Annotated in this window: 50 protein-coding genes (1 of these 50 only partly in view); 23 read left to right on the top strand and 27 right to left on the bottom strand. The window is 64.6% G+C overall.

Annotated features, from left to right (window positions below):
* Positions 1-1995, top strand: partial view of a methyl-accepting chemotaxis protein gene (locus Q0743_RS23840; RefSeq protein WP_298243921.1) — the 3' portion only. 87 nt of this gene lie to the left of the window's left edge; the window shows 1995 of its 2082 coding nt (coding positions 88-2082); the start codon falls outside the window, past its left edge; the stop codon is at positions 1993-1995.
* A 6-nt stretch (positions 1996-2001) separates the two neighbouring features.
* On the opposite strand, the gene Q0743_RS23845 is transcribed toward Q0743_RS23840, so the two are convergent.
* Together Q0743_RS23845 and Q0743_RS23850 are read right to left on the bottom strand one after the other, a co-directional pair.
* Positions 2002-2592, bottom strand: a complete 591-nt coding sequence (locus tag Q0743_RS23845; protein ID WP_298243922.1) for an NADPH-dependent FMN reductase — start codon at positions 2590-2592, stop codon at positions 2002-2004.
* Between the two features lie 50 nt (positions 2593-2642).
* Positions 2643-3590: an AraC family transcriptional regulator gene (locus Q0743_RS23850; protein WP_298243923.1), complete on the bottom strand. Its 948-nt coding sequence runs from the start codon at positions 3588-3590 to the stop codon at positions 2643-2645.
* 291 nt (positions 3591-3881) lie between these two features.
* Between Q0743_RS23850 and Q0743_RS23855 the strand changes: the two genes are divergently transcribed.
* From Q0743_RS23855 to Q0743_RS23865, 3 genes are read left to right on the top strand one after another with little or no spacing between them, the layout of a single operon-like run.
* Positions 3882-4991 carry a DUF2336 domain-containing protein gene (locus Q0743_RS23855; protein ID WP_298243924.1) on the top strand — a complete coding sequence of 370 codons (1110 nt, stop codon included), beginning with the start codon at positions 3882-3884 and terminating at the stop codon, positions 4989-4991.
* Positions 4988-5314 (top strand): PilZ domain-containing protein, encoded by a 327-nt coding sequence (locus tag Q0743_RS23860; RefSeq protein ID WP_298243925.1) that lies wholly within the window; start codon positions 4988-4990, stop codon positions 5312-5314. Before Q0743_RS23855 ends, Q0743_RS23860 begins: the two co-directional genes overlap by 4 nt.
* A 47-nt stretch (positions 5315-5361) precedes the next feature.
* Positions 5362-6471, top strand: a complete 1110-nt coding sequence (locus Q0743_RS23865) for an HD domain-containing phosphohydrolase (RefSeq protein ID WP_298243926.1) — start codon at positions 5362-5364, stop codon at positions 6469-6471.
* A gap of 27 nt (positions 6472-6498) precedes the next feature.
* Here Q0743_RS23865 and Q0743_RS23870 read toward each other — a convergent pair whose 3' ends face one another.
* The gene (locus Q0743_RS23870; RefSeq protein WP_298243927.1) at positions 6499-6705 is read right to left on the bottom strand and encodes a hypothetical protein; all 207 of its coding nucleotides are present in this window, start codon (positions 6703-6705) and stop codon (positions 6499-6501) included.
* A 410-nt stretch (positions 6706-7115) separates the two neighbouring features.
* Between Q0743_RS23870 and Q0743_RS23875 the strand changes: the two genes are divergently transcribed.
* Positions 7116-8078 carry an alpha/beta hydrolase gene (locus Q0743_RS23875; protein ID WP_298243928.1) on the top strand — a complete coding sequence of 321 codons (963 nt, stop codon included), beginning with the start codon at positions 7116-7118 and terminating at the stop codon, positions 8076-8078.
* Here the strand turns inward: Q0743_RS23875 and Q0743_RS23880 are convergent.
* Entirely contained in the window at positions 8075-8539 is a 465-nt protein-coding gene (locus Q0743_RS23880) for a cupin domain-containing protein (RefSeq protein WP_298243929.1), read from the bottom strand. The genes Q0743_RS23875 and Q0743_RS23880 overlap by 4 nt on opposite strands.
* 202 nt (positions 8540-8741) lie before the next feature.
* Between Q0743_RS23880 and Q0743_RS23885 the strand changes: the two genes are divergently transcribed.
* Positions 8742-8990, top strand: coding sequence for a hypothetical protein (locus Q0743_RS23885; RefSeq protein ID WP_298243930.1), 249 nt, complete (start codon positions 8742-8744; stop codon positions 8988-8990).
* Between the two features lie 148 nt (positions 8991-9138).
* Here the strand turns inward: Q0743_RS23885 and Q0743_RS23890 are convergent, their stop codons facing one another.
* Positions 9139-10014 (bottom strand): MBL fold metallo-hydrolase, encoded by an 876-nt coding sequence (locus Q0743_RS23890; protein ID WP_298243931.1) that lies wholly within the window; start codon positions 10012-10014, stop codon positions 9139-9141.
* 145 nt (positions 10015-10159) lie between these two features.
* Here Q0743_RS23890 and Q0743_RS23895 point away from each other — a divergent pair, with 145 nt between their 5' ends.
* Entirely contained in the window at positions 10160-11143 is a 984-nt protein-coding gene (locus tag Q0743_RS23895) for a glycerophosphodiester phosphodiesterase family protein (protein WP_298243932.1), read from the top strand.
* Here the strand turns inward: Q0743_RS23895 and Q0743_RS23900 are convergent.
* A complete protein-coding gene (locus Q0743_RS23900) occupies positions 11140-12762 on the bottom strand; it encodes an ABC-F family ATP-binding cassette domain-containing protein (protein ID WP_097660810.1) in 1623 nt (540 codons plus the stop codon). The genes Q0743_RS23895 and Q0743_RS23900 overlap by 4 nt on opposite strands.
* Positions 12763-13398: 636 nt before the next feature.
* Positions 13399-13653 carry a hypothetical protein gene (locus Q0743_RS23905; RefSeq protein WP_298243933.1) on the bottom strand — a complete coding sequence of 85 codons (255 nt, stop codon included), beginning with the start codon at positions 13651-13653 and terminating at the stop codon, positions 13399-13401.
* Positions 13654-13818: 165 nt separating this feature from the next.
* Between Q0743_RS23905 and Q0743_RS23910 the strand changes: the two genes are divergently transcribed.
* Positions 13819-14550 carry a DUF3750 domain-containing protein gene (locus tag Q0743_RS23910; RefSeq protein WP_298243934.1) on the top strand — a complete coding sequence of 244 codons (732 nt, stop codon included), beginning with the start codon at positions 13819-13821 and terminating at the stop codon, positions 14548-14550.
* Positions 14551-14693: 143 nt separating this feature from the next.
* On the opposite strand, the gene Q0743_RS23915 is transcribed toward Q0743_RS23910, so the two are convergent.
* The 7 genes from Q0743_RS23915 to Q0743_RS23945 form a co-directional block, all read right to left on the bottom strand.
* Complete coding sequence (locus tag Q0743_RS23915) at positions 14694-16436, bottom strand: trypsin-like peptidase domain-containing protein (protein WP_298243935.1); 1743 nt, start codon at positions 16434-16436, stop codon at positions 14694-14696.
* A 240-nt stretch (positions 16437-16676) separates the two neighbouring features.
* A complete protein-coding gene (locus tag Q0743_RS23920; RefSeq protein WP_298243936.1) occupies positions 16677-17381 on the bottom strand; it encodes a hypothetical protein in 705 nt (234 codons plus the stop codon).
* 287 nt (positions 17382-17668) lie between these two features.
* The gene (locus Q0743_RS23925) at positions 17669-17818 is read right to left on the bottom strand and encodes a hypothetical protein (RefSeq protein WP_298243937.1); all 150 of its coding nucleotides are present in this window, start codon (positions 17816-17818) and stop codon (positions 17669-17671) included.
* Between the two features lie 71 nt (positions 17819-17889).
* Positions 17890-18711 (bottom strand): tetratricopeptide repeat protein, encoded by an 822-nt coding sequence (locus Q0743_RS23930; protein ID WP_298243973.1) that lies wholly within the window; start codon positions 18709-18711, stop codon positions 17890-17892.
* A 32-nt stretch (positions 18712-18743) separates the two neighbouring features.
* The gene (locus tag Q0743_RS23935) at positions 18744-19427 is read right to left on the bottom strand and encodes a substrate-binding domain-containing protein (protein WP_298243938.1); all 684 of its coding nucleotides are present in this window, start codon (positions 19425-19427) and stop codon (positions 18744-18746) included.
* A gap of 18 nt (positions 19428-19445) precedes the next feature.
* Positions 19446-20147, bottom strand: coding sequence for a GrlR family regulatory protein (locus Q0743_RS23940; protein WP_298243939.1), 702 nt, complete (start codon positions 20145-20147; stop codon positions 19446-19448).
* A gap of 195 nt (positions 20148-20342) precedes the next feature.
* Positions 20343-21377, bottom strand: a complete 1035-nt coding sequence (locus Q0743_RS23945; protein WP_097660805.1) for a glutamine synthetase beta-grasp domain-containing protein — start codon at positions 21375-21377, stop codon at positions 20343-20345.
* A gap of 534 nt (positions 21378-21911) precedes the next feature.
* Between Q0743_RS23945 and Q0743_RS23950 the strand changes: the two genes are divergently transcribed.
* Positions 21912-22115 (top strand): DUF2735 domain-containing protein, encoded by a 204-nt coding sequence (locus Q0743_RS23950; protein ID WP_128925365.1) that lies wholly within the window; start codon positions 21912-21914, stop codon positions 22113-22115.
* Positions 22116-22224: 109 nt separating this feature from the next.
* Here Q0743_RS23950 and Q0743_RS23955 read toward each other — a convergent pair whose 3' ends face one another.
* Positions 22225-22551 (bottom strand): MliC family protein, encoded by a 327-nt coding sequence (locus Q0743_RS23955; protein ID WP_298243940.1) that lies wholly within the window; start codon positions 22549-22551, stop codon positions 22225-22227.
* Between the two features lie 71 nt (positions 22552-22622).
* Between Q0743_RS23955 and Q0743_RS23960 the strand changes: the two genes are divergently transcribed.
* Genes Q0743_RS23960 through Q0743_RS23975 form a run of 4 tightly spaced genes read left to right on the top strand, consistent with a single transcriptional unit; the run spans position 22623 to position 24586 of the window.
* Entirely contained in the window at positions 22623-23381 is a 759-nt protein-coding gene (locus tag Q0743_RS23960) for a tyrosine-protein phosphatase (protein WP_298243941.1), read from the top strand.
* 23 nt (positions 23382-23404) lie between these two features.
* Positions 23405-24085: an SDR family oxidoreductase gene (locus Q0743_RS23965; protein ID WP_298243942.1), complete on the top strand. Its 681-nt coding sequence runs from the start codon at positions 23405-23407 to the stop codon at positions 24083-24085.
* A gap of 52 nt (positions 24086-24137) precedes the next feature.
* Entirely contained in the window at positions 24138-24335 is a 198-nt protein-coding gene (locus tag Q0743_RS23970) for a hypothetical protein (protein WP_298243943.1), read from the top strand.
* Entirely contained in the window at positions 24332-24586 is a 255-nt protein-coding gene (locus Q0743_RS23975) for a hypothetical protein (RefSeq protein WP_298243944.1), read from the top strand. The genes Q0743_RS23970 and Q0743_RS23975 overlap by 4 nt, the downstream gene beginning before the upstream one ends.
* Before the next feature lie 4 nt (positions 24587-24590).
* Here Q0743_RS23975 and Q0743_RS23980 read toward each other — a convergent pair whose 3' ends face one another.
* Positions 24591-24938, bottom strand: a complete 348-nt coding sequence (locus tag Q0743_RS23980) for a GrlR family regulatory protein (protein WP_298243945.1) — start codon at positions 24936-24938, stop codon at positions 24591-24593.
* 125 nt (positions 24939-25063) lie between these two features.
* Between Q0743_RS23980 and Q0743_RS23985 the strand changes: the two genes are divergently transcribed.
* Positions 25064-25750, top strand: a complete 687-nt coding sequence (locus tag Q0743_RS23985; protein ID WP_298243946.1) for a DUF2161 domain-containing phosphodiesterase — start codon at positions 25064-25066, stop codon at positions 25748-25750.
* A gap of 103 nt (positions 25751-25853) precedes the next feature.
* Complete coding sequence (locus Q0743_RS23990) at positions 25854-26159, top strand: hypothetical protein (RefSeq protein ID WP_097660796.1); 306 nt, start codon at positions 25854-25856, stop codon at positions 26157-26159.
* Positions 26160-26240: 81 nt separating this feature from the next.
* Here the strand turns inward: Q0743_RS23990 and Q0743_RS23995 are convergent, their stop codons facing one another.
* Together Q0743_RS23995 and Q0743_RS24000 are read right to left on the bottom strand one after the other, a co-directional pair.
* The gene (locus Q0743_RS23995; protein ID WP_298243947.1) at positions 26241-26846 is read right to left on the bottom strand and encodes a GNAT family N-acetyltransferase; all 606 of its coding nucleotides are present in this window, start codon (positions 26844-26846) and stop codon (positions 26241-26243) included.
* A gap of 152 nt (positions 26847-26998) precedes the next feature.
* On the bottom strand, positions 26999-27397 hold the full coding sequence (locus tag Q0743_RS24000) for a PaaI family thioesterase (protein ID WP_298243948.1): 399 nt from the start codon (positions 27395-27397) through the stop codon (positions 26999-27001).
* Between the two features lie 118 nt (positions 27398-27515).
* Here Q0743_RS24000 and Q0743_RS24005 point away from each other — a divergent pair, with 118 nt between their 5' ends.
* Entirely contained in the window at positions 27516-28304 is a 789-nt protein-coding gene (locus Q0743_RS24005) for a cobalamin-binding protein (protein ID WP_298243949.1), read from the top strand.
* A 162-nt stretch (positions 28305-28466) separates the two neighbouring features.
* On the opposite strand, the gene kynU is transcribed toward Q0743_RS24005, so the two are convergent.
* From kynU to Q0743_RS24030, 5 genes are all read right to left on the bottom strand, one after another.
* Positions 28467-29669: a kynureninase gene (gene kynU, locus Q0743_RS24010; RefSeq protein WP_298243974.1), complete on the bottom strand. Its 1203-nt coding sequence runs from the start codon at positions 29667-29669 to the stop codon at positions 28467-28469.
* Between the two features lie 8 nt (positions 29670-29677).
* Positions 29678-30517, bottom strand: a complete 840-nt coding sequence (gene kynA, locus Q0743_RS24015; RefSeq protein ID WP_298243950.1) for a tryptophan 2,3-dioxygenase — start codon at positions 30515-30517, stop codon at positions 29678-29680.
* A gap of 36 nt (positions 30518-30553) precedes the next feature.
* Positions 30554-31363 (bottom strand): alpha/beta hydrolase, encoded by an 810-nt coding sequence (locus tag Q0743_RS24020; protein ID WP_298243951.1) that lies wholly within the window; start codon positions 31361-31363, stop codon positions 30554-30556.
* 251 nt (positions 31364-31614) lie between these two features.
* The gene (locus tag Q0743_RS24025) at positions 31615-32892 is read right to left on the bottom strand and encodes an ArgE/DapE family deacylase (protein WP_298243952.1); all 1278 of its coding nucleotides are present in this window, start codon (positions 32890-32892) and stop codon (positions 31615-31617) included.
* A 53-nt stretch (positions 32893-32945) separates the two neighbouring features.
* A complete protein-coding gene (locus Q0743_RS24030; RefSeq protein WP_298243953.1) occupies positions 32946-33671 on the bottom strand; it encodes a pyridoxamine 5'-phosphate oxidase family protein in 726 nt (241 codons plus the stop codon).
* A 75-nt stretch (positions 33672-33746) separates the two neighbouring features.
* Between Q0743_RS24030 and Q0743_RS24035 the strand changes: the two genes are divergently transcribed.
* Both Q0743_RS24035 and Q0743_RS24040 read left to right on the top strand, forming a co-directional pair.
* Positions 33747-35237: a PLP-dependent aminotransferase family protein gene (locus Q0743_RS24035; protein ID WP_298243954.1), complete on the top strand. Its 1491-nt coding sequence runs from the start codon at positions 33747-33749 to the stop codon at positions 35235-35237.
* Between the two features lie 67 nt (positions 35238-35304).
* A complete protein-coding gene (locus Q0743_RS24040; protein WP_298243955.1) occupies positions 35305-35550 on the top strand; it encodes a DUF6719 family protein in 246 nt (81 codons plus the stop codon).
* On the opposite strand, the gene Q0743_RS24045 is transcribed toward Q0743_RS24040, so the two are convergent.
* Both Q0743_RS24045 and Q0743_RS24050 read right to left on the bottom strand, forming a co-directional pair.
* A complete protein-coding gene (locus tag Q0743_RS24045) occupies positions 35551-35916 on the bottom strand; it encodes a hypothetical protein (RefSeq protein WP_298243956.1) in 366 nt (121 codons plus the stop codon).
* A 33-nt stretch (positions 35917-35949) separates the two neighbouring features.
* The gene (locus Q0743_RS24050; RefSeq protein WP_298243957.1) at positions 35950-36177 is read right to left on the bottom strand and encodes a hypothetical protein; all 228 of its coding nucleotides are present in this window, start codon (positions 36175-36177) and stop codon (positions 35950-35952) included.
* A gap of 353 nt (positions 36178-36530) precedes the next feature.
* Here Q0743_RS24050 and Q0743_RS24055 point away from each other — a divergent pair, with 353 nt between their 5' ends.
* Positions 36531-36734, top strand: coding sequence for a hypothetical protein (locus Q0743_RS24055; RefSeq protein ID WP_298243958.1), 204 nt, complete (start codon positions 36531-36533; stop codon positions 36732-36734).
* A gap of 12 nt (positions 36735-36746) precedes the next feature.
* On the opposite strand, the gene Q0743_RS24060 is transcribed toward Q0743_RS24055, so the two are convergent.
* Positions 36747-37295, bottom strand: coding sequence for a CreA family protein (locus tag Q0743_RS24060; protein ID WP_298243959.1), 549 nt, complete (start codon positions 37293-37295; stop codon positions 36747-36749).
* A gap of 207 nt (positions 37296-37502) precedes the next feature.
* On the opposite strand from Q0743_RS24060, the gene Q0743_RS24065 reads away from it, so the two are divergent.
* From Q0743_RS24065 to Q0743_RS24080, 4 genes are all read left to right on the top strand, one after another.
* On the top strand, positions 37503-39173 hold the full coding sequence (locus tag Q0743_RS24065; RefSeq protein WP_298243960.1) for a L,D-transpeptidase family protein: 1671 nt from the start codon (positions 37503-37505) through the stop codon (positions 39171-39173).
* A gap of 92 nt (positions 39174-39265) precedes the next feature.
* Positions 39266-39835: a glutathione peroxidase gene (locus Q0743_RS24070; RefSeq protein ID WP_298243961.1), complete on the top strand. Its 570-nt coding sequence runs from the start codon at positions 39266-39268 to the stop codon at positions 39833-39835.
* A gap of 166 nt (positions 39836-40001) precedes the next feature.
* The gene (locus tag Q0743_RS24075) at positions 40002-41024 is read left to right on the top strand and encodes a polysaccharide deacetylase family protein (protein ID WP_298243962.1); all 1023 of its coding nucleotides are present in this window, start codon (positions 40002-40004) and stop codon (positions 41022-41024) included.
* Positions 41025-41031: 7 nt separating this feature from the next.
* The gene (locus Q0743_RS24080; RefSeq protein ID WP_298243963.1) at positions 41032-41595 is read left to right on the top strand and encodes a dihydrofolate reductase; all 564 of its coding nucleotides are present in this window, start codon (positions 41032-41034) and stop codon (positions 41593-41595) included.
* 314 nt (positions 41596-41909) lie between these two features.
* Here the strand turns inward: Q0743_RS24080 and Q0743_RS24085 are convergent, their stop codons facing one another.
* A complete protein-coding gene (locus Q0743_RS24085) occupies positions 41910-42362 on the bottom strand; it encodes a DoxX family membrane protein (RefSeq protein ID WP_298243964.1) in 453 nt (150 codons plus the stop codon).
* Positions 42363-42594 lie beyond the last annotated feature (232 nt).

Consider the following 42594-nt stretch of genomic DNA (forward strand, 5'->3'; position numbering starts at 1 on the left):
TACCAGACGATGGACCGGATCAGCGAGGCTCAGGGCCGACTCGCGATCGTCCGTGCCGCCAGCGATATCCCGCGATATCTCAACCCCGAGCGCGGCTTTTCGACCAACATCCTCTACGGACCTGCGACGGTGGACCCGGCGCAGGTGGCCGAACAGGACAAGCTGCGCAAGCAGACCGACGGCGCGCGCGACAGGATGAACGCGCTGCGCAAGGAACTGCCCGGTTCGTTCGACGACGGCGCCACCATCGGCAGCGAGATCGACGGCATCAATGCGAAATTCAAGGCGCTCCGCGAAGCCATCGACAAGGCGATCGCGGGACCTGCCGAGGCCCGGAAGGACGCGGCCCGAAAGGTCGTCGCCGACAACGCCGTTCTCAACGCCGGCGTCACCGCCCTGCTCAACGAGCAGGTGCGCCGGATGGCGATCCTGAACGGCGACGCCTACCGGCAGTCGAGCTACGCCAACATCGCCATGACCCTCCGCGACATCGGCGGCCTCAATGCCAGCGTGCACAAGAACCTCGTGGGCGGCAAGAAGGTCGCAACCGACGCGGAAAAGGCCGACGTCGCCCGCATGCAGGGGCGCAGCGACCAGATCGTGATGTCGCTGATGGAGTTGCGCGGCAACACGGCAACCCCCGCCAATGTCGGCGCGGCGCTGGAGAACATGAATTCGCGCTACGTCGAGGAATTCGGCCGCGAGCTCAAGCTGGTCAAGGACGGTGCCGTCAGCGGCAAGTATGAGCACGACGTCGACGTCTATTACGCGGCCTCGCAAAAGGGCCTCGGCTCCATCATCGGCGTTCGCGACGCGTTCTACGACAACGCCGAGCAGATCCTCTCCGGCGCCTCCTCCTCCGCGCGCACCAGCTTCATCATCGCGCTTGCAGGCCTTGCCGCGGTCCTGATCGCGAGCGCCGGCCTCATCGTGATGGTTCGCCGCCGCGTCTGCGCCCCCATCGTCAACCTGACGGGCCGGATGTCGCGGCTCGCCGAGGGCGAGGTCGCGGACAGCATCCCCGGCGCCGAGCGCTCCGATGAGATCGGGGCGATGGCCGCGGCCGTCCAGGTGTTCAAGGACAACATGATCCGGGCCGACCGGCTCGCGGCCGAGAAGCAGGCCGAGAACGACGGCAAGATGCGCCGCGCGCAAGCGCTCGACGAACTCACCCGCGCGTTCGAGGCCAAGGTCACCGAGCTCGTTGGCGGTCTGTCCCAGGCGTCCTCGACCATGGAAAGCACCGCGCAGTCGATGACCTCGACGGCAGCCCAGACCAACAGCCAGGCCGCGGTCGTCGCCGCCGCCTCCGAGCAGACCTCGACCAACGTGCAGACCGTCGCCAGCGCCACCGAGGAACTGACCTCCTCGATCTCCGAGATCGGCCGCCAGGTCGCACAAAGCACTGAGATCGCGGCGCGCGCCGTCGAGAATGCCCGCCGCACCGGCGACACCGCACGCACGCTCGCCGAGGGCGCGCAGAAGATCGGCGACGTCGTCACGCTGATCCAGAGCATCGCCGAACAGACCAATTTGCTGGCACTGAACGCGACCATCGAGGCCGCCCGCGCCGGCGATGCCGGCCGCGGCTTCGCCGTGGTCGCCTCCGAAGTGAAGTCGCTGGCGGGACAGACCGCCAAGGCGACGACTGAAATCTCCGAGCAGATCACGGCGATCCAGACCGCCAGCGACGAGACCGTGGCCGCGATCCGCAACGTCGCCGACGTCATCGGCGAGATCGACCAGATCGGCACCGCGATTGCCGCGGCGATCGAGGAACAGGGCTCGGCCACCAAGGAAATCGCCCGCAGCGTCCAGGAGGCCGCCCGCGGCACCCAGGAGGTCAACACCAACATCTCAGGCGTGCAGCGCGCCGCCGACGACACGGGAGCCGCCGCCAGGGAAGTGCTCGGCGCCGCCGAGCAGCTCTCGACGCAGTCGCGCGATCTCGCCGGCCAGTTCGACCGTTTCCTCGGCGAGGTCAGGGCCGCGTAAGCAGGTTCAATAAGGCGGCGCTTTCCGCGCTCGCTGGGCTTTCGCGGCCTCGATCCACCAGGCGAGATCATCCGCAAAGCGCGGGAACGAGCGTTCCAGCGCCTTGCCGCCCTCGCCGATCGGCTCGGCGTCCGCCGACAAGGTCTGTGCGATCGGGCCGACGCCGATGGTGCTCGACACCACCACCATGCCCATCTCCGACAGCGTGCCATGCCAGGCTGTCGCGGCGCGCGCGCCCGAGAGCCGGCCGGCCGAGTAGCTCACGATCGCGGCCGGGCGCCAGAACCATTCTTCGAGGAAGTGGTCGGTCAGATTCTTCAGGCCGGGCTGGATGCCCCAATTATATTCCCCGGTGACGAAGACGAAGCCATCGGCACCGCGGATCTGTCCGGCCAGCTTTTCCAACGCCTCGGGCGCCGAGCCCTTGGGGTATTCCTTGTACATGCGGTCGAGCATCGGCAGGCCGATCGCCTTGGCGTCGATGAACTCGACGTCCTCGCCGCGGGCGCGCAGCCGATCGATGACGAAATTCGCAAGGCGAATGCCCATGCGGTCGGAACGGTAGGAACCGTAGAGGACGAGAATGCGGTTGCTCATGACCGAACGGTAGCACGAAACCGGCGGCCGGCTCTATGCGATTTGGCAAACTATCGCCCGCGCCCCCGCTCCAGCGTTTGCGACGGCGTCTCACCGAACTGGTCGCGGTAACTTCGGGAGAAGTCGCTGAGATGCCAGAAGCCGAAGGCGAGCGCCACGGCCTTGACGCTGTCGGCGCCAGCGAGCAGCCGCCGGCGCACCAGCCACAACCGGCGCAGGCGCAAGTAACGGTGCAGGCTCATGCCGCGATAGCGGCGAACGATGTCGTGCATGGTGCGGACGGACAGTCCGAGCTTGCGCGCAATCTCGTCGCTGTAGATCGGCTGCGAGAGATCGTCGGATAGAAGCGAGCTGATCTCCCGAAATATCCGGAAGTTCCGCTCGTCGTTGGGACGCAGGGTCCAGCGGACCGAAACGACGTCCAACAGCGCCTGGTCGACGGCTGCGAGCAGAGATTCCTTCATTGCTCGCGCCTTGAAAGGGAGATCCACCGCCGCGACGGGCTCTGAAGCCGCGGCCATGACCTCACGCACTACACGGCGCAGCCTGTCCAGGCCGGCCGCGCTCGTTTCGAAAATCTTGAAGCTCCGGGAAGCTCTTGGCCAGCCGCGGTCCGCCACTTCCGGCCTGAAGATCACCGAGGCGATCTGGCGCTGCACCTCCTCGATGATGGTGTAGGCCGCGCCGCCGCTGCCGATGACAAGCGCCGGACGCGCGCGCTGCGAGCCATTGAAGCGTATGGGCACGTCAAGGTCGTCCATGTTGAACCCGACCGCCGTGCAATTCTCGACGAGTTGCGCGTCGACCACGCGCGGAAACGCAGTCGTCAGATTCACATCGCAGCCGGGCAGCGACATGATGATCTGCTCGGCCGATATGCTCTGCACGAAAGGCGTGAATTCTAAGTCCAGGCCCCGGATGGCGTACCGAAATTCATCGACGTCTGAAAAGCGAAATATTCTGGGTGCCAACCCGGGCACGTCATCAATGCTGTTCATGGCGGTGCGAAACGCTGCGCCGCAATTGACGCGCGTCCGGCGGCGATGCCGGGTCCCCTTTCTCTTCGATTGTGCGTCTGACCAAGAGAATCAATCCTAACGTGTCTTGGTCGGTTGGCGAAATGCCGGGACAAGCCGTGACGTTGGATCTCGCCGAATTTCGATATCGATTTTCGGGAATTCGGCGCTGCCGCACCACCTGAATGCTCAATCCTAAAATTCAAATTAACGGCCTTGGGATGCAATGAGACCCATTGGATCGTCAAAGTCATTTCAATTCAGGCCCCTGCCATGATGGCAAATTCGCCTGCTGATATTCTGGGTGAGTTGGAAGACGCGGTCGCAGCGTGTCCGCTGGATCGTTGCGACCGCATTCTCCAGGGCATTTTGCAGTTGCTCACTGGCAGCAGCGACCGGTCGCAGGAATTGCTGGCCAATATGGTCGACGGCGTCCTGCTGCGACTGGCGGATCGGGTCGAGACCACTGCATTGATCCAGCTCGGCGCGGCCCTTGCCGAGCTCCAGATGGCTCCGCTGGAGACCTTGCGACGTCTCGCTTCCCACGACGACACCCGCGTGGCTTGCCCCGTTCTGGTCAAATCGCAGGCCCTGTCCACGTCCGATCTCGAAGCAATCGCAATTTCAAGCAGCGAACGGCAGCAACTCGCGATCGCCACCCGCGCATTCATCGAGCCGCCATTGACCGAGACGCTCATCAGGCACGGCGGCCGCACCGTCCACCTTGCGCTGATCGGCAATTCAGGAGCCCGGTTCTCCGATGCCGCTTACGTTGCGCTTGTCGAGAGATGCGCGAGCGATGACGAACTCACGAAGGCCCTGGCACTCAGACCGGCCACGCCCGACCCGGTGCTGCGGAAATTGCTCTCGGCATCGCCCCCCGCCCCCATTCGCGCGGAGCCGACCACTCCCTCCGTTCCGCCTCCTCAACCGGCGCCGCAGATTGTGCCCAAGCTGCCCGGGCCTGCAGCCTATGCGGGCGCGCGGCCGGAGATCGTCGCGCTCAACCGCATCGGCAAGCTCAACGATTCCACGGTGAATCGCTTCGCGATCCGCGGCGAGACCGCCAATCTGTTCACGGCGTTGTCGGTGCTTTCGGGGGCGCCCATCGAAATCGTCGAGCACGTCATGACCGAGGACGATTGCGAAGGCCTGGTCATGGCCTGTCGGGCTTCGCGGCTGAACTGGCAGACCACGCTCGCCATTCTGAGCAACCGCAGCGGCAAGAGGCTTTCCTTCACCGAGCGCGAACGCGCGCAACACGTTTTCGAGACACTGCTCCTGTCGACCAGCCAATGGACGGTGCGCTGGGGAGAGATTGCCGCAAACGCCAAGGAGAGCTTTCGTGGACATCGCGGCGCAAAAGTGGGGGTTAGCCGATGAAATTCGATGGTCGAAAGGCGTCTCGCGTGAAGATGGACCACCGCCAACCCGTCAACCTGATGGGTTCGGACGGCACATGGCGGCGCAGTTGCGTTCTGATCGACGTGTCGCAGACGGGCGCGAAGGTCGAGGTCGAGGGCACGCTGGACGTGCTCCAGGCCAAGGAATTCTTCCTGGTGCTGTCGTCGACCGGACTCGCCTATCGGCGCTGCGAGCTGGTCTGGATCGACGGCACCACGGCGGGCGTTCACTTCGTCACGGCGGACGGCAAGAAGAAGCCGGCGAGCGCACCGCAAGCCAAGACGCAGACCGCACCAGGATAACCTAGCCGACAGTTCATCCCGCACCCCAGGAGATCGCGAGTCAAGCCGTGCAGAACGCGCGAACCATGCTCCGCCACGCGAACCCCGCCGGCATCGGCGAGAAGGAACCGGCCCGCTCATTCGTGCATGTTCTGGCCGACACATCCGACAAGCTGGCCGGCGTCTGCTCGATTGTCGAGGAGCGCTTCGCCGTCGCGGGAGAACGGCTGGATGCCGAAGCCAGGCTGACGCGGGTCCCCGCGGCCATCGTCATCCGCGCGGACCTGCGCGATATCGACAATATCGCGGCCATCAAGAAGCGAGCCCGCGATCTCGCCAAGGCAGGCAAGCGAATATTTCTGCTCGAACACAGCTCTCACGTCGGCGTCTCGCAAGCCTACGCGCTCGGGGCGACCCTCGTGCTGCCCGGTACGATCAACCGGTCCAGGCTGCTGGCGGCCCTGTCCGATCCGGCGGATTCTGTCTCATCAAGCGGGACTGCACACTCCGACAACGCGGTCGAGGCCGCGGCAACCGCGATCGCCTCGATGTTTACGGCGGTCACCCTTGGTCAGCCCCTCGACATCGACGGCACCAAGGCGGCCGGTCGCCAGATCGCCGATCGCATCACCGAGCGGGGCCTTTCGGAATGGCTCACGACGGTGCGGCGCCACCACGAGGGAACCTACCAGCACTGCCTGCTCGTGACCGGCGTCGCCATCGACTTCGGCCTGAGCCTCGGGGTTGGAAGAGCCGATCTGGAGCGTCTATATTCGGCCGCCATGTTCCACGACGTTGGCAAGGCACGGATCCCGCTCGCCATCCTCGACAAGCCGGGCCGGCTCGATGCGGAGGAACGCGCGCTGATCGAGACCCATCCGGCCGAAGGCTACGAATTCTTGAAGGGGCACAACGTCTCACCGGAAATCCTCGATGCCGTTCGGCATCATCACGAGTATCTCGACGGCAGCGGCTATCCCGATGGTCTCTGTGCCGAGAGTATTGGCGACATCGTGAGGATTCTCACCATCTCCGATATCTTTGCAGCCCTGATCGAGCACCGACACTACAAGCCGACTATGCCGCGTACGGAAGCCTACGACGTTTTGTGCGGGATGAATGGCAAGCTGGAAAAGGCTCTGGTCCACTCATTCAAGCAGGTCGCGCTCACGCGGTGAGCGCGACAGCGCTGTCTCGAACGCACCCTAATGGGTCGCGCGATAGCTGGCGCGGCGCGGGATCGACCGGCAGGCCAGCCCCTCGGCCAGCAGCTTCATGTCCTCATGCCGGCCGCTGCGTATCAGCCGGCCGAACTCCTCGGATGTAAAAGGAAGAGATGGATCACCACCATCGATCGGGCGCCGCATTCTTGGACCGAAGAACCGCCGAACCAGGCTAGCCAGCCGCCGCATGTCAATTCCCTCGCGCCAGCAACAAACCTCTTGATCCGCATATTGTTCCTCCCGCACCTCGGAGATTGCAAGAGGCCGCGGACGGCTCCGCACCAAAAAAAATTCCGCGGAGAATAATCTGCTGTCCGACACGCTGATCGGAAAAAACGGACGTGGCGTACTAACTTCTGATTGTGCCCGCGATCCGCGCGCACCGCGTTCGCGGCAAAACCGTCGTCGGGACAGCCCATCGCAACGCAGATCATGATGATTGCGTCTTCCGGACTCTTCGCAACCTCGCGCATGATGTCCGAGCGAGTGATGCTTTGCGCGTTGATGACGCGGCGCCGCGACACGAGGCCGGTTGCCGACGCGGCGCGCGATATCTATGCTGAGCGGCAAGCAAGACCAAGAACCCTGGAGGACCTGCCATGGCCGCGCCGCTCGATCCCGTCATCGCCCAGATCATTCCGCTCATGCCGATGCGTGATCCCACGGTGATGACGCCACAGAGCGCCCGCGATTCCTTGCGCGCACTGGCTGCCGCGCGCGCCGCCATCCCGCCGCCGCCCGTCGACAGCGTCGAGGATATCAAGGTGAAGGGCGGCGCCGGCCCGCTTGCCGCGCGCGTCTATCGGACCGGCAGCATGCCCGCGCCGACCGTGGTGTTCTTCCATGGCGGCGGCTGGGTTGCGGGCGACCTCGAAACCCATGACCGGCAGGCGCGCAACCTTGCGATCGAGACCGGCGCCGTTGTCGTCTCCGTCGATTATCGCCGTCCGCCCGAGACGCGCTTTCCCGGCGCCTTCGAGGACGCCTTCGCCGCCGTCAGCGACGTGCTTGGCCGCGTCGCGGAATTTGGCGGCGATGCAAGACGCCTCGGCGTTGCCGGCGACAGCGCCGGCGGCAATCTTGCCGCGACCACCGCGATCGCCTGCCGCGATGCCGGCATCAAGCTCGCCGCTCAACTGCTGGTCTATCCCGTGACCGACGTCCTCGGCGCTTACGCCGACGCGCGCGAGAATGCGCGCTATCCCTCGCGTACCGAGAATGCCGACGGCTACTTCCTGACGCGTGCCACGATGGAATGGTTCTGCGGCCATTATCTCGCCGATCCCGGCCATGCCCTGGACTGGCGCGTCTCTCCGCTGCGGGCTGCCTCGCTGGCCGGCCTTGCGCCGGCGATCGTGACCACCGCCTGGTTCGATCCCCTGCGCGACGAGGGCGCGGCCTATGCGGGGGCTCTGGAGGCGGCCGGCGTACGGGTCAAGCACCATGAGGGCCCTGGGCTGATCCACGGCTATTTCGGCATGGGCGATGCTTCGGACGTCGCCCGCGCCGAGGCGCAGCGCGCCCGGGCCGACTTCAAGGCCCTGCTCATGCGAGGGGCTTAGACTCGCCCCGGGCGCTGCGCTCCCGTGTGGCCCCACGCCTCGTCCCAATCCTGGCCGGCGGCGTCGATGACGCGGCCGTCGGCTTCGAAGAATTTGTTCGGCACCTGGAAGATCGCGAGGATCAAGGCGCCGTCAGGACACCAGGCGGCGTGTCGGCTGCCCGCTTCGCGCCAGATGAATTCGCCGGCCTTGCAGGCGATGCCCTCGGCCGGCCCTTCCTTGTCAACCAGCGCGCCCTCGATGACCCAGCTCTGCTCGATGCCGACATGCTCGTGGTCGGGGAGCACCGATCCCGACGCGAACCGCATCAGGGCGGTCATCAGACCCGTGCGACGATCGAACAGCAGCGTCTTGGCCTCGCAGCCCGGAAAGCGCGTGGCCTGCCATTCCATGTCTTGGGGACGAACCAGATGAGAATGCTGATCGGCGGCTTCCTGGTGTTTCGGGATCACGGCGTCCATGACGATGCTCCGTCCGGCTAAGCTGACCAAGCCTAGCAGGGTCGCCCGCCCGGGTCAGCGAGCAGTGCAGCAGACCGCGGGAGAGTTCGAACGTCCGCCGCAAAAATCGCCGCGCGGTCGGGGCACGAGCCCTCATCCAGCTTGATTGCGCCACGATTCGCGGTTCCAATCTCTCCGCCATTTCTGGTTTAGGGAGACACCCATGATGAAGCGGATTTTCCTGGCTGCGATCGTTGCCACCTTTGCAGCCGGCTCGGCCCTCGCGGACGACACCTGCGAGAGCAAGGCGGTCGGCAAGGACGGCAAGGCGCTGGCCGGCGCTGCCAAGGCCTCGTTCCTGAAGAAGTGCAAGGCCGACGCCTGCGCGCCCAAGGCCGTCGGATCCGACGGCAAGCCGCTCGCCGGCGCCGCCAAGAACAGCTTCATGAAGAAGTGCGAAGTCAGCGCGTAAGGCGCGCTGCATCTGCGGCTGAGTTAGCGAACAATTGCTCCACGAACTCCGTCATGCCCGGGCTCGTCCCGGGCATCCACGTTCTTCGTGGCGCTTGAAAGCTCGTGGATGGCCGGGACAAGCCCGGCCATGACGATGCGGAGACACGTCACGTCCGCTTGAAGCGATAGTCGAACGCGTCGCCGAGCGGCTTGATCACCCCCACCGTCGGCGCCGGAAAGTGGATCGGCAATATCAGCGTGTCGGTGTCCGCCACCGACGCAAAGAACTTCCGCCGCGACACCGCCGACTGCTTCGGATCCCAGTCCGGCCGCGCCGACCAGTCCGGCTCGCGGCACTGGATCTGGTGATGCATGAGATCGCCCGCGACCACCGCACGCTGGCCCTTCGAGAAGATGTTCACGCAGCAATGGCAGGGCGAATGCCCCGGCGTCGGCGTCAGCGTGACGGTGTCGTCGAGCGCGTAGTCGTCGTCCACCAGCAGCGCCTGCCCGGCTTCCACGATCGGCAGGCAATTGTCACGAAACACGGTGCCCGGCGGGTTGTTGCCCTTGGCGTGCTCGACCTCCCAGGCCGCATACTCGCCCTTGTGGAAGACGTATTTTGCGTTGGGAAAAGTCGGCACCCAGCGGCCGTCGCGCAGCGTCGTATTCCAGCCGGTGTGGTCGATATGCAGATGGGTGCAGAACACGTAGTCGATCTGCTCGAAAGAGATGCCGAGCGCGAACAATTCGTTGCGCCAGCGCTCCTTGCCGGGAAAGTCGAACGGCGGCGGATGGCCCTTGTCCTCGCCGGTGCAGGTGTCGACGAGGATCGTGTACCGCGGCGTGCGCACCACGAAGGTCTGATAGGTGATCACCATCATGCCGCGTGCAGCATCGAACACCTCGGGCTCCATCGTCGGCAAATGACGGGCGAACACGCCCGCGTCATAAGCCGGGAAGAAATCCTGCGGCCGCCGCCACGGCCCCTCCCGCTCGATCACCGCATCGATGGTGATGTCGCCGATCCGCAGTTGCCTCATGGTTGCTCGCTCCCTCCTTTTTTCGAAAGCGTAGCGAACACGATCAAGGCCTTCAAGTCATTCGGCGCATCGGCCTCGCAGGCATGGAGCGCCGCAAATCAACCTCAAACGCGGAAGAAGATAATCTCGGAATGAGGAATGACTGGTGGGCACGAAACTAAGATTGGGCGCGGCCATCTCGATTGCCGTCGTGGCCGGAATCTACATCAACAACACCAGTCTTCTGGCGCCGCATCGGGGCGGCAAGCCTGCGCTGCTGGCCCATCGCGGCATGGCGCAACGTTTCGACGAGCGCGACCTGAAGAACGACACCTGCACCGCCGCGCGGATGTTGCCGCCGAGCCACGATTATCTGGAGAACACGCTGCGCTCGATGCGCGCGAGCTTCGAGGCCGGCGCCGACGTGGTCGAGCTCGACGTGCACCCGACCACCGACGGCGAGTTCGCCGTGTTCCACGACTGGACGGTCGACTGCCGCACCGATGGCCATGGCGTCACCCGCGAGCAGAGCATGGCGAAGCTGAAGACCCTCGACATCGGTTACGGCTACACCGCCGATGCCGGGAAGACATTCCCGTTTCGCGGCAAGGCCGTCGGAATGATGCCGACGTTGTCAGAGGTGTTCGCCACCTTCCGGGACAGGCAACTCCTCATCAACGTGAAGAGTCGCGACGCGGCCGAAGGCGAGAAGCTCGCCGCCGTGCTGAACGCACTGCCGGCCGCGCGGCGACAGACCATCATGGTCTATGGCGGCGACGAGCCGGTCGACATGGTCCGTCGCCTCACCCCTGATGTCCGCACCATCTCGCGCGCGGCCATCCGAAGCTGCCTGATCGGCTATATCGGTTATGGCTGGACCGGCCTGATGCCGGCCGCCTGCAACAACGCGATGGTGCTGGTGCCGATCAACGTCGCCCCCTGGCTATGGGGCTGGCCCGATCGCTTCCTCGATCGGATGACCGGCGCCAACAGCGCGGTCTTCGTGCTCGGTCCCTACAGCGGCGGTGAATTCTCCACCGGCATTGACACGCCCGAATTGCTCGCGAGGTTGCCGCAAGGCTATTCAGGCGGGATCTGGACCAACGAGATCGAGGCCATCGCCAGGATCGCGGGCAAGGGCAAAGACTAGCTCCGCAGCCCCGGCGCCTCCTGGCCCGTGCGCGCGACATATTCCGTGTAGCCGCCGCCGAACTGATGGATGCCTTCCGGCGTCAGCTCCAGCACGCGGTTGGAGAGCGTCGCCAGGAAATGCCGGTCATGCGACACGAACAGCATGGTGCCCTCGAAATCCGCCAAGGCCGTGATCAGCATCTCCTTGGTGGCGAGGTCGAGATGGTTGGTCGGCTCGTCCAGCACCAGGAAGTTCGGCGGGTCGAACAGCATCTTGGCCATCACGAGCCGCGCCTTCTCGCCGCCCGAGAGCACGCGGCAGCGCTTCTCGACGTCGTCGCCGGAGAAGCCGAAGCAGCCGGCGAGCGCACGCAAGGAGCCCTGCCCCGCCGTGGGAAAGGCGTATTCGAGCGACTCGAACACCGTCTGCTCGCCATCGAGCAGGTCCATCGCGTGCTGGGCGAAATAACCCATCTTGACGCTGCCCCCGAGTGCCACCGTGCCTTCATCTGGCTCGCTGGCGCCAGCGACCAGCTTGAGCAGCGTCGACTTGCCGGCGCCGTTGACGCCCATCACGCACCAGCGCTCGCGCCGGCGGATCATGAAATCGAGGCCGTCATAGATACGCTTCGAGCCGTAGCCCTTGTGCACGCTCTTGAGCGCGACGACGTCCTCGCCCGAGCGCGGGGCCGGCGGGAAGTCAAATGCCACGGTCTGGCGGCGGCGCGGCGGCTCGACGCGCTCGATCTTGTCGAGCTTCTTGACCCGGCTCTGCACCTGCGCCGCATGCGAGGCGCGCGCCTTGAAGCGCTCGATGAACTTGATCTCCTTGGCGAGCATGGCCTGCTGGCGCTCGAACTGCGCCTGCTGCTGCTTCTCGTTCTGCGCCCGCTGCTGCTCGTAGAACTCGTAGTCGCCGGTGTAGGTGGTGAGCGAGCCGGAATCGATCTCGATCACCTTGGAGATCACGCGATTGATGAACTCGCGATCATGCGAGGTCATCAGCAGCGTGCCTTCGTAGTCGTGCAGGAATTTCTCCAGCCAGATCAGGCTTTCCAGATCGAGATGGTTGCTCGGCTCGTCGAGCAGCATGACGTCGGGCCGCATCAACAGGATGCGCGCCAGCGCCACGCGCATCTTCCAGCCGCCGGAGAGCTTGCCGACGTCGCCGTCCATCATCTCCTGGCTGAAGCCGAGGCCGGACAGCGCCTCGCGCGCACGGCCATCGAGCGCGTAGCCGTCGAGCTCCTCGAACCGGTGCTGCACCTCGCCGTAGCGGGCGATGATCTCGTCCATCTGATCGGCCTTGTCAGGGTCGGCCATCGCGGCCTCGAGCTCGCGCAGCTCGGCTGCGACCTCGCTGACGGGACCGGCGCCGTCCATCACCTCGGCGACGGCACTGCGGCCAGACATCTCGCCGACGTCCTGGTTGAAATAGCCGATGGTGATGCCGCGATCGATCGAGACCTGGCCCTCGTCGGGCAAGTCCTGCCCGGCGATCATCCGGAACAGCGTGCTCTTGCCGGCGCCATTCGGGCCGACGAGCCCGATCTTCTCGCCCTTGTTGAGGGCCGCGGAGGCTTCAATGAACAGGATCTGGTGGCCGGCTTGCTTGCTGACGTTGTCGAGGCGGATCATGACTGTCTTTTGGGGGATTTTTGCGTTGCAGCGTCATAGGCCATGCGGGGCGCGAGGGGAAGCCCGGGACAGGCCGGGATCCAGCCTCCAACGCAAGCCAATTCCCTCGTCATCCCTCAGCTCAAGGGTTTGAACCTCGACGCCTTGATGTCGGCTGGCGAGCTACCGGCAAGGTAAACTACCCCCTCCGCCCGCAAGCCCGACGCACGATGGTCGTCACTTCCTCAGAATGCCTGTATCCGTGTTTCCAAGCTGCTGGACGGCAGCGTTTGCGGCCGGCGTGTTGTAAGTCGGTCGGGACCCGCCGCCGTCCTGACCAGAAGGCGCCACGCCAAGTCTCTGGCCCGTCGTGCCGTGGCTTCTTGCATTGGACGCGTTGGGCCCTGGCGAACCGCCCGTCCCGCTCAGCGTGGTTCCGTTCGAAAGCGTCGAACCGCCTCCGCCGCCTGAACCAGTCGCGCTCGCGCCGCCGCTCGATGAAGAGCCGCCTGAGGCGCCTCCCGAGCTTTGCGCCGAGGCAAACGAAATGGAGCCCAATAGAATAGTCAGGACCGCCGCCAGAACTTTCATTCTTCCTGTTCCTCCTCTGTCAGTCAAATTGCCGGGTCTGTCGGCGAAAGCGCCAGCTCGCAACGCCTATCGGCGGCGAGCGATCCAGGCTCCGGCGAGAAAGGCCACGATCAACGACCGCAACGGCGCCTTCACCGCTACCTCGCGCAACCGGTCAGCCCATCGCGCCGTGGAGTCAAACGAAGGCAGGTTGGGCTGCGCACCGAACGCCGTTTTGTTCGCGCCGGAACTCGACCGCTGGTTCGAGGTTCGCGCCATGCCGCCCTGATCTTCCGTCAATCCGGAGGCTTCTGTCATTGCCGCTGCTTCCTTGATGTCCATGCACATGCTCCAATCCTGCTCCGGTTGCGAACAATGACTTGATCTCAGGTGCCCGTCCGGCCCTGCTGGTTAGGTCGTTCGGAACTGATCGGCTCTGGCAGCGGCATTCATGCGAACTATATGGTCTGTCACACGCCCCGCCGTAACACTCCGTTGAAGAAGCCCTTGCTGATCTTTCTGTTCCTCGTCTTCGCACCGCTGGCAGCGTCAGCGGCAAGATATTTCTGGCTGGGCGATGGCCGCGAGAATTGGCAAATCGCCGACCGGTCGAGCGCTGGTCTTCTGCCTGCCGCAGCCGATCAGCCCGCAGCCGTCATCCGGGTGTTCGGAGCGAGAACGGTCAGATGGCGCAGCATCTTCGCGGTTCACACCTGGATCGTCGTCAAAGAGGAGAATGCGGCGACTTACACGAGGTATGACTACACGGCCTGGGGCGAGCCGATCCGCACCAACGGTTTCGCTCCGGACGGGCGATGGTTCGGCGCTGCGCCGGAAACCATCGTAGCCGTCGACGGAGCGCGCGCGGAGGCGCTCATTCCTAAAATCCGGGACGTGATCGAAAACTACAAGTTTCGATCCTATGGCGACTACAGCGTCTGGCCGGGTCCCAATTCCAACACCTTCGTGCAAGCCGCACTCGACTCCGTCCCCGAGCTCCGAGCCGTCCTGCCTCCGACCGCAATCGGCAAGGACTTCCCGTACACCGGCAGATGGATCGGCATGACGGCGTCCGGCACAGGCATTTATGCGTCGCTTGCCGGATACATTGGTTTCTCGATTGGCTGGATCGAAGGCCTGGAGATCAACTTCTTCGGTGCCGTGCTCGGCTTCGACATCCGACGCCCGGCGCTCAAGCTACCCGGCCTCGGCCGCGTTGGAATGTCCACCGGCGTATGAGAGCGGGACCTTGATTGCCGGCACCATTGGCTGCTTGGCGCCGAGCATGCGTGAGGCGCCCTTCATTGTCAGCACACGCCCCAAGCACGACCTATCGGCTTGAGCGAGGCCGAAAGGCGCACACCGCCCGCGATCGCAGGGCTTCAGTTGTTGGATTGCTTTCCCGGAACAGCCTGGCTGTCTTGCGTTCCGCGCGTTCGCTGGTTGATGATGTCAATAACCGCACGTGGGATTGGCACCGAGTAGGCGAACTTGCCGCGATCCCCTTTCCAGCTGCCCGAGTGAGCAACCCCGATGACTTTTCCGCTCTTCAGATCGATGAGAGGACCGCCGCCCACGCCGCCGGTCGTGCTGATGTCGGTCGTGAGCACCGTCGTGTCCCCGACCGGATATATCGACATGGAAGAACCGACGGCAAGCACCCGCCCCGGCATCAACCGCTTCTTTCCATCAGTCTCCCCGAGCAGACGCTTCATGAACTCCTCAGGCATACGTGGGTCGCGGACAGGATAACCGATCACGTGGACATAGCTCCCGATGATGTCGTTCGGCGCGGGTAGCGGATCGGCAACGCTCAGCGGAGGCTGGAGAACCTGATCATGACCGTGCAGCTCTATCAACACGAGCGGTGAATCGGTTGTCTCCTTCGGGTAAATGACATCACCGAGCTCAAGCGATGGGGCACAATTGGCCGCGCTCGGCCCAAGACAAAGGGTGGGCGGCTTTGCGGGCTTGGATGGCTCCGTTTTTGACACACGAAGCGCATTGCTGACGTAGGAGGTTGTCATCATGACGCCGGGCGCCACGATGAATCCGGTGGCAGTGGGGTTTCCAACGGAGTCCAAAATCAGCCCTGTGGAACCGGCTGCTGCGCCGATCTCCACAATATGGCGCTTCAGCACGCCGGCCCAATTCTCCGGCGGGTCCTTGAGCTTGCCATTGTCGAGCAGAATGGCGGGCCGCGCGATGGCAAGGGCCGCCATGCGCTTCTCTTGCTCCGGCAGGCCCTGCAATTCCGAGCTCAACATGGCATAGCGAACCCGTGCCTCCTGCGCCTCGATCAATTCGTCCTGGGTCCGCTTTTTTTCAGGAAGAAGCTCCAGCAGATCCGCGCGAAGGCGATAGATTCCCGGCAGGACATGGTTGTCCTCATAATGCGAACGCAGTGTTGCCGCGTGCTTGCGGACGACCTGGAGGCCCTTTTCGTCCAGTCCCTCCGGCGTCGAGGCGGCGTCCTCGAGGGCGTAGAGGTCGGTCAGAGCGGCAGCGAAGTCGCAGAACTGTGTGCGTGGAATGGCCGCGAATTTCGCATCGCTGCTCGCCGCTCGCGCCCACGAAATCGAACAGGCGATATAGGCGGCCTCTTCCTGAGCAGTCGCCCGGCTGGGTACAAGGAATTTCGTGAGAGCGGGGGCGCCGCCAGCGGGTCTCGGCGCTTGCGGCCATTCGACTGCCGCAAGAAAGGCCCCCGGACGCTGAGTCACGCGGCCGCTTACTTCATTTGGCTCGAGAAAGCCACGCCGAACCGCTGTCAGGATCTGACGCACATTGATGTTCTGAACGGTGATGTCGACTCCGGCCAGCGCTTCGGGTGGCAGGTTTAACGCGGGCATTCCCGGAATCGCATAAGTCGGGTCGCTCGGAGTGTCGCCGCTGCGGCGGGACTGATAGTCGATCACCTGTTGCGAAAGGATCGTCTGGGCCGCGACGATCCGCTGAGAAAACGCCTGGCTCGCACCATCGTCCTTCCCGGACTCGGACACGACATCGAAGGTGCCGATATAGACCCGCGTGTCGAGCCATACGGTCCAGAGTTCGCGCGCTGCGACCCCGACGATTCCCAGAAGCAACGCGCTATAAACGAGCTTGAGGAGCAAGCTTATCATGTGCTGATCTTCTTGTTTCCGGGATCGGCCCGTCACGACCCAATTGCGACGTTAGCAGAGGATTGGCCTCGAGGCGAAGATCGTTGTGGAGACCACTTCCGGAAAGATCGGTCAGGGCGCATCCCGCCCGGCGCGGCGCTACCAGCCTTCCGGTCGGTTCAAGCCCAAGACCAACAGTCAGATGAAACGTTCAACGTCGCCTTCTGACAGAAGAGCAAAGGCGACGAAATTATCGGCTGCCTACGCCCGTCGCATCAGCTTCAGCGATGCCGCCAGCCGCAAGCTCCGCTTCCCCGCCAGCGCGATGCCTTCGAGCTCGCCGCTGTCTTCCGTGCAGGTCCCGGAGAATCCGATCCCGACCTCGAAGCCGCCGAACACGGGGTTCTCGCCCTTCGCCGGGGTGTGCTCCTGGTTCAGCATCTCGCCCTTCCAGCGGCCGTCGGCCGAGGAATAGGAGCCGAGATAATAGAAGAACGCGTCACCGCCGAGGATGCGTCCGTCGATCAAGAGCATCACGCCGGAGAGGCCGGCATCGACGCCGTCGAGCGCGCGCAGGCTCATGCCGTAGAGCCCATTGGCGATGCCGCCCTGCCCGATCGTGCCGCGCGGCGGCAGCGCCCCGTCGTCGAGCCGCGTGAGATTGGCCCAGAAATGGGCACCGGGCATTGTGTCCGCACCGCCCTCGAGACGGATCTCGTTGCCGACCAGCCGGCCGCGTGCGCCGATCGAGGCGACGTCCGCGCCCATCAGCGGCTTGTAGTTGGGATCGAGGTTGTGCCGCTCGGTGATGACCTCGGCGACGATCTCGCCGCCCTGCTCGGCGTAGGTGCCAAGGTGCGCAAAGCCCGAATTGCCACCCAGCATCTTGCCGTCATGCAGACACATGATGCTGCGCCCGAACGCATCGTTGACGCCGTATTCAACCTTGTAGAGCCCGTCCAGCAACGCAATCAGCCCGCAAATTCGAAAAAGAACCGCCGGCTAACTAGCATTGCCGCAGCAGCGCGGCCACCCGGCTTTTGCGCGCAGGCCCGTTGCGTATCTCCGCGGCGATGAGTGCATCATGTCCCTGTTTTGCCCGACGAGACAAGGCATTCCCGGCAAATCGCGACGCGCCGTTTCGGCCGACGGGCGATTTCGGCGATCAAGCGATTTCAAGCACTTGGCTACTGTGCATGGGGTTGTTTTCGCACTTTTTGCCTGGCCGGTCTCACACGGCCTTGCTCAGCGGGTCAATCACGCTTGAAATACTGCACCTCGCGCTCGTGCTTCTCAGCGGCCGCACGGCTCTTGAAGGTCCCGAGGTTGCGCCGCTTGCCGGTCTTGGGGTTCACCTTGCGCGAATAGAGGCGGTATTCGCCCGACGCCAGTTTACGGATCATGATTGCGCTCCGTTGTGACCCGGCATCAACCGCGCAGGCGCGCGCCGGGTTCCGTCTGGTCCCGGCTCCGATCAGAAGCACAGCGTGGTGACGAGCTTGCCACGCTTGTCCTTGATCGCATAGGGGCAGCGCAGCCGTTCCAGCGCCTTCTTGGCGTCCTCGTCGCCGAGCGCGGCGGCACGCTCGTAATAGGCTTTCGCGGCGTCCTTGTCCTTCGGCCCGCCGCGCCCTTCCTGCGCGAAGGCCCCCATCCGTTCCAGCGCGCCGGAATGGTTTTGTGCGGCTGCCTTCTCGAATAGCGCACGCGCCGCGACGTCATCCTTCGCGCCCCCCGTGCCTTCGGAGAGCATCAGGCCGAGCTGATACTGCGCTTCAGGGTTGGTCTCGGCCGCCTTGCCGAGCAGCGCGCGCGCCTGCACGGGATCGGCCGGCGCGGCGCCGCCCGCGCCGCCGAGCGCGGCGAGATTGCTGACGCCGCGGGGATTGCCTGATTGCGCCGCCTTCTCGAACAGCTTTCGCGCCTGCGTTTCGTCCCTGGCGACACCGGAGCCGGTGCCATAGGCGACACCGAGCTCGACCATGGCCGCGCTCGATCCCTTGTCGGCCGCCTTGCGCCAGGCGGCGATCGCCTCGCTCGTCTGCCGGTTGGCCGCATAGGCACGGCCGAGCGCGAACATCGCGCGCCGCGAGGACGGCGCGGCCTGCCTGCAGAACTTGATCGCAGTCGCGACATCGGCGGATGCGATCTCGCTGACGCCCCTCACGTCGGCCGGCTTGTCGGGATCGCTGGGATCGGCTGCCACGCGGTCGCACAGAACGAGGTCGGCCGATTGCGCGAGCGCGCCCGAGGGCGCGGCGAGCGCGAGCAGGATGGTCAGGAGACAAATCCGCATGGACACGACGTTGCATTCCCGCTCAGGCAAATCTAGGGCTCCAGTCCCGATTGGCGCAAGGCGGGTGCGACCTCCGGCGATGCCAGGTAACGCAACAGCCGCTCCGCGGCGTCGGCATGTTTTGCGCCTGCGATACAGCCGGCCGAGAACACCGCCGGCGTCTGCAACTCGTGCGGGATCGGACCGACCACCTCGATGCCGCCGACCTGCTTCAGTTCGCTGAGCTGCTGCACGGCAAGGTCAGCTTCGCCCGTCACGAGCCGTTCGGCGGTGAAGCCCTGCTCGACGACGGTCGCCCTGGCATTGATCTCCGCGGCGATTCCCATCCGGACGATCAGCTCGGCGAAATAGACACCGCTCGCGCCCAGCCGCGAATAGGCCACGGACCGCGCCGCGAGCAGCGTCTTGCGCAGCGCCGCTTCGCTGCTGATGTCGCGATACACCTGCCCTGCTAGCACGGCGATGCCGACATAGGATCGCGCCAGATCGGCCGCGCCATCGGCGAGTACGCGGCCCTCGCCGATCATCTCATCCAGCCCCTCGCGCGTGAGGATGACGAGGTCGGCAGCCTCGCCGGCGCGCAAGCGCTTGAGCAGCGCCAGGGTCGGCGCGAAATCGGCGTCGATATGGATGCCCGTTTCGGCCTCGAAGGCCGAAGCCAGGCTGCGCATCGCGCCCATCAGGCCGAGCGTCGAAAGCATGCGAACTGTTTCCATGAGCCTTTCCCGTCGCGTTCAGGCGCGATGCATCAGCTTGAGCGCGGCGGTGAGGCGCAAGGAGCGCTTGCCGGCAAGCGCGGTCGCCTCCAGCACCGCCTCTTCCGCGTCATAGCTGCCCGAGAAGCCGATGCCGACCTCGTGGCCGCCGAAGATCGGATCGTCCTTGGCCGGCGTATGCTCCTGGTTGAGGATCTGGCCCTTCCAGCGGCCGTTCGCGGCCGTGTAGCTGCCGAGATAATAGAACGCGGCATCGCCGCCGAGGATGCGCCCTCCGTTGAGCAGCATCACGCCGGTGAGGCCGCCGTCGAGACCGTCGAGCATGCGCAGATGAATCGAGTAGAGGCCGTCGGTGATGCCGGCTTCGCCGACGCCGGCGGCGACCGGCACCTCGTCTTCGGTGATCGGCGTCATGAGCGACTGGAACGGCACGCCCGGCAGCTCCTTCAACTCGCCCGTCAAGCGATAGAGATCGCCGTCGGCCCAGCCCTTGGCGATCAGGGTCGCATCATCGGTGCCGGCCATGGCGCGGTAGTTCGGGTCGGGGTTGTGGCGGACCGTCTTGATGACGATGTCGACGCCGGCTTCAGTCCGTTCATAGGTGCCGATATGGGCGAAGGCTGAATTGCCACCCAGCAGCTTGCCGTTCGCCACATGCATCACGCTCCGGCCGACCGCGTGGCCGAGCTGAAATCTCGTTTTGTAGAAGCCTTCAAACACCAGCCGTGTCCCGGCCCTCGCGCGCATCCCGGTCCACTCTATCCCGCTTTCCCTGGCGGTAGACAAGTTTCGCGAGAGTAAGGCCTGTGGGCCACAGGGATGACCGAGATCCAAATGAAAATCCGCCGGAGCCTTGCAGCTCCGGCGGATTGTGAGCCAACCCGGGCCAGCCCCCCAGCCCGGGCCGGGAGGATCTTAGGCCGCGGCCTTCTTGTCAGCCGGCACGGACGCGATCGTCTTCAGGATCTGCGAAGCGATCTGGTATGGGTCGCCTTGCGAGTTCGGACGGCGGTCTTCCAGATAGCCCTTGTAGCCGTTGTTGACGAAGGAGTGCGGAACGCGGATCGAGGCGCCGCGGTCGGCCACGCCATAGCTGAACTTGTTCCACGGCGCGGTCTCGTGCTTGCCGGTCAGACGCTTGTCGTTGTCCGGGCCGTAGACGGCGATGTGGTCCATCAGGTTCTTGTCGAAGGCGGCCATCAACGCCTCGAAATACTCCTTGCCACCAACCGTACGCATGTACTCGGTGGAGAAGTTGGCGTGCATGCCCGAGCCGTTCCAGTCGGTGTCGCCGAGCGGCTTGCAGTGGAACTCGATGTCGATGCCGTACTTCTCGGTCAGGCGCAGCATCAGGTAGCGAGCCATCCACATTTCGTCAGCGGCCTTCTTGGAGCCCTTGCCGAAGATCTGGAATTCCCACTGGCCTTTCGCGACTTCCGCGTTGATGCCTTCGTGGTTGATGCCGGCCGCGAGGCAGAGGTCGAGATGCTCTTCGACGATCTTGCGGGCGACATCGCCGACGAACTTGTAGCCGACGCCGGTGTAGTACGGGCCCTGCGGCGCGGGATAGCCGTATTCGGGGAAGCCGAGCGGACGGCCGTCCTTGTAGAAGAAGTACTCCTGCTCGAAGCCGAACCAGGCGCCGGCGTCGTCGAGGATGGTGGCGCGCTTGTTCGACGGATGCGGGGTCTTGCCATCGGGCATCATGACTTCGCACATCACGAGCACGCCGTTGGTGCGCGCGCCGTCCGGGAACACGGCGACCGGCTTCAGCACGCAATCTGAGCTGTGGCCTTCGGCCTGCTGGGTGGAGGAGCCATCGAAGCCCCAGAGCGGAAGCTGCTCGAGCGTCGGGAACGACGCGAATTCCTTGATCTGAGTTTTGCCGCGCAAGTTCGGAGTCGGCGTATATCCGTCGAGCCAGATGTACTCGAGCTTATACTTGGTCATTGAGCCTCTCTGTAGATGATGCGAAAGGTGGGGTTGAGAGCCCCGCACGTTTGTACCCGGCCATCATCGGCCGGCCCTCTACAAGCATTTTGCGTGCCAAAAGGCCGCAGTGCGGAGGGTTTTCCACCGCTGACCGGGGGCCTTCCGCCGCGAAGAATCCGCCCCGCTGGTCTGCGTCATAGCCGCGCACCTTTGCGTGAAGCTGCAGCGCAAAAACCCCGGGGAAATCGCCCGTTTCTGAAGCAGGCAGCGCAGCGCCGGAGGTTGCCGATGAAACGCGCATCAACCGTTGGCAATATTCGCAAAGTCTCCCACCCCGCCACAGCAACCTTTGGAATGGCCCAAGCGTTGGTCACCGAAAGCGTGCCTTAGGGGATGCATACCTTCGACTGCCCATAAATTGGGCGGCAACTGATCTCCTTTTCAGCACTTTCCAATTCGGGAGCCGCGGCCGATATGGGGATTCCGGTAACCACAATCGAACGAGTCGGGCGCACCATGGAGGCCAAGGCGCTTCGACCAAGGAGAATCGCAATGATGAACAATGGTCTGAGTCATGGATCGGCAACGATCTATCAATTCCCGGTCGGGGGCCGCGCAGCTCTTGCCGGACGCCGCTACGGCGAGACCCGCCTTCCTGCCGATCACGCCTCGCTTCCCGCGAACGTCTCGATCTGCAGCGAGAGCTGGTATCACCAGGACGCGGTCGACGAGGCCAAGCCGAAATGGGATCGCTGATGCCTGGGCTTGGTTTGATACCGCCGCGCTCGCGCAAGCGCATGGCGGCAGTTGAAAAAGGGTCGAAACAACGGTGTTTCGACCCTTTTTGATTGCAAGCGCCGCCCGGCTAGATCCCGGGCCTTTCCATCACCGCGCAGGCCGTAACCGGCCGCCTCAGGTGCTTCACCGTGGTAGGCCCCGTTTTGGGAATTCTCAGCGTGACCCCGGCCCCCGAATAGCGCGTGCCCGAGACCGACAGCCGCTTCGCCAGCGTGACCGCCTCGCCGTCGATCTGGAGAAAGGCCCGCTTGTCGGCGTCATAAAATCCGACGATGAACTGCGTACCATCGGCGCAGCGATAGGTCCGGAAGGTCTGCGCATCGGCCTGCGTCACACCGAGAATTCCGCCCGACAGCATGGTGATCGCCAAAACAATGGCCTTGTACCGATCCATGATCGCCCCCTGTAATAGATCTCAAGGACGCCCGCCGTGCGCCCGCTGGAACCATAACCCAAGCTGATCCCATGCAAGACTCCTCCCTCAAGGCCTCCCCTGCCCGCCACCTCGCCTTGCAAGGCGCCAGCAATTTTCGCGATCTCGGCGGCTACAAGGCCTCCGATGGCCGCACCACGCGCTGGCGGCATATCTTCCGCTCCAACCATCTCGGGCAGCTCACCGCCGATGATGTGGCGATCGTGCGCGCGCTCGGGGTCAGGAGCGCGTTCGATTTCCGCGGACTGGAGGAGCGTGCGGCCGGCGTCTGCGTCGTGAACGAGATCACGGTGCACTCGCTGCCGATCGAGCCGACGGTCGTCGCTGCGCTCCGCACCGAGCTTGCCAGGGGCACGCTGACCGCGCCGGTGGCGCTAGAATTGATGCGGGAGTCCTACCGCAACTATGTCCGCCACAACACGCACAGCTTTCGCAACCTGTTCGGCCACCTGCTGGAAGACCGCGCACCGCTGGTGATCCACTGCACCGCGGGCAAGGACCGCACCGGCTTTGCCAGCGCGCTGATCCTGCATGCCCTCGGCGTGCCCGATGACGTCATCGTCGAGGACTATCTCTTGACCAACCAGCACTACAGGCGCGATGCAACGGCAGCCATCGACCTGCCAGAGGACGTTCGCAACGCCATCGGCAGCGTCGAGGCCTCGTATCTTGCCGCGGCGTTCGAGGCCGTTGGCCGTGAGTATGGCGATGTCGAAACTTATCTTCGTGACGGGCTCAAGCTCGGCGCGACCGAGCGCGCCGCGCTGAAGGCGCGCTATCTGGAATCATAGGCCGCAGCGCCGGGAGATCGACAATGCAAGGCAAGGTCCTGGTCATCACCGGTGCGCTCGGCGCGCTTGGCAGAGTGGTTGCCGAAATCGCGCAGTCGCGCGGCGCACGCGTCGCCGGCATCGACCACGCACCCTCGCAACTGCCGGCGACGCCCGAGCGCATCGAGATCGGCGGCGTCGATCTGTCCGACGCAGCGCAGGCCAAGACCGCGATCGAAGCGGCGGCAAGTCATTTCGGCAAGCTCGAGGCGCTGATCAACATCGCCGGCGGCTTCGCGTTCGAGACGGTCGGCGACGGCGACATCAAGACCTGGCACCGCATGCATGCGCTGAACGTCATGACCGCGCTCAACACCTCGCGCGCAGCGCTGCCGCATCTCGCCGCGTCCAAGGCCGGCCGCATCGTCAATATCGGCGCCATGGGCGCGCTCCAGGCCGGATCCGGCATGGCGCCTTATGCGGCGTCGAAAGCGGGCGTGCATCGGCTCACCGAGGCGCTGGCCAACGAGTGGAAAGGCAAGGTGACGGTGAACGCGGTGCTGCCGTCGATCATCGACACCAAGGCCAATCGCGCCGACATGCCGAAGGCGGATTTTTCCAAATGGGTCACGCCGCAGGAGCTTGCGGAAGTGATCCTGTTCCTCGCCAGCGATGCCGCCAGCGGCGTCACCGGCGCGCTGATCCCGGTGGGCGGACGGGTTTAGTCCGCCTGTCGCGAACCTTTTCCAAAGCGGGCTGCATTGCTATATTCGATCCATGACGACAGAAGATATCGAGCAAGCAATCCAGCGACTTACGCCTGACGAATTGGCACGATTTCGTGCATGGTTCGAGCAGTTCGACGCCGAACGCTTCGATCAGGCCCTGGAGCAAGGTGCCAAAGCGGGCAAGCTCGACGCCTTTGCCGAGGAGGCGCTGAGCGCTTATCGTGCTGGCCAAATTCGCGACTTGTGAAGCACGCTGCGTCGCCCAGATTCTGGAAGGCCTATGCGGCTTTGCCCCTCAAGGTCCGGGAGTTGGCTGATGCCAATTTCCAGTTGCTGAAAAGCGACCCCACTCACCCCTCGCTCCAGTTCAAACGGATCGGACGATTTTGGTCCGCAAGGGTTGGACTTCGCTATCGCGCCCTCGCCGTCGAGTCTGATGATACCTACGTCTGGTTCTGGATCGGCTCCCATGCAGATTACGACCGCCTCGTGAGCTGAAGCGTCAATCCGGCACCAGCAGCCGCAGATTGCCCTTGAAGCGGATGCTCTGCTTGCCGGCGAGCGCGATGCCTTCGCCGTAAGCGGTCTCCTCGTCGTAGGTGCCGCTGAAGCCGATGGTCACGATCTTGCGGCCCCATACCGGGCGCTCGTCGAACGAGGGCGAATGCTCCTCGTTGGTCAGCTCGCCCTTCCACTTGCCGTCGGCCGAGGTGTAGGTCCCGTAGGCAAAGAAGAATGAATCGCCGCCGCGCATGGTGCCGTCGCGCAGGACCATGACGCCTTGGTTGCCACCCTGCACGGCATCCAGCATCTCGATGCGGATGTGATAGAGCCCGTTCCTGATCGTCATGTTCGCAAAGCGCCCGCCTGCCCGGCTGCAGGATAGCCGTACCGCTCCCTTCCCGGCAAATGGCACAGAGGCCGAGATACGATCCGGGCTAGACTGCCGCAACTGATTCTCCGATCGGACGCCCCGTGGAAACCACGCTCTACCTGCCCGTCAAACGCTTCCTCGAAGAGCTCGGCTTCACGGTCAAGGGCGAGATCGGCGGCTGCGATCTCGTGGGCCTCAGCGCCGGCGATCCGCCGGTCGTGGTGATCGGCGAGCTCAAGCTCGCTTTCAATCTCGAGCTGATCCTGCAGGCGGTCGATCGCGCGTCGGCAGCCGACGAGGTCTGGATCGCGGCGAAGATGTCGATCCGGGGCAAGGGACGCGAGAGCGATGCGCGCTATCGCAACCTCTGCCGCCGGCTCGGCTTCGGAATGCTGGGGGTCACCGACCGCGGCCAGGTCGAGGTCCTCGTGAAGCCGCCGACGGCGGCGCCGCGCCGCGAGCCGAAGCTGCGCTCCCGCCTCGTCACCGAGCACCAGCGTCGCCAGGGCGATCCCGTGCTCGGCGGCAGCACCCGCGCGCCGATCATGACGGCCTATCGGCAGCAGGCGCTGGCCTGCGCCTCGGCCCTCGCCGACGGGCCGCAGCGCGTGCGGGACTTGCGCGAGCGCTGTCCCGATGCCGGCAAGATCTTGCTTAACAATGTGTATGGCTGGTTCGAACGGGCGGATCGGGGAATCTACGGGCTTACGGAGGCCGGACACGCGGCTCTGAAGCGCTGGCCACAGCAGCGGACCGAGGTGGAAGCAGGTGCTCCGTCTCCGCCCTGAGGGTTGATCGATGCAACCGGTGAATAGCTGAGATGCCACACCAAATTCATATTGCAATGCAACATAGGCGGCACTAGGTATCCAGAATCGAAACGAGGCCCCCATGAGCGCAGACTGGAATACCAAGTACGGCACGCGGCGCGTCCGCCACGATCCGCCGACCCTGGACGAGGCGATCTTCGCCGCCATCGGCATCACCGATGATCAGGCGCAGCAGGCCGAGATCGCCGCAGCCTTGATGGGGATGCCGCTCGATGTCGTGCAGGCCGAAGTGAAGAAGCAGGCGCGCACCAACAGCCGCATCACCGCCACGCGCGTGATCGCCGGCGAACAGGGCGCGCAGCGCTCTGTCGTGGTCGAACGCCGCGTCGTCCGCCGTTTCGGCAACGACAAGCGCACCGGCACTTAGCACGCTCGCTTCGATCCCGAGAAATACGAAAGCGGACCGGCCATGCCGGTCCGCTTTTTGATTCAGCCCGCTGATCTCAGATCAGGCGGCGCGATTGCCATACATGCTGGAGATGATCTTCCAGCACGTCGAGTTGAAGCTGAGCAGTGCGCGCCCGGCCGTGAAGGGCGAAGCCGCGAGATCGGCGAGCTCGGCTTCGGGTGTCTTGGCAAGATCGATCGTCCCGGTCGATTCGCCGTGACGGAAAGCCAGATGCGCTCCGAACTTCCTGGCGAGCGCCCGCATCGCGTGGTTTTCGGCGCCGGTGGTGATGCGCAGGCTCTTGTAGCCCTTCCAGCGCGCCTCCGCGATCAGGCGGCGGAATAGCACGGTGCCGACACCCTGGCGTCGTGCGGAGGCTTCCACACTGAAGGCAACTTCAGGCAAGGCATCATCTTCCGCCGGATGCAGCTCGGCCGCACCGCGGACCACGCCATCGACGATATAGGCGACGATTACGGTGCCGTCCTCGGCGCAGCGGGCGGCGTAGCGCTCGATGAAGCTGTCGTCGAGAAAGCCATTGAAACGGTCGTGCCGGCTTTCGGCATCGAGCCTCAGCAGATGATCGCGCAGAAGCGGCAATTCTTCCTGCTGGATCAGGGTCCGCACATAGCCAGGGGCAGTGCGGACGGTCTCTTCAAGTACCACGTCAAAACTCCTCTTGGTGTCCCTCGAGGAGGCGTTCGAATCCCTAGGCCCCCTATATTGTGCATCGCAACATCTTTTGCAAGACGAGGACCTGCCCAACTTAAAGGCATGGGAAACGACCAATTCGTTAATAAAATCAAAGCTCCGTAGTCTTACAGGACCAGCTGGGTCTGGGTGACCACGGCAACCAGCTTGCCATCCTCGGTTTCCAGCCGGGTGGTCCAGACCTGGGTCCGCCGGCCCCGATGGACCGGGGTTGCGGTGGCGATCACCGTGGTTCCCTCCTTGGCCCCGCCGATGAAATTGGTCTTGCTCTCCAGCGTGGTCGTGCCCTTGGCATCCTCGGGCAGATTGATGACCGTCGCCGCGGCCCCAACGGAATCCGCGAGCGCCATCACCGCCCCGCCATGGATGGTGTGATGCAGCGTGCAGAGGTCGGGCCGAACCGTCATCCGCGCCACCACGCGCTCCTTCCCGGCCTCGATGAACTCGACGCCCTTGAGCTCGGCGAACGGCATCTTCATCGCTTTAAGTTTCTCGAGCGGCGTCATCAGATCTCCTCCCAATTCCTTGTTGCCTCAACGTGAATTGCTTCGTGCGGCAAGGCAATGACGTCCGAGGTAATCGCCAGGCTGACATCGGCGCGCACATTGTGCATAGGCTCGGTCCATGCGCCACTTCCCGCCCCGCCGCATCGTTTGCCTGACCGAGGAGACCGTCGAGACACTGTACCTGCTCGGCGAGCAGGACCGGATCGTCGGCGTCTCCGGCTACGCGGTTCGTCCGCCGCAGGTACGTCGCGAGAAGCCGCGGGTCTCGGCCTTCGTCTCGGCTGACATTCCGAAGGTCCTAGCGCTGGAACCCGATCTGGTGCTGGCCTTTTCCGACCTTCAGGCCAACATCGTCGCCGACCTCGTGCGCGCCGGCGTCGACGTCCACGTTTTCAACCAGCGCGACATCGCGGGGATCCTTGCGATGATCCGCACGCTCGGCGCGCTGGTCGGCGCCACGGACCGCGCGGAGGGCCTCGCGCAAGGCCTGGAACAGCGCCTGGCGGCGATTGCCGTAGCGCCCCGCCCCTCGCCGCCGCCAAGCGTCTATTTCGAGGAATGGGACGATCCCTTGATCTCCGGCATCGGCTGGGTGTCCGAGCTGATCGAGATCGCCGGCGGCACGGATGTCTTTGCGGACCTGCGACATCAGCAGGCGGCTAGGGATCGCATCGTCTCGGCAGAGGCGGTGCGCGAGGCCGCGCCCGACATCATCCTCGCCTCGTGGTGCGGCAAGAAGGTCGTCCCGGCTCGCATCTGCGCGCGCGATGGATGGGGCGAAATTCCCGCCGTGCGCGACAACCGCATCGTCGAAATCAAGTCACCGATCATCCTGCAGCCGGGGCCGGCGGCGCTGACGGATGGGCTCGATGCGATCGTCGCGGCGCTGTGGGGCGAGCGCGAATAGCGAGGCCGCCACCGCTATCGTGTCCCGGACGCGCTGCAACGCGTCAACGTTGCGGCGCCGAGCCGGGACCCATCTCGCAACAGAGCACGATGCGGCGTGGGCCCCGGCTCTGCAGCGCACCGCCAAGAAGCGCTGCGCCGCGTCCGGGGCACGAGACCGTCCTCACGTCACGGCGTTCACGACCTGATATTCCGGCTGCCGCCATACATCGCCGGCGATCACCTCCTCGATGAACTCCGCCGCCCGCACGATGTCGTTCTCGCCAATGTACAGCGGGGTAATCCCGAACCTCATGATGTCGGGCGCACGAAAATCGCCGATCAGGCCGCGGGCAATCAGTGCTTGCATGGCGGCATAACCGCCGTCGAAGGCGAACGAGACCTGCGAGCCGCGCTGGTCGTGCGCACGCGGGGTGACAAGCTTCAAGGACGGGCAACGGCGTTCGACCTCGGCGATCAGGAGATCACCGAGCGCCAGCGAGCGCGCACGAACCTCCGCGATATCGACGCGGTCCCAGATGTCGAGCGAAGCCTCCAGCGCCGCCATCGCGAGCACCGGAGGTGTGCCGACGCGCATGCGCTCGACGCCGCCGGCGGCGGCATAGGCCAGCTCGAACGCAAACGGCTTGGCGTGACCCATCCAGCCCGACAGCGCAGCGCGCGCGCTGTCGGCGTGGCGCGGGGCGACGTAGAGGAAGGCCGGCGCGCCCGGACCCGCGTTGAGATATTTGTAGGTGCAGCCCGCCGCGAAGTCCGCGCCGCACCCGGCAAGATCGACCGGCAGCGCGCCGGCCGAATGCGCGAGATCCCAGACGGTGACGATGCCGAGCGCATGCGCCTTCGCGGTCAGAGCCGCCATGTCATGGCGCCGGCCGGTGCGATAGTCGACCTCGGTGAGGTAGAGTACCGCGATCTCTTCCGACAACGAGGCCTCGATGTCCTCCGGCGCGACCAGACGCAATTGATGGCCGCGCCCGAGCGTCGCAATCAGGCCTTCGGCCATATAGAGGTCGGTCGGAAAGTTGCCGGTGTCCGACAGGACGACCTTTCGGGATGTATTCATGTCGAGCGCGGCGGCGAGCGCCTGATAGACCTTGAGCGACAGCGTGTCTCCGACCATCACCGAGCCGGCTTCCGCACCGATGAGCCGCGCGATCCGATCGCCGAGCTGGCGCGGCTGGACGTACCAGCCGGCGGTATTCCAGGCGCGGATCAGCTCATTGCCCCACTCAGTCGTGATGACGCGGTTGACCCGCTCGGCAACGCCGCGAGGCAGCGCGCCGAGCGAGTTGCCGTCGAGATAGATCACGCCGTCAGGCAGGTGAAACAGGGCTTTGGTGTCGTCATAGACGCGATATCTGGTCATGGTCATTCTTACAAAATCGTTCGCACGCGCCAGAGCTCGGGGAACAGCTCGACCTCGAGCATGCGCTTGAGATAGCTGACCCCACCGGTGCCGCCGGTGCCGCGCTTGAAGCCGATGACGCGCTCGACCGTGGTGACGTGGTTGAAGCGCCAGCGACGGAAGTAGTCCTCGAAGTCGACCAGCTTCTCGGCGAGCTCGTAGAGCATCCAGTGCGTCTCCGGGGCCTCGTAGACGACACGCCAGGCCTGCAGCACGCCTTCGTTGAAGCTGTGAGTCTCGCGCACGTCACGCGCCAGCACGGACGCGGGCATCTTCAGCCCATTGCGATCGGCAAGACGCAGCACCTCATCATAGAGGCTCGGCGTCGCAAGCTCGGCTTCCAGCAGCTTCGTCGTCTCCGCATCGTGCGCGTGCGGCTTCAGCATGGCCTGGTTGCGATTGCCGAGCAGGAATTCGATCAACCGATATTGCCGCGACTGGAAGCCCGAGGACTGCCCGAGCTGCGAGCGGAAGCGCGTGTACTCGCTCGGCGTCATCGTGCGCAGCACGTCCCAGGCGTTGTTGAGCTGCTCGAAGATGCGCGACATCCGCGCCAGCATCTTCATTGCAGGCTGCACCTCGTCCCTGGCAATTGAGCGGCGCGCAGCGCTGAGCTCGTGAATGGCAAGGCGCATCCACAGCTCGGTGGTCTGATGCTGGATGATGAACAGCATCTCGTCATGCGCTTCCGAGAGCGGGTGCTGAGCGCCAAGGATTGCATCCAGCGCCAGATAGTCGCCATAGGACATACGCCGGGCGAAATCGGTCTCGGCGCCTTCGCTCGTGGGATCGTAATCGCTGGACGACATGAACAGGCCCTCTCGATCGATCTTTCCCGGCTTTGCTCAGTCGAGGCCGATCAGGCGCGCGGTGATGTGGGACGACGGATCCTTCAGCCCGTCGATGACGGTGAAATGGTTCAGCCCGGGCTCGACGACAAGGCGTGTCGGCACGTCGAAACCGGTCCAGAGATTGGCCATCAGGTCGGACTGGCGGATAAACTCCGGCCGCTCGCCGCCGCCGACCCAGGCGGTCACGGGCGAATGTCCTCGCGGCAGATGCAGCGCAGCGCTTTCAAGCGTCGCCTCCTCCATGGTCATGCGCAGCGTGTCGTTCATCTTCGTCTTGAGCAGCGGACGCAGATCGTGCAGGCCGCTGATCGAGAGCGTGCCGGCGATGCGGTTGAAGACAGCGGGCTCCAGCCGGCTGTCGTCGCACAGCATGCGCGTGACGAGGTGACCGCCGGCGGAATGGCCGGCAAGCCGGATCGGTCCTGCGACGAGCGAAGCCGCCTTGGCGATCGCCGCGGCGATCTCGGCGGTGATGTCGCAGATGCGCGCAGCCGGCGTCAGCGTGTAGCTCGGCAGCGCCACGGTCCAGCCATGGTGGCGCGCGCCTTCGGCGAGATCGGACCAGGTCGACTTGTCGAAGCGCATCCAGTAACCGCCGTGCACAAAGACGACGAGGCCCTTGCTGTCGCCGTCGGGCAGGATCAGGTCGAAACGCTGACGCTCACCCGGGCCATAGGCGATGTCGGCGCGGAGATCCTTCAGCGCGGCCCGGTAAGCCGCAGCCCGCTCTGCCCACAGCCCCGGCATCTTGTCCGAGCCCGGGATATGGGCCGAATTGGCGTAAGCATCATCCCAATCGCGCATCGTCACTCCCGGGGGACTCGTCCAGCAACCGGACGCCAGTCTGCCACCGGGACGCCCGGCATCCTAGTCTTTCTTTTAAGCTTAAAGGATTTCGGAGGGCTGGTGGATTGCGCAAGCAAGCGCCTCAAACACGGTGCCGTAGGGTGGGCAAAGCGGAGCGTGCCCACGATTTTGTCATGTTCGAGACAACTCGTGGGCACGGCGCGGGTGCGCCTTTGCCCACCCTACGAGAGCTGCGGCCCGAGGCAACGCTACGCCTTCTCCACCCCGCACCATTCCGCGATGAACAGCGCCATCGCCTTGGTGGTCTTCTTCAGCGAGTCCAGATCGACATATTCGTTGAAGCCGTGCATCTCGCCGCCGCTGGCGCCGAAGCACAGGCTCGGAATGCCCTCGTTGAGGCCGTAGAAACGGGTGTCGGTGAGCGCGGTGAAGACGAGGTCCTCAGGCATGCCGCCATAGACCTTGCCGAATGCCTTGGCGAACGCGGCTTCCGGTGCGGCGGCGTCGGTCAGCTCATAGCCCTCGGACAAGAAGCCCGACCATTCGATCTCAGGCGGATTGTTGGCGAGGAAGCGATGGTTGCGCGCGGCGGCCGCGACGCAGGCCATGATCTCCTTCTGGTGATCGGCGATCGACCAGCCCGGCAGCACCGCGATCCGGCAATCGACATCGCACCAGGCCGGCACGCTGGAGGCCCAGTCGCCGCCCTTGATGATGCCGGGATTGAAGTTGATGGGATGGTTCAGGGTCTTGAAGTGCTTGTCGGCCTTGGCGCGCTCGTTCCACTCGATCTCCAGCTTTTGCAGCGCCTGGATCAGGTGATAGGCCGCCATGATCGCATTGGCGCCGGAGCCGGCGAACGCCACGTGGGTCGGATGCCCCTTCACACGCAGGCGAAACCAGATCACGCCGACCTGCGAGCGCACCATCTTGCCGCCGGTCGGCTCCGGAATGAAGCAGGCATCCGCGCGATAGCCGCGCTGCAGCGTCGAGAGCGCGCCGACGCCGGTGCTCTCCTCCTCGATCACGGACTGGAAGTGGATGCGCGCCGTCGGCTTGAGCCCCGCGGCCTTGATCGCGTCCAGCGCATAGAGCGCGCCGATGGTGCCCGACTTCATGTCGCAGGCGCCACGGCCGAACATCTTGCCGTCCTTGATGACGGGCGAGAACGGCGGCGTCTCCCACAATTCGAGGGGACCGGCGGGCACGACGTCGCAGTGGCCCTGCAGGATCAACGATTTGCCGGCTTCGGTCGTGGGACGGTAGGTGCCCACCACCGAACGCGCCTTGGAGAAATCATGCTCGATCGGGCCGAAGCCGCGCAGTTCCTTGAGGTCGTCGACCTTGATGTGCCAGTCGTCGACCTCATAGCCGCGTGCACGCAGGAGGTCGCCGATCATGTCCTGGCAGGGTCCCTCCGCCCCGCGGGTCGAAGGGATCGCGACGAAATCGCGGGTGGTGGCAAGCTGGGCCTCGAAGCCGGCATCGACGGCGTCGAGAATCCTCTGCTGCGTTTCGGCATTCATCAGGCAACTCCAGGCATTCCAATGGTCCCAAGGAGCGCGCAAGCTAGCCGATTTCAGCCGTTCGGGTACTCCACAAAATATGCATCCCGCAATGCATCTTCGAGCAGCCGGCCTTCGGAATAGCCATTCAGCGTCGCAGGGCGGCTCACCCCATCGAGCAGGCGCGGACAGGGCTCCGGCGCGCCGAGCACCGAGCGCACCGGGATACGCTCGGCGTAGATCGGCAATTCGTAGTCCTCATCGTCGTCGGCCACACCCTTGGCGCGGACCTTGGCCGAGGCCTCCTCGATCTCCATCGCGATGAAGGAGGTCGCCTTGATCTCCTGCGTGTTACTGGCCCGAAGGCTCGCGGTACGATCCGGAAAGAAGCGGTCGACCATCGCGATCACCGCGCGATCCTTCTCCTCGGGGTCCGTGACGAGATAGGCGGTGCCGAACGCCATGACCGCGCGATAGTCGGCGGAATGGTTGAAGCCGCAGCGCGCCAGCACGAGGCTGTCGAGATGCGCGACCGTGAGACACACGCGCTCGCCCTTGGTCTGGTTGCGCAGCATGCGGCTGGCGCTCGAGCCGTGCCAGTACAGCTTGGTGCCCTCGCGCCAGAAGAAGGTGGGCGTGCAATAGGGCTGGCCGTCGATCACGTAGGAGACGTGGCAGAGCATCGAGGAATCCAGGATGCGATGCACCGTCTCGTGATCGTAGAAGCCGCGGTCATGCCGTCGCTTCACCTGGTTGCGCGCGGAGGTCGGGTAGGAATTGGTGGTCTCGGCCTGGCTCACGGCTGCTCCTGATCGGATTGGAAAAGATCTGGAGCAGTTGTAGCTTCGCATTTGGTCTGCGATAGTTCCAATTCCATGCAAAAAATTCCGACCAATTCCCTGCCCTCATCGGCCGAGACGCCCTTGCCGACAAGGACCGAGCTGCCGCTCGACCTCACCGGCCCGCACGTCACCGCAGGCGCCTCCGCCGCGCACCGGCTCTATCAGGCGCTGTGCGAGATGATCGTCTCCGGCCTCGTCAAGCCCGGCGAGCCGTTGCCGCCGTCGCGCACACTGGCGAAGCAGACGGGCTTCCGGCGCAACGCCGTCGTGATCGCCTATGAACGCCTGATCGCCGACGGCTTTGCCGAGGCCAGAGTCGGCTCCGGCACTTTCGTCGCCGCGCGGATCCCGGCGCGCGCGGCCGCGCCGGGCAAGCCGAAGGTGGTGGTCGATGCACCGAGACAAGGCGCATTCGCGCTCGGCTGCACCCATATCGACGAACGCGCCGTGCAGCGTTTTCGCGCCTTCGTCGGCCGGCGCATGCGCGCCTTCGGGTCCGAACATCTGCACTATGCCGATCCGCGCGGCAGCCGCGAGCTGCGCGCGGCGATCGCCGATCATCTGTTGTCGGCGCGCGGGCTGCGCTGTGATCCCGATCAGATCGTGATTACGTCAGGCACACTGCACGCGCTGCGCATCGTACTGAGCGCGATCCTCAAAGCGGGCGACCAGGTCTGGTGCGAAGATCCCGGCTATCCGACCGCGCGAAAAGCCATCGCGCATTGCGGCTATCGCGCCGTGCCCGTTCCTGTCGACGAGCACGGCATGCGGGTCGCCAAGGGACGAACTGCAGGTCCCAACGCACGCGCGGCCTATGTTACGCCATCGCACCAGTTTCCGCTGGGCGTGCAGATGTCGATGCCGCGGCGGCTCGAGCTCTTGGACTGGGCCAGGCAGGCCGGCGCCTTCGTGCTGGAGGACGATTACGACAGCGAGTTTCGCTATGACGGCGCACCGCTGATGTCGCTCGCCGGCATCGACCGTCTGCAGCGCGTGATCTATCTCGGCACATTCGCCAAGACGCTGTTTCCGGGCCTGCGCATCGGCTATTGCGCCCTGCCCGAGCGCCTGATCGCTGACGTGACGGCTGCGCGCGCGGCGCTCGACCGCTTCCCCGGCACGCTGATGGAAGGCGCGGTGGCCGACATGCTCAATTCGGGCGCGTTCGCCGCCAATCTCAAGCGGGTGCGAAAGCTCTATCGCGAGGCTCGCGACGTGCTGGCCGAAACGCTGGAGACCGCATCCGACGGCGCGCTTTCGGTGCCGGTGCCGTCACAAGGCCTGCATCTCGTTGCCCGATTCGATCCCTCGGTCGACCTGTCGGTGGCCGCGCGGGCCAAGCAGACGGCCGGCGCAGAAGGCTGGCTCCTGGCCGACACTTATTCGCGCGCGCGGCCTCTGCCCGGCTTCGTGCTGGGATTTTCCGGGCATGCGGTTCCACTACTCGTCGCCTCCGCGGAACATCTGGCGCGTGAATCGCGCGCAGCCTTGCGCATGAGGAACAAGCCGGCGCGCAGCGCTTAACGAACGTTCACTATGAGAATCGCGAGCCGATGCCTACATTGCGGCATCATCGCCGAGACCTCTCACCATGCCGCTACGCCGCACGACCAGCCTCGCGCTCCTGATCTCCACCGCACTTGCCGCGACGGCGCATGCCGCCACGGTCGGACGCGAGCAAGACATCGTCGACCTCAAGCTGGGGCAGCGCGTTCAGGTCGATGACGGAACCTGTCCCGCCGGACAGGTCAAGGAAGTGCGTGGGGCGCGAATGTCCGACAAGGGCGTCGTGCGCACCGCCACTTGCGTGCCGCGCTACGGTCCGAAGACGAAATAACTACTGCTTCGCCGGGTCGAACATGCACTGCAGGGTCGGCTTGGCGATCTTGGTGAAGGTCGGACCGATCTCGCTTTGCTTGGACGCCGGCACCCAGTCGGTCTCGATCGTGGGCACACCGGTCTCGCTGATGCCGCGCAACAGCGCCTCGCGCAGGTCGCGATCCTCGACCGCGGCTGCAGCGTGGTCGTGCAGGCAGCCGCAAACTTCCTCGGGATGTTCCCACCGTCCAATCATCCGCGGTGCGCACTGACGCACGAACTCGCTGCGGGGATCGGGTAACCGCGAGGGCGCGCGCACCTGCGCCTCGGCGGCATTGATCGTCAGAAGGGTTACGAACACAGCGGCGCACAATCGGACGAACATGACGGCCTTTATCGGCTGATTTCTTGTTGTCGATCAGAAGCGCGTGGCAACCACGATCGGCTGCGACGACGCGGTGGTGATCGGCGAACCGCTGTACTGGAAGGTGCCGACGCCGGGAAGATTGCCGTCCGGCGCACCCGCGAACGAGGAGCCGACGATCACGAAGCCGAAAGCAAGGATGAAGCTGAGCGCGCGCATGGTCTTGTCTCCGAATTCCGTGGCCGGCGGCACCGCCGTCGTCGTTGTGAAGCTGATAACCATGGGCGGTTTCGCGCGTGATGCGCCAAAAGCGCAAAATGGTTTCATCTTGCGTGAGAATTGTTTCGTCGCATCGAGGCCGACGACACAATTCTCGAAAACTGCCAATCATTTCAAGCCCGTCTCGCCGGCGCCCGAAGTGGCCTGTCAGGTTCCGGTTCGGCGGCGCTACCGCATCGCATGCCGCCGCCGTCACGGTCCCGCCTTGCGTGCTTCACACGCATTTTACGATTTTCTGCTGAAGAGAGTGACGAACGAAGGCTGGGTCCGGTCGAACCGGGGGCGCTGCGGCTGCGACCCAAGCCATCGAATCCGAGACGCCGGAATCACCGGACGCAGTCAGTTGAGGGATGGCCATGACGACGCAGGATCGCGCAACGCCGCGCGAGACGGACCAACGGACGGACCGCAGAGTTCAACGACCGAGCCACGTCGCCTCGGCCGGCGCGATGTCGCTGCAGTCCGGTCGCGGCTTCGAGGCCGCGCCACAGGCATTCGTGCGGCTGACCGGCTCGCATCTTGTCAGACCGCAGGCCCGCCGCGCTGTCGTCATCGAGTGACGCGCAAGCGGGTCACTGTGTGAAGAATTCACCGCACTTCTGGACGTTCGCGTCTGCAGGTCCCCACGGCATGATCGGCACGGTCGAAGTCGAGTTCTTAGGCGACCCCTCGATAATCCTGTCCGAATAGACCATGTAGACCAGCACGTTGCGCTTGGTGTCGCAGCCGCGCACGATCTGCATCTTCTTGAAGAACAGCGAGCGGCGCCGGCGGAACATGTCGTCGCCCTGCTCCATCTTGTTCTTGAACTTGATCGGCCCGACTTGGCGGCAGGCCAGCGAGATGTCCGAGACCTCCTCGGCGAGGCCCAGCCAGCCCTTGAACCCGCCCTTCTCCGGCACCGTGAAATGACAGGCGACGCCCTCGACTTCGGGATCGTCCAGACCGTAGGTCGCGAGCTTGTCGTTCGGGCTCATCCATTTGAACACGGTGGAGCGGCGGAAGATCAGATCGGGCTCGTCGGCAGCCTGAGCGGACGCCGTCGGCAAGGCCAGAGCCAAGAGGAAGAAAGCAAAGCCTTTCAAGCGGATGCCGGAAAGACCGAGGAAACGAGATGACATGAAGTTCTCCGGTAACAAGTCTCTGCAATGTAGGGACGCGACAGCCGCTCAGGAAGACGACGGCGCACGAACGCGGCCGCCGTTTACCGCTCCGTGAGGCTTTTTTGTTACGCCTTGAACAAAAGTAGCTCACGGCAGAACCACTGAGCTGGTGAACGCGTATCCCCTTTGCGAGACTAACGTCTGATTTGGATTATGGATTCGAGGATGAACAGCGTGAACGGGTCGGGTTTTTCTGCCAAGCCGGCGCGGCTTTGGCAGGTCGCCATTTTGACGGCGGCGGGTGCGATCGGCGCGACCAGCCAGGCAGACGCAGCATTCTATTATTGGACGGATTATTCCGACGGATCCTACTACGCCCGGCAGGACCGGCGTCCCGAGATACCGCGCCAGAAGCCGCAGAAGCGCAGCGCGACCGGCAAGAAAGCAATTGTCGCCGAGAAGGAAGCCGGCACCAAGCCCCAGGGGCCGCTGGTCATCGTCGTCTCGATCGAACGGCAGAAAGTCACCGTCTACGACAGCAACGGCGTGTTCGCGGAATCGCCGGTGTCGACGGGCATGAAGGGCCATTCGACGCCGATGGGTGTGTTCAGCGTCATCCAGAAGCACAAATTCCACCACTCCAACATCTATAGCGGCGCGCCGATGCCGTATATGCAGCGGATCACCTGGTCCGGCGTCGCCATGCATGCCGGCGTGCTGCCGGGCTATCCGGCCTCGCACGGCTGCATCCGCATGCCGATGTCGTTCGCGATGAAGATGTGGAATTGGACCAAGATGGGTGCGCGCGTCATCGTCGCGCCCGGCGAGATGTCGCCGCACAGCTTCGCGCATCCCCTGCTCGCGTCAATGCGCATGCCGCCGCAGCCCACCGCCAGCCTCGAGCCGCAGAGCAATGTCGGCGACAAGGCCGACAAGGGCACCGCGGACACCAAGGCCGCCGAAGCCAGGCCGATCGAAACGAAGACCGCCAGCGCCGACAGCGTGCTCGAGCTGCGCACGTCCGTCGGACATACCGTGATGTCGGATGTGACCACGGGCAATGCGGCGGCCCACGAAGAAGCGGCTACGCCCGCCGACAATGCGACAAAGACTGCCGAGGCCGCCGGCACGGCCACTCCGGCCCAAGCCGAGAAGCCCGCCGACAAGGTGGAAGCCATCAAGACTGAAGCCGCCAAGTCCGAACCGGCGCAGTCCGAGCCTGCCAAGGCTGAAGCTGGGAAGACTGAAGCTGGGAAGGCTGAAGCTGCCAAGCCCGAGACTGCAAAGCCCGAAGCCGCAAAGACTGAAGCGGCCGACGCCGCGAAGAAGCCGGATGCACCGGCAATCGCCGCCACGCCGGAGGCGAAGAAGGACGAGAGCCGCCTGGCTGAGCCTGCGCCCGCCGCGAAGCCGGAAGCACCCAAGCGGGCCGGCCAGATCGCCGTCTTCATCAGCCGCAAGGATTCCAAGCTCTACGTGCGGCAGAACTTTGCGCCGCTGTTCGAGGTCCCGGTCACGATCGCCACGAGCGACCGGCCGCTCGGCACGCATATCTTCACGGCCGAGCTCGACAAGACCGACTCCAATGCGTTGCGTTGGTCGGTGGTGTCGCTGCCCGTCTCCGCCCGTTCCGCCGCACGCGAGGACGACAGCCGCCTCACGCGCCGCAAGGGTGGCGCTGCCGTGATCCCCGTGGCCGCCAAGCCCGTTGTTGCCAAGCCCGTGGTCACGCCGGACAGCCCGGCGGCAGCCCTCGACCGCATCTCGATTCCCGCCGACACCATGGCGAAGATCAACGAGATGCTGACGTCGGGCGGCTCCATCATCATCTCCGACCAGGGCATCAACCAGGGCGAGACCGGCGAAGGCACCGACTTCATCGTCCGCCTTTACTAGCCGCCTGACCGGCGCCGGATAACGCGGTGTTGACGAGGCGCCGCGCGGCCGCGGAGTAATATGCCCCCCGGATCATTTCGGGGGACGCCGTCATGATGAATCGCAGAACGATGCTCACCGCGATGCTGGCCGGCACGCTGGCGCCGGCAACGCGTGCTTTCGCCGAGGGCGGCATGAGCCGGATCCCGGCCTATGCGTTCTCCTTCGCCGCCTTGTCCGGCGACGACATCCGTCTGGCCGCGTTCGCTGGCAAGCCGCTCCTGGTGGTCAACACCGCCTCGCTCTGTGGCTACACGCCGCAATATGCCGGCCTGCAGGAGCTCTGGAACGAGTTTCGCGAACGCGGGCTCACCGTGATCGGCGTGCCCTCGAATGATTTTGGCGGCCAGGAGCCCGGCGGCACCAGCGAGATCACGCAGACGGCGCACCACCAATATGGTGTTACCTTTCCGATCACGGCCAAGGCGGTCGTGGTCGGCGCCAAGGCGCACCCCTTCTACAAATGGGCCGCCGAGGCGCGACCGCGGGAAGTTCCGCGCTGGAACTTCCACAAATACCTGATCGGCCGCGACGGCTATATCGCCGAGGTCTTTCCATCCGCGGTCGAGCCGGCCGACACGCGAATCAAGACGGCCATTGCCAGGGCGCTGGCCGACAGTTGACGCTCACATGCGCCCTATCGGGCTGGGCACAATTGTGGCGAGGTGCCAAACAGCCGTTGCAATGGCGATGGCCCACCATCTAGGCTAGGATCGTTTGGGGCAGGACGGTTCGGCCGGAGGCGAAAAGCCACGGCGGAACAACGGGATCAATCTCGAGGACATCACCATGCGTGTGGCGGCAGGACTGATTTTGGCAAGCGCGATGTCGGTTGCGATGACCGGCGCAGCATGGTCGCAGACCCCGGCGAAGCCCGCAGCCGCGACGCAAGCCGCACCGGCGGCAACGCCGGCCGCAGTAACGCCGGCTGCAGCACCTGCAGCCCCGCCCGCGGCAGCCGCCGCGCCCGCAGGCTTCGTCAATCCGCCCCCGCCGCAACAGGCGCCACAGCCGGCGCGCGCGGCCTGCAACACGCCCGGCGCGCTCGGCGTTGCCCGCACCGTCGAGATCGACACCACGGGCGGTCCCGGCTTCGGCTTCGAGCATTTCAAGGAGCTCGACTTCCTGCGCGACAAGGAGGTCGTGCTGACCTTCGACGACGGCCCCTGGCCGAAGAACACGCCCGCGGTGCTGAAGGCGCTTGCCGATGAATGCACCACCGGCATCTTCTTCTCGATCGGCAAGCACGCGACCTACGAGCCGGAGATCCTGAAGCAGGTCTATGCGGCCGGCCACACCGTGGGCACCCACACCTGGTCGCACGCCAACCTCAACAACAAGAAGCTGACGGAAGCTCAGCGCAAGGAAGAGATCGAGAAGGGCCTGTCCGCGGTGAAATGGGCGCTCGGCGGCATCTCGCCCTCGCCGTTCTTCCGCTTCCCCGCGCTCCAGCATCCGCCGGAGATGGTCACCTATCTCGGCAACCGCAACACCGCGATCTTCTCCTGCGACATCGACTCCTTCGACTTCAAGGCCTCCAAGCCCGAGAAGGTGGTCGAAACCGTCATGAAGAAGCTCGACAGCAAGGGCAAGGGCATCATCCTGATGCACGACTTCCAGAAGCACACGGCGGAGGCGCTGCCCGAACTGCTCAAGCGCCTCAAGGCAGGCGGCTACAAAGTGGTGGCGATGCGCGCCAAATTCCCGGCATCGACGCTGCCTGAATATGACCAGGAGCTGCTCAAGGACGTCAAGCTGCCGACGGTGAGCCAACGCCCCGTCAACAGCGTCGTCACGACGGTCAACGAATAGCCGGCCATTGTCTTTCCGGTTTGAAGGCTACGTCATCGTCTCGGCGGACGGCATGCTTGCCGACGCCGGCCATGTCATGCCCGACAGCCTGAAATTCGACGGCGACAAGCTGTTCTTCGAGCAGGCGCTCGATCGCGCCGCGCTGATCGTGCACGGTCGCAATTCGCACGAGCAGCAGACGAACTCGCCGAAGCGCAAGCGGCTGATCCTGACCCGCAAGATCGAGGCGCTCACCGTCGATCCGGAGATGCCGAACGCGACGCTGTGGAATCCGGAACATGCAAGCTTCGAGCAGGCCTGCGCCTTTGCCGACGTCGCCTCCGGCATGGTCGCCATCATCGGCGGCCCCGCCGTGTTCGAGATCTTCATGAATCGCTACGACACGTTCTGGCTGTCGGAAGCGCCGCATGTGCGCCTGCCCGGCGGCGAAGGCTGCTTTGTCGAGGTGCCCGAGCGAACGCCGCACGACGTGCTGGCGTCGCACGGGATGAAAGCCGGCGCGCCCTACCTGCTCGACGCCGCGCATAGGGTGACCGTGACCCCGTGGCGACGGGCAAGCGGCAAGATGTGAAAAGTCTAAAACAACCCCATGCAAAGTAGCGGGGGATTGGTCAGCGGCGGTTGAGCCGCATCAATGTGCCCCGCCGCGAGTCATTCGATCATCGCCGTGCCGGGACTTCACATGCGATAGGCACGCCACATGCCCCACATCCTTCTTCCCGACCATCCCCATCAGGAGCGCGCGCGGCTGCTGGGCCAGGCCCGGCACTGCCGCCAACTCTCCGCCACCACGGTCGAAGAACACTTGATCGAGCAACTCGTCACACTGGCGAAATCTTACGAAGCCAAGGCTGCCCTGCTCCGCGCAACGTGCAGCACAAGCGACTACACGTCCCCGTAAGCCGCCTCGGCCGGGCGCGTGGTGCGGCCGTATCCCATCAGCATGAACAATGCGCCGATGATCGAAAGGTTCTTCAGCGCGTCGACCACCATCTTCGCGTTCTCGGGCGGCGTCTGGTTCCAGAAGTCGTCGAACAGCACCGTCGCGACCGCGACGTAGATGATCATCAACAGCGCGAAGAACCGTGCGCCGAAATTCAGCGCGATCATCAGGCCTGCGATGATCTCGAGCCCGCCGACCGCGATCGCCAGCAGTTGCGGCGTGGTCATGGCAGTGGCCGTCTCGATCTGCTTGGCGTAGGGCGCGATGACGTCGGGCACCACGACCTTGGTGGCGATGAAATCGGCCGTCGCCTGGATGGCAAAGAGCTTGGTCGCGCCCGTGTAGATGAACAGCACGGCGAACAGGATCCGCCCGAAAGTCACGAACGCTGGCATGATCGGCCTCTTGGCAAAACGCTAAGCAGGGAACGCGCCGGCGGATTATGAAGAGTCGGGCTGCGGTTTACAAACGGGGAAATGGCAAACTGAAAGTAATTCAAAGGAAGCGACGCAGACGGTGACCCCTTCTCCCCTTGTGGGAGAAGGTGGCGCGAAGCGCCGGATGAGGGGTATCTATCCCCGCACTCAAACAAGATTAGGACTCGCGGAGAAAGACCCTCACCCGTCT

It is taken from the genome of uncultured Bradyrhizobium sp., from assembly GCF_936943645.1.
Taxonomy (GTDB): domain Bacteria; phylum Pseudomonadota; class Alphaproteobacteria; order Rhizobiales; family Xanthobacteraceae; genus Bradyrhizobium.

Coding starts and splice junctions, on each gene's coding strand:
- Q0743_RS23845 (WP_298243922.1), bottom strand. CDS start 2,592: ATGAGCAACCGCATTCTCGTCCTCTACGGTTCCTACCGTTCCGACCGC.
- Q0743_RS23850 (WP_298243923.1), bottom strand. CDS start 3,590: ATGAACAGCATTGATGACGTGCCCGGGTTGGCACCCAGAATATTTCGC.
- Q0743_RS23855 (WP_298243924.1), top strand. CDS start 3,882: ATGATGGCAAATTCGCCTGCTGATATTCTGGGTGAGTTGGAAGACGCG.
- Q0743_RS23860 (WP_298243925.1), top strand. CDS start 4,988: ATGAAATTCGATGGTCGAAAGGCGTCTCGCGTGAAGATGGACCACCGC.
- Q0743_RS23870 (WP_298243927.1), bottom strand. CDS start 6,705: ATGCGGCGGCTGGCTAGCCTGGTTCGGCGGTTCTTCGGTCCAAGAATG.
- Q0743_RS23875 (WP_298243928.1), top strand. CDS start 7,116: ATGGCCGCGCCGCTCGATCCCGTCATCGCCCAGATCATTCCGCTCATG.
- Q0743_RS23880 (WP_298243929.1), bottom strand. CDS start 8,539: ATGGACGCCGTGATCCCGAAACACCAGGAAGCCGCCGATCAGCATTCT.
- Q0743_RS23885 (WP_298243930.1), top strand. CDS start 8,742: ATGATGAAGCGGATTTTCCTGGCTGCGATCGTTGCCACCTTTGCAGCC.
- Q0743_RS23890 (WP_298243931.1), bottom strand. CDS start 10,014: ATGAGGCAACTGCGGATCGGCGACATCACCATCGATGCGGTGATCGAG.
- Q0743_RS23900 (WP_097660810.1), bottom strand. CDS start 12,762: ATGATCCGCCTCGACAACGTCAGCAAGCAAGCCGGCCACCAGATCCTG.
- Q0743_RS23905 (WP_298243933.1), bottom strand. CDS start 13,653: ATGGACATCAAGGAAGCAGCGGCAATGACAGAAGCCTCCGGATTGACG.
- Q0743_RS23915 (WP_298243935.1), bottom strand. CDS start 16,436: ATGATAAGCTTGCTCCTCAAGCTCGTTTATAGCGCGTTGCTTCTGGGA.
- Q0743_RS23925 (WP_298243937.1), bottom strand. CDS start 17,818: ATGATCCGTAAACTGGCGTCGGGCGAATACCGCCTCTATTCGCGCAAG.
- Q0743_RS23930 (WP_298243973.1), bottom strand. CDS start 18,711: ATGCGGATTTGTCTCCTGACCATCCTGCTCGCGCTCGCCGCGCCCTCG.
- Q0743_RS23935 (WP_298243938.1), bottom strand. CDS start 19,427: ATGGAAACAGTTCGCATGCTTTCGACGCTCGGCCTGATGGGCGCGATG.
- Q0743_RS23945 (WP_097660805.1), bottom strand. CDS start 21,377: ATGACCAAGTATAAGCTCGAGTACATCTGGCTCGACGGATATACGCCG.
- Q0743_RS23950 (WP_128925365.1), top strand. CDS start 21,912: ATGATGAACAATGGTCTGAGTCATGGATCGGCAACGATCTATCAATTC.
- Q0743_RS23955 (WP_298243940.1), bottom strand. CDS start 22,551: ATGGATCGGTACAAGGCCATTGTTTTGGCGATCACCATGCTGTCGGGC.
- Q0743_RS23960 (WP_298243941.1), top strand. CDS start 22,623: ATGCAAGACTCCTCCCTCAAGGCCTCCCCTGCCCGCCACCTCGCCTTG.
- Q0743_RS23965 (WP_298243942.1), top strand. CDS start 23,405: ATGCAAGGCAAGGTCCTGGTCATCACCGGTGCGCTCGGCGCGCTTGGC.
- Q0743_RS23970 (WP_298243943.1), top strand. CDS start 24,138: ATGACGACAGAAGATATCGAGCAAGCAATCCAGCGACTTACGCCTGAC.
- Q0743_RS23980 (WP_298243945.1), bottom strand. CDS start 24,938: ATGACGATCAGGAACGGGCTCTATCACATCCGCATCGAGATGCTGGAT.
- Q0743_RS23990 (WP_097660796.1), top strand. CDS start 25,854: ATGAGCGCAGACTGGAATACCAAGTACGGCACGCGGCGCGTCCGCCAC.
- Q0743_RS24000 (WP_298243948.1), bottom strand. CDS start 27,397: ATGACGCCGCTCGAGAAACTTAAAGCGATGAAGATGCCGTTCGCCGAG.
- Q0743_RS24005 (WP_298243949.1), top strand. CDS start 27,516: ATGCGCCACTTCCCGCCCCGCCGCATCGTTTGCCTGACCGAGGAGACC.
- kynU (WP_298243974.1), bottom strand. CDS start 29,669: ATGACCAGATATCGCGTCTATGACGACACCAAAGCCCTGTTTCACCTG.
- kynA (WP_298243950.1), bottom strand. CDS start 30,517: ATGTCGTCCAGCGATTACGATCCCACGAGCGAAGGCGCCGAGACCGAT.
- Q0743_RS24020 (WP_298243951.1), bottom strand. CDS start 31,363: ATGCGCGATTGGGATGATGCTTACGCCAATTCGGCCCATATCCCGGGC.
- Q0743_RS24025 (WP_298243952.1), bottom strand. CDS start 32,892: ATGAATGCCGAAACGCAGCAGAGGATTCTCGACGCCGTCGATGCCGGC.
- Q0743_RS24035 (WP_298243954.1), top strand. CDS start 33,747: ATGCAAAAAATTCCGACCAATTCCCTGCCCTCATCGGCCGAGACGCCC.
- Q0743_RS24040 (WP_298243955.1), top strand. CDS start 35,305: ATGCCGCTACGCCGCACGACCAGCCTCGCGCTCCTGATCTCCACCGCA.
- Q0743_RS24045 (WP_298243956.1), bottom strand. CDS start 35,916: ATGTTCGTCCGATTGTGCGCCGCTGTGTTCGTAACCCTTCTGACGATC.
- Q0743_RS24050 (WP_298243957.1), bottom strand. CDS start 36,177: ATGGTTATCAGCTTCACAACGACGACGGCGGTGCCGCCGGCCACGGAA.
- Q0743_RS24055 (WP_298243958.1), top strand. CDS start 36,531: ATGACGACGCAGGATCGCGCAACGCCGCGCGAGACGGACCAACGGACG.
- Q0743_RS24060 (WP_298243959.1), bottom strand. CDS start 37,295: ATGTCATCTCGTTTCCTCGGTCTTTCCGGCATCCGCTTGAAAGGCTTT.
- Q0743_RS24065 (WP_298243960.1), top strand. CDS start 37,503: ATGAACAGCGTGAACGGGTCGGGTTTTTCTGCCAAGCCGGCGCGGCTT.
- Q0743_RS24070 (WP_298243961.1), top strand. CDS start 39,266: ATGATGAATCGCAGAACGATGCTCACCGCGATGCTGGCCGGCACGCTG.
- Q0743_RS24075 (WP_298243962.1), top strand. CDS start 40,002: ATGCGTGTGGCGGCAGGACTGATTTTGGCAAGCGCGATGTCGGTTGCG.
- Q0743_RS24085 (WP_298243964.1), bottom strand. CDS start 42,362: ATGCCAGCGTTCGTGACTTTCGGGCGGATCCTGTTCGCCGTGCTGTTC.